This window comes from Streptomyces sp. NPDC088730, assembly GCF_044751215.1.
GTDB lineage: Bacteria > Actinomycetota > Actinomycetes > Streptomycetales > Streptomycetaceae > Streptomyces.
Map to the genome: position 1 here is coordinate 287063 of NZ_JBIVLK010000003.1, position 56190 is coordinate 343252.

General features: G+C 71.8%; 49 protein-coding genes and 1 pseudogene (2 of these 50 only partly in view). 20 read left to right on the forward strand and 30 right to left on the reverse strand.

Annotated elements, in window-relative coordinates:
* A protein-coding gene (locus ACIP89_RS13195) for a PQQ-binding-like beta-propeller repeat protein (RefSeq protein ID WP_402114864.1) crosses the window boundary here: on the forward strand, position 1 shows a 1-nt sliver of it. The gene continues 2819 nt to the left of window position 1, outside the view; only 1 of the gene's 2820 nt is visible here; the start codon falls outside the window, past its left edge; its stop codon straddles the left edge of the window (only 1 of its three bases is visible, at position 1).
* A 185-nt stretch (positions 2–186) separates the two neighbouring features.
* The gene (locus tag ACIP89_RS13200; RefSeq protein WP_402114866.1) at positions 187–1371 is read left to right on the forward strand and encodes an NlpC/P60 family protein; all 1185 of its coding nucleotides are present in this window, start codon (positions 187–189) and stop codon (positions 1369–1371) included.
* Between the two features lie 58 nt (positions 1372–1429).
* Here ACIP89_RS13200 and ACIP89_RS13205 read toward each other — a convergent pair whose 3' ends face one another.
* The 5 genes from ACIP89_RS13205 to ACIP89_RS13225 are packed head-to-tail and all read right to left on the reverse strand — an operon-like array spanning position 1430 to position 7329.
* Positions 1430–2665 (reverse strand): styrene monooxygenase/indole monooxygenase family protein, encoded by a 1236-nt coding sequence (locus ACIP89_RS13205; RefSeq protein ID WP_401920544.1) that lies wholly within the window; start codon positions 2663–2665, stop codon positions 1430–1432.
* Positions 2666–2695: 30 nt separating this feature from the next.
* Positions 2696–3346: a GTP-binding protein gene (locus ACIP89_RS13210; protein WP_401920546.1), complete on the reverse strand. Its 651-nt coding sequence runs from the start codon at positions 3344–3346 to the stop codon at positions 2696–2698.
* Positions 3327–3743, reverse strand: a complete 417-nt coding sequence (locus tag ACIP89_RS13215) for a DUF742 domain-containing protein (protein ID WP_402114867.1) — start codon at positions 3741–3743, stop codon at positions 3327–3329. The genes ACIP89_RS13210 and ACIP89_RS13215 overlap by 20 nt, the downstream gene beginning before the upstream one ends.
* Positions 3740–4219: a roadblock/LC7 domain-containing protein gene (locus ACIP89_RS13220; RefSeq protein ID WP_401920550.1), complete on the reverse strand. Its 480-nt coding sequence runs from the start codon at positions 4217–4219 to the stop codon at positions 3740–3742. The genes ACIP89_RS13215 and ACIP89_RS13220 overlap by 4 nt, the downstream gene beginning before the upstream one ends.
* Complete coding sequence (locus ACIP89_RS13225) at positions 4216–7329, reverse strand: nitrate- and nitrite sensing domain-containing protein (RefSeq protein WP_402114869.1); 3114 nt, start codon at positions 7327–7329, stop codon at positions 4216–4218. Before ACIP89_RS13225 ends, ACIP89_RS13220 begins: the two co-directional genes overlap by 4 nt.
* Positions 7330–7692: 363 nt before the next feature.
* Here ACIP89_RS13225 and ACIP89_RS13230 point away from each other — a divergent pair, with 363 nt between their 5' ends.
* The gene (locus ACIP89_RS13230) at positions 7693–8478 is read left to right on the forward strand and encodes a hypothetical protein (protein WP_401927810.1); all 786 of its coding nucleotides are present in this window, start codon (positions 7693–7695) and stop codon (positions 8476–8478) included.
* Positions 8479–8515: 37 nt separating this feature from the next.
* Here ACIP89_RS13230 and ACIP89_RS13235 read toward each other — a convergent pair whose 3' ends face one another.
* The gene (locus ACIP89_RS13235; RefSeq protein ID WP_401920558.1) at positions 8516–9013 is read right to left on the reverse strand and encodes a MarR family winged helix-turn-helix transcriptional regulator; all 498 of its coding nucleotides are present in this window, start codon (positions 9011–9013) and stop codon (positions 8516–8518) included.
* 224 nt (positions 9014–9237) lie between these two features.
* Here ACIP89_RS13235 and ACIP89_RS13240 point away from each other — a divergent pair, with 224 nt between their 5' ends.
* Together ACIP89_RS13240 and ACIP89_RS13245 are read left to right on the forward strand one after the other, a co-directional pair.
* Entirely contained in the window at positions 9238–10092 is an 855-nt protein-coding gene (locus ACIP89_RS13240) for a lysozyme (protein WP_401920561.1), read from the forward strand.
* 298 nt (positions 10093–10390) lie between these two features.
* Complete coding sequence (locus tag ACIP89_RS13245; protein WP_390087808.1) at positions 10391–11071, forward strand: polysaccharide deacetylase family protein; 681 nt, start codon at positions 10391–10393, stop codon at positions 11069–11071.
* An 84-nt stretch (positions 11072–11155) separates the two neighbouring features.
* Here the strand turns inward: ACIP89_RS13245 and lon are convergent, their stop codons facing one another.
* Positions 11156–13582, reverse strand: a complete 2427-nt coding sequence (gene lon, locus ACIP89_RS13250) for an endopeptidase La (RefSeq protein WP_402114870.1) — start codon at positions 13580–13582, stop codon at positions 11156–11158.
* Between the two features lie 208 nt (positions 13583–13790).
* Between lon and ACIP89_RS13255 the strand changes: the two genes are divergently transcribed.
* From ACIP89_RS13255 to ACIP89_RS13280, 6 genes are all read left to right on the forward strand, one after another.
* Entirely contained in the window at positions 13791–14375 is a 585-nt protein-coding gene (locus ACIP89_RS13255) for an isochorismatase family protein (RefSeq protein ID WP_402114871.1), read from the forward strand.
* A gap of 49 nt (positions 14376–14424) precedes the next feature.
* Positions 14425–15243, forward strand: coding sequence for a nucleotidyltransferase (locus ACIP89_RS13260; protein WP_402114872.1), 819 nt, complete (start codon positions 14425–14427; stop codon positions 15241–15243).
* Between the two features lie 223 nt (positions 15244–15466).
* Positions 15467–16159, forward strand: a complete 693-nt coding sequence (locus ACIP89_RS13265; protein WP_401927801.1) for a spermidine synthase — start codon at positions 15467–15469, stop codon at positions 16157–16159.
* A 235-nt stretch (positions 16160–16394) separates the two neighbouring features.
* Positions 16395–17132: a response regulator transcription factor gene (locus ACIP89_RS13270; protein ID WP_014154105.1), complete on the forward strand. Its 738-nt coding sequence runs from the start codon at positions 16395–16397 to the stop codon at positions 17130–17132.
* Positions 17129–18205, forward strand: coding sequence for an ATP-binding protein (locus tag ACIP89_RS13275; protein WP_401920572.1), 1077 nt, complete (start codon positions 17129–17131; stop codon positions 18203–18205). Before ACIP89_RS13270 ends, ACIP89_RS13275 begins: the two co-directional genes overlap by 4 nt.
* 257 nt (positions 18206–18462) lie before the next feature.
* Entirely contained in the window at positions 18463–22314 is a 3852-nt protein-coding gene (locus ACIP89_RS13280; protein WP_401920574.1) for a multifunctional oxoglutarate decarboxylase/oxoglutarate dehydrogenase thiamine pyrophosphate-binding subunit/dihydrolipoyllysine-residue succinyltransferase subunit, read from the forward strand.
* An 86-nt stretch (positions 22315–22400) separates the two neighbouring features.
* Here ACIP89_RS13280 and fxsT read toward each other — a convergent pair whose 3' ends face one another.
* From fxsT to ACIP89_RS13320, 8 genes are all read right to left on the reverse strand, one after another.
* A complete protein-coding gene (gene fxsT, locus ACIP89_RS13285) occupies positions 22401–25394 on the reverse strand; it encodes an FxSxx-COOH system tetratricopeptide repeat protein (RefSeq protein WP_401920576.1) in 2994 nt (997 codons plus the stop codon).
* Positions 25395–25474: 80 nt separating this feature from the next.
* Positions 25475–26866, reverse strand: coding sequence for an aKG-HExxH-type peptide beta-hydroxylase (locus ACIP89_RS13290; RefSeq protein ID WP_402114874.1), 1392 nt, complete (start codon positions 26864–26866; stop codon positions 25475–25477).
* Positions 26863–28020 carry an FxsB family cyclophane-forming radical SAM/SPASM peptide maturase gene (locus ACIP89_RS13295; protein WP_402114875.1) on the reverse strand — a complete coding sequence of 386 codons (1158 nt, stop codon included), beginning with the start codon at positions 28018–28020 and terminating at the stop codon, positions 26863–26865. The genes ACIP89_RS13290 and ACIP89_RS13295 overlap by 4 nt, the downstream gene beginning before the upstream one ends.
* A 355-nt stretch (positions 28021–28375) precedes the next feature.
* Positions 28376–28591, reverse strand: coding sequence for an FxSxx-COOH cyclophane-containing RiPP peptide (fxsA, locus tag ACIP89_RS13300; RefSeq protein ID WP_402114876.1), 216 nt, complete (start codon positions 28589–28591; stop codon positions 28376–28378).
* A 163-nt stretch (positions 28592–28754) separates the two neighbouring features.
* Positions 28755–32243, reverse strand: coding sequence for an SAV_2336 N-terminal domain-related protein (locus ACIP89_RS13305; RefSeq protein ID WP_402114877.1), 3489 nt, complete (start codon positions 32241–32243; stop codon positions 28755–28757).
* Positions 32244–32250: 7 nt separating this feature from the next.
* Positions 32251–33273 carry an AAA family ATPase gene (locus ACIP89_RS13310; RefSeq protein ID WP_402114878.1) on the reverse strand — a complete coding sequence of 341 codons (1023 nt, stop codon included), beginning with the start codon at positions 33271–33273 and terminating at the stop codon, positions 32251–32253.
* A gap of 159 nt (positions 33274–33432) precedes the next feature.
* Positions 33433–35442, reverse strand: coding sequence for a trypsin-like peptidase domain-containing protein (locus ACIP89_RS13315; RefSeq protein WP_401927785.1), 2010 nt, complete (start codon positions 35440–35442; stop codon positions 33433–33435).
* A gap of 56 nt (positions 35443–35498) precedes the next feature.
* Positions 35499–36080, reverse strand: coding sequence for a CU044_2847 family protein (locus ACIP89_RS13320; protein WP_402114880.1), 582 nt, complete (start codon positions 36078–36080; stop codon positions 35499–35501).
* 163 nt (positions 36081–36243) lie between these two features.
* Between ACIP89_RS13320 and ACIP89_RS13325 the strand changes: the two genes are divergently transcribed.
* Complete coding sequence (locus ACIP89_RS13325) at positions 36244–36429, forward strand: DUF6104 family protein (RefSeq protein ID WP_018102711.1); 186 nt, start codon at positions 36244–36246, stop codon at positions 36427–36429.
* 130 nt (positions 36430–36559) lie between these two features.
* On the opposite strand, the gene ACIP89_RS13330 is transcribed toward ACIP89_RS13325, so the two are convergent.
* Positions 36560–37420, reverse strand: coding sequence for a hypothetical protein (locus ACIP89_RS13330; protein WP_402114882.1), 861 nt, complete (start codon positions 37418–37420; stop codon positions 36560–36562).
* A gap of 175 nt (positions 37421–37595) precedes the next feature.
* Between ACIP89_RS13330 and ACIP89_RS13335 the strand changes: the two genes are divergently transcribed.
* Positions 37596–38453 carry a DUF4097 family beta strand repeat-containing protein gene (locus ACIP89_RS13335; RefSeq protein WP_401920600.1) on the forward strand — a complete coding sequence of 286 codons (858 nt, stop codon included), beginning with the start codon at positions 37596–37598 and terminating at the stop codon, positions 38451–38453.
* A gap of 1 nt (position 38454) precedes the next feature.
* On the forward strand, positions 38455–39489 hold the full coding sequence (locus ACIP89_RS13340; protein WP_402114884.1) for a helix-turn-helix transcriptional regulator: 1035 nt from the start codon (positions 38455–38457) through the stop codon (positions 39487–39489).
* 105 nt (positions 39490–39594) lie between these two features.
* On the opposite strand, the gene ACIP89_RS13345 is transcribed toward ACIP89_RS13340, so the two are convergent.
* From ACIP89_RS13345 to ACIP89_RS13360, 4 genes are all read right to left on the reverse strand, one after another.
* Positions 39595–40167, reverse strand: coding sequence for a Clp protease N-terminal domain-containing protein (locus ACIP89_RS13345; protein WP_402114886.1), 573 nt, complete (start codon positions 40165–40167; stop codon positions 39595–39597).
* Positions 40167–40376, reverse strand: coding sequence for a helix-turn-helix domain-containing protein (locus ACIP89_RS13350; protein WP_402114888.1), 210 nt, complete (start codon positions 40374–40376; stop codon positions 40167–40169). The genes ACIP89_RS13345 and ACIP89_RS13350 overlap by 1 nt, the downstream gene beginning before the upstream one ends.
* 32 nt (positions 40377–40408) lie before the next feature.
* Complete coding sequence (locus ACIP89_RS13355) at positions 40409–41380, reverse strand: zinc-binding dehydrogenase (protein WP_402114889.1); 972 nt, start codon at positions 41378–41380, stop codon at positions 40409–40411.
* 227 nt (positions 41381–41607) lie between these two features.
* Positions 41608–42828 (reverse strand): NADP-dependent malic enzyme, encoded by a 1221-nt coding sequence (locus ACIP89_RS13360; RefSeq protein ID WP_401920607.1) that lies wholly within the window; start codon positions 42826–42828, stop codon positions 41608–41610.
* 525 nt (positions 42829–43353) lie between these two features.
* Between ACIP89_RS13360 and ACIP89_RS13365 the strand changes: the two genes are divergently transcribed.
* The 3 genes from ACIP89_RS13365 to ACIP89_RS13375 are packed head-to-tail and all read left to right on the forward strand — an operon-like array spanning position 43354 to position 46057.
* Positions 43354–44319, forward strand: coding sequence for an ABC transporter substrate-binding protein (locus tag ACIP89_RS13365; RefSeq protein ID WP_401920608.1), 966 nt, complete (start codon positions 43354–43356; stop codon positions 44317–44319).
* Positions 44320–44348: 29 nt separating this feature from the next.
* The gene (locus tag ACIP89_RS13370) at positions 44349–45299 is read left to right on the forward strand and encodes an amino acid ABC transporter permease (protein ID WP_401920609.1); all 951 of its coding nucleotides are present in this window, start codon (positions 44349–44351) and stop codon (positions 45297–45299) included.
* Positions 45296–46057 (forward strand): amino acid ABC transporter ATP-binding protein, encoded by a 762-nt coding sequence (locus ACIP89_RS13375; protein ID WP_402114890.1) that lies wholly within the window; start codon positions 45296–45298, stop codon positions 46055–46057. Before ACIP89_RS13370 ends, ACIP89_RS13375 begins: the two co-directional genes overlap by 4 nt.
* A 79-nt stretch (positions 46058–46136) precedes the next feature.
* On the opposite strand, the gene ACIP89_RS13380 is transcribed toward ACIP89_RS13375, so the two are convergent.
* The 3 genes from ACIP89_RS13380 to ACIP89_RS13390 form a co-directional block, all read right to left on the reverse strand.
* Positions 46137–46910 carry a hypothetical protein gene (locus ACIP89_RS13380; RefSeq protein WP_402114892.1) on the reverse strand — a complete coding sequence of 258 codons (774 nt, stop codon included), beginning with the start codon at positions 46908–46910 and terminating at the stop codon, positions 46137–46139.
* On the reverse strand, positions 46907–47395 hold the full coding sequence (locus tag ACIP89_RS13385; RefSeq protein ID WP_073737071.1) for a SigE family RNA polymerase sigma factor: 489 nt from the start codon (positions 47393–47395) through the stop codon (positions 46907–46909). Before ACIP89_RS13385 ends, ACIP89_RS13380 begins: the two co-directional genes overlap by 4 nt.
* Before the next feature lie 147 nt (positions 47396–47542).
* Positions 47543–48232 carry a class I SAM-dependent methyltransferase gene (locus tag ACIP89_RS13390; protein WP_402115206.1) on the reverse strand — a complete coding sequence of 230 codons (690 nt, stop codon included), beginning with the start codon at positions 48230–48232 and terminating at the stop codon, positions 47543–47545.
* A 161-nt stretch (positions 48233–48393) separates the two neighbouring features.
* On the opposite strand from ACIP89_RS13390, the gene ACIP89_RS13395 reads away from it, so the two are divergent.
* Positions 48394–49023 (forward strand): CGNR zinc finger domain-containing protein, encoded by a 630-nt coding sequence (locus tag ACIP89_RS13395; protein WP_401920612.1) that lies wholly within the window; start codon positions 48394–48396, stop codon positions 49021–49023.
* On the opposite strand, the gene sodX is transcribed toward ACIP89_RS13395, so the two are convergent.
* Entirely contained in the window at positions 48927–49385 is a 459-nt protein-coding gene (gene sodX, locus ACIP89_RS13400; RefSeq protein ID WP_402114894.1) for a nickel-type superoxide dismutase maturation protease, read from the reverse strand. The genes ACIP89_RS13395 and sodX overlap by 97 nt on opposite strands.
* A gap of 179 nt (positions 49386–49564) precedes the next feature.
* Here sodX and sodN point away from each other — a divergent pair, with 179 nt between their 5' ends.
* Positions 49565–49960, forward strand: a complete 396-nt coding sequence (gene sodN / locus ACIP89_RS13405) for a superoxide dismutase, Ni (protein WP_311303280.1) — start codon at positions 49565–49567, stop codon at positions 49958–49960.
* Positions 49961–49967: 7 nt separating this feature from the next.
* On the opposite strand, the gene ACIP89_RS13410 is transcribed toward sodN, so the two are convergent.
* Complete coding sequence (locus tag ACIP89_RS13410) at positions 49968–50792, reverse strand: hypothetical protein (protein WP_402114896.1); 825 nt, start codon at positions 50790–50792, stop codon at positions 49968–49970.
* Between the two features lie 83 nt (positions 50793–50875).
* Here ACIP89_RS13410 and ACIP89_RS13415 point away from each other — a divergent pair.
* Positions 50876–51584, forward strand: a pseudogene (locus ACIP89_RS13415) (mobilization protein); the annotation flags it as partial.
* A 118-nt stretch (positions 51585–51702) separates the two neighbouring features.
* Here ACIP89_RS13415 and ACIP89_RS13420 read toward each other — a convergent pair.
* The 5 genes in view from ACIP89_RS13420 to ACIP89_RS13440 are tightly spaced (at most 47 nt apart) and all read right to left on the reverse strand, a layout consistent with a single transcriptional unit that may run on beyond the window.
* Entirely contained in the window at positions 51703–52233 is a 531-nt protein-coding gene (locus ACIP89_RS13420; protein WP_402114899.1) for an AAA family ATPase, read from the reverse strand.
* Positions 52234–52280: 47 nt separating this feature from the next.
* The gene (locus ACIP89_RS13425; RefSeq protein ID WP_402114900.1) at positions 52281–53117 is read right to left on the reverse strand and encodes a glycosyltransferase family 2 protein; all 837 of its coding nucleotides are present in this window, start codon (positions 53115–53117) and stop codon (positions 52281–52283) included.
* 30 nt (positions 53118–53147) lie between these two features.
* Positions 53148–54377, reverse strand: coding sequence for a hypothetical protein (locus tag ACIP89_RS13430; RefSeq protein ID WP_402114902.1), 1230 nt, complete (start codon positions 54375–54377; stop codon positions 53148–53150).
* On the reverse strand, positions 54374–55078 hold the full coding sequence (locus tag ACIP89_RS13435) for a hypothetical protein (protein ID WP_402114905.1): 705 nt from the start codon (positions 55076–55078) through the stop codon (positions 54374–54376). The genes ACIP89_RS13430 and ACIP89_RS13435 overlap by 4 nt, the downstream gene beginning before the upstream one ends.
* Positions 55075–56190: the 3' portion of a glycosyltransferase gene (locus ACIP89_RS13440; RefSeq protein WP_402114907.1), read on the reverse strand. 45 nt of this gene lie beyond the right edge of the window; the window shows 1116 of its 1161 coding nt (coding positions 46–1161); its start codon lies beyond the right edge, outside the window; it ends in the stop codon at positions 55075–55077. The genes ACIP89_RS13435 and ACIP89_RS13440 overlap by 4 nt, the downstream gene beginning before the upstream one ends.

Here is a 56190-nt window from a genome sequence, read left to right on the forward strand (position 1 = left end):
AACGGTCGGCTGGGCGGTCGGCCGACCGCCGGTCCGGAGGGCGGCGTGAACCGCCGCCTTCCGGGGGATCGGGCCACCGCCACGCACCTCGGTTCTTGAATCACCTGACGGCAGGTGAGCGTATAGAGGCATTGCGCTCACTTATGGGGTAGTCCGACGATTCACCCCGCTATCGGAGGTGATGTCGTGCCGGGCAGTGTCTTGCGCTCCGTCTGCACGGCGGCGCTCGCAGCCGTCGTCGTGACGTCACCGGCCGCCGCCGTGGCCGCGCCCTCCCCCGCACCCTCCCCCGCGTCTCCGTCCTCCGGCGAGCCCGCCCCGGACGCGGCGGGTTCCGGCACCGGCGCCGCCGCGCTGCTGGTAGAGCTCCAGAAGCTCTACCAGCAGGCGGAGGAGGCCACGGAGACCTACAACGGGACGGCGGCCGAGCTGAAGAAGCGGACCGCGCAGGCGAAGAAGCTGGACGCCTCCCTCGTCACCGCCCGGCTCTCGCTGTCGCGCGGCCGCGACGCCGCCGGGCGCCTCGCCCGCGAGCAGTACCAGGGCCGGTCCGACTTCTCCGCGTACCTTCGGCTGCTGCTGTCCCGCGACCCCGCGCAGGCTCTGGACCAGGGCCAGGTCATCCAGCGGCTGGCCGCCGGGCGGGTGGCGGCCGTGAAGCGGCTCACGGGCGCGGAGAAGCGGGCCGACGAACTGGCGAAGGAATCCCGCAAGGTGCTCGACCGGCAACAGGTGCTGGCCACGCGGCAGAAGAAGGAACGCGACACGGTGCGCGACCGCCTCAAGGAGGTCGAGGCCAGGCTCGCCACGCTCTCCGCGGACCAGCTCACCGAACTGTCCGGCCTTGAGGAGCAGGGCACCGCGAAGGCCCAGAACGCGCTGGTCACCTCGGGCGCCCTGTCCTCGGCCCGGCCGCCGTCGGAGGAAGGCGGCGAGGCGGTCCGGTACGCGGTCCGGCAGATCGGCAAGCCGTACGTGTGGGGCGCGGAGGGCCCCTCCTCGTTCGACTGCTCCGGACTCACCTCACAGGCCTGGGCGCACGCCGGACGCACCATTCCGCGTACGTCGCAGGAACAGTGGCGGCAGCTCCGGAAGGTGCCGGTGAGCGCGCTGCGCCCGGGTGACCTGGTGGTCTACTTCCCGAAGGCCACGCACGTGGCGCTGTACATCGGCAACGGACTGGTGGTGCAGGCGCCCCGCCCCGGTTCCCTGGTGAAGGTCTCACCGCTGGCGTCGAACCCGCTGCTCGGCGCGGTCCGGCCGGACCCGGACAGCGCCCCGCTGCGTACGTACAAGGCACCGGAACTCCCCCAGGGGGCGTCCGGGGGCTCGGACGAGGGGTACAGCGTCTCCACCGCGCCCGCCGGATGACCGGGCACCCGCTGGACGGACCGGGCCGTCCAGCGGGTGGAGAGCACTCAGGCCCCTGTCAGCCAGCAGAGACCGACGCCAGGTACGCGTTCGTCTTCTCCGGCTCGAAGAAGAAGTTGTCGAAGTCCGCCGGGTCGTTGAACCCGTTGGCGAAGCGGTCCGCGACCGGCTGGAGCTGGCCGCCGGCGCCGATCAGGTTCAGCACGTGCTCCGGCGGGGCGCCGAGCATCGCGTTCGTCCACCTCACGACGTGCTGGGCGGTGTCCCAGTAGCGGTCGAAAGTCGACTGCATCCACGCCGCGTCGAATTCGCCGTCGCCGTGCTCGATGATCGAGTCCAGGTAGGCGTTCGCGCACTTGGAGGCCGAGTTGGAACCCTGGCCGGTGATCGGGTCGTTGGCGACGACCACGTCCGCGACGCCGAGCACCAGACCGCCGCCGGGCAGCCGGCCGATCGGCTTCCGGACGGTGGGGGCATAACGGCCGGCGAGGGTGCCGTTGGCGTCGGTCAGCTCGACCTTCGTGGCGCGGGCGTACTCCCACGGGATGAACCGCTCCATCAGCTCCAGCGTCTTGGCCAGGTGCTCCGAGGGGTCCTTGATGCCCTGGAAGACGTCGATCGGACCGCCCGGCACGCCCTCCCAGAACAGGATGTCGGCGCGGCCGGACGTGGTGAGGGTCGGCATCACGAACAGTTCGCCCACGCCCGGGACCAGGTTGCAGCGCACCGCGTCGAACTCGGGGTGCTCGGGGCGCGGCCCCATGCCGTGGACGTACGCGACGGCCAGGGCGCGCTGCGGAGCGTCGAACGGGGAGCGGGACGCGTCCCGGCCGAACATGGAGACCAGCTCGCCCTTGCCGGCGGAGACCATCACCAGGTCGTAGGTGCGGGAGAAGTAGTCCAGGTCGGAGACGGCCGCGCCGTGGATGACGAGCTGTCCGCCGCGCTGGGCGAAGGTGTCCATCCAGCCGGCCATCTTCACGCGCTGGTCCACGGACTGCGCGAAGCCGTCCAGCTTGCCGACCCAGTCGACGGCCCGCGAGGAGTCGGGGGCGGCGACCGAGACGCCGAGGCCCTCGATGCGCGGGGCCTGGGACTCCCAGAAGTTGAGCTGGTAGTCCCGCTCGTACTGGAGCGCGGTGTGGAACATGCACTGCGTCGACATGACCCGCCCCGAACGGATCTCGTCTGCGGTGCGGTTGGACATGAGGGTGACTTCGTACCCTCTGGACTGCAGTCCCAGGGCGAGCTGGAGCCCGGACTGACCGGCTCCGACTATGAGTATCTTCCGCATCGCGGTTCTCCGTTGTGTGTGACGTGCGAGCTATTCCGGGGATGTCTCAAGGGCGTGGCCCACCAGGGCCAGCAGCGCCTCGACGACGTTGATCTTTTTACGCGCGTCCATGATCACAACAGGTACGTCCGGGGGTACGGTCAGGGCCTCCCTCACGTCCTCGGACTCGAACCCGGGCGTCCCCTCGAAGTGGTTGACGGCCACGATGTACGGCAGCCCGCAGCTCTCGAAGTAGTCGAGGGCGGGGAAGCAGTCGGCCAGCCGGCGGGTGTCGGCCATCACGATCGCGCCGATCGCGCCGCGCACCAGGTCGTCCCACATGAACCAGAAGCGCTGCTGGCCCGGGGTGCCGAAGACGTACAGCACGAGGTCGTCGTCGAGCGTGAGGCGGCCGAAGTCCATGGCGACGGTCGTGGTGACCTTGTCGGGCGTGGCGCTGAGGTCGTCGGTCTCCTCGCTGGCCTGGGTCATCATCGCTTCGGTCTTCAGCGGAGTGATCTCGGAGACCGAGCCCACGAAGGTGGTCTTGCCGACGCCGAAGCCGCCCGCGACCACGATCTTCGTGGCGACCGGGGCCCTGGTGTGGTCCAGCTGCCAGGCCTGCAGGCCTTCTTCTGCCTGGTCCCTGGGCCCCGGCTGACGCGGGGCGAACAGCGGCGACTCAGAGACGACGGAGTCCATTGAGCACCCTTTCGAGCAGTGCGCGGTCGGGCTGGCCGGTGCCGTGCCCGGTCCCGTACACGCGGATCTTTCCCTGGTCGGCCAAGTCGCTGAGCAGTACCCGGACCACGCCGAGCGGCATCTTCAGCAGTGCGGAGATCTCCGCGACGGTACGCATCCGGCGGCAGATCTCGACGATGGCCTGGAGCTCCGGCATGACCCGCGAGACCAGGTTGCCGTTGGTCAGTTCGCGCCGCTCGTCCGGGGCTTCGAGCGCGGCCACGAACGTCTCGACGAGCAGCACGTGCCCGAACCGGGTGCGGCCACCGGTGAGCGAGTACGGGCGGACCCGGGCGGGGCGTTTGTCCGCGCCCCGGACGGGGAGCCTGCGGGCGGGTTCGGCGGCGGCTGGGGTCACTGGGCGCTCTCCATCGATTTGCGCAGCTCACTGCGGAGTTCGGGGGTGAGTACGTGGCCGGCTCGGCCGACGAAGAGCGCCATGTGGTACGCGATGACGCTCATGTCGCAGTCGGGCGTGGCGTGCACGCCGAGCAGCGAGCCGTCGCTGATCGACATGACGAAGACGCTGCCCTCCTCCATGGCGACCATGGTCTGCTTGACGCCGCCGCCGTCCATCAGCTTCGCGGCACCGATGGTGAGGCTGCCGATTCCGGAGACGATGGTCGCCAGGTCGGCGCTGGAGCCGCGGGGGCCGTCCTGCTTGCCCTCCGTCTGGGCGTTCTGGTGGCCGGGGTCGGAGGAGAGCAGCATCAGGCCGTCCGACGAGACGACGGTGACCGAGTGGACCCCTGGCACCTCCTCCACCAGATTGCTCAGCAACCACTGAAGGTTCCGGGCCTCGGTGCTCAGCCCGAATGTGCTGGGCGCAGTCAACTGCGTGCCTCCTCGACTGTGTCCCCCGTCTCGTCGGTTCGACCGTCGGTACGGTCGGCCGCCTCAGTGTGGCCTGTACGTGCGGTGCGAGCGGCCGGAACGGCCGTACCCGGCGTGGCGGACCCGGCCGACTCGGCGATCTCCGCCTCGACGTCCCTGCGGCCGTCCTTCGCGCCCTGGTGGAAGCCGCCCAGCCGGCGGCGCAGGGCGTCCCGGTCCACGCTGCCGGTGCGCTCCGTGGTGGGGGCGGCGGTCGGCGCGACGACCCTGGGGGTGCGCTTGGGCAGCCCCTTATCGGTGACGCGGTCCGTGACCCGGTCCGTGACGCGGTCGGGCTCCGGGTGGCGCGGGCCGGGCACGGTGTCGGCCGCCGGGGCGGGGACGGGGGCGGGGGCGGGGGCCGGGGTGTCCGCCGGGCTGTCCGGCTGCGGGCCCTCGTCGGCGGACCGCTCGTGGGTGTCGGGGCCGATGGCGTAGGGGCCGGCCGCGAGCGTGGCCTCGGGTCCTTCGCCGAAGGCGGGCGCGGGGGTGAACTCGGGTACGTCGTCGAACTCGGGCACCCGGGGCAGCCGGACCTGCATCGTGGTCTCGGCGTCGCTCTCCGAGCGCTCCGAGGGCGGTGCGGACGCGGCCTGCGGTGCGGACGCGGGCTGGGGTGCGGACGCGGGCTGGGGTGCGGACGCGGGCTGGGGGGCCGGTGCGGGCTGGGGGGCCGGTGCGGCCTCGGGTGCGGGCTGGGGCGCGGTCTCGGGCGCGGCCTGCGGTGCGCGAGCCACCTCGGGTTCGGGCTGGGGTGCGGGCGCGGGCCGGGGGGCCGGTGCGGCCTCGGGCTGCGGCTGGGTCGCGGCCTCGGACTCGGCGATCGTCTGTTCTGCCGCCGCGATCAGCGGGTCGACGGACGGCGCCGGTGTGCGGCTCGGCAGCGCGTTGGAGTTGGCCTCCGCCACCGAGCCCGGCAGGTTCACCGCGGGCGCGTCGCCGGGCGCGGTGACCGGCGGCGGGGTGGCGGCCGGCGGTGCCTTCGGAAGCAGGGCGGTGGGCAGGACGACGACCGCCGTCACCCCGTTGCCCTTCTGCTCGCGCAGCTGGACCCGCACGGCGTGGCGCGCGGCCAGCAGCGACGTCACCTGGAGGCCGAGGCCGGCGCCGTCCGCGTTCTGTTCGCCGGTCTCGAAGAGCGACGGGTCGGCCAGCCGGGTGTTGAGCTCGCCCATCCGCACGGACGACATGCCGATGCCGTCGTCCTGCACGGAGAGCATGACCTCGCCGCTCTCCAGCAGCCAGCCGGAGAGCTGGACCTGGGAGTCGGGCGGCGAGAAGGAGGTGGCGTTCTCCAGGAGCTCCGCGACCAGGTGGCTGAGGTCGTCGGCGGCGAATCCGGCGATCTGGGCGTGCGGCGGCAGGGACTGGATGGTGACCCGCTCGTACCGCTCGATCTCGCTGACCGCCGCGCGCAGGACGTCGACCAGCGGGATCGGGCCCGGGTGGCCGTGCCCGTGCTCGGCGCCCGCGAGGACCAGCATGTTCTCGCTGTGGCGGCGCATGACCGTGGCCATGTGGTCGAGCTTGAAGAGGGTGGCGAGCCGGTCCGGGTCCTGCTCGCGCTCCTCCAGCGACTCGACGACCCCGAGCTGGCGCTCGACGAGGCCGAGGTTGCGCAGCGAGAGGTTGACGAAGGTGTGGTGGACGGTGTTCTTCAGCTTCTCCAGCTGGGCGGTCAGGTCGGCGGTGTGGACCTGGAGTTCGGCGCGCTGGATGGTGAGCGCCTCGCGGCCGGCGATCAGCTCGGCGCGCTCGCTCTCCAGCTTCCCGAACCGCCCGTTGAAGTCGTGGAGCAGTCCGTGCAGCCTGCCGTGCAGGGCGTTGATGGACCGGACGACCTGGGCGAACTCGTCGTTGCGGCCGGTGTAGCGGACCGGTTCCGCGGTATCGGGCTCCGCCGCCAGTCGGGCGGCGCCGATCCGCAGCACGGCGAGCGGCTGGGTGAGGGTGCGGGCCACGGCGGTGGAGACGCCGACGGCGATCAGGAAGCAGCCGCCGAGGAGAGCGATCCGCAGTTCGAGCCCGGTGACGTCGTCGTCGCGCAGCTGCTCCAGCCGCTGCACCTGGGCGGTGCCGAGCGCGGACTCGACGCTGCGCATCCGGTCGATCCGGGCGGAGAGCGCCGCTCCGGTCTTCTTGCTGCTGACCTTCTGGTCGGCGTCGGAGAGCTCGGGGCGGTCGGTGAGCTCCGCGAGGTACTTCTCCGCGTTGTTGACCTCGGGCCCGGTGACGGTGGACGCGAGCTTGTCGCGGGCGGTGGCTCCGGCCGCCTGGTCGAAGTCGGCCAGCGAGGACAGCTCGCCGACCCGGGCCAGCTGGGCGGCGGCGCTCAGCTCGTCACGGCTGCGGTCGTCCTTGCTGTCGCCCTCGTCCTGGGTCTGGACGGGCAGCCCGGTGAAGGGGTCGGTCTGGGTCACCGGCTCCTTGCGGGGGACGGCGAGCGCGGCGAGCAGCAGCCCTCGGGTGGCCGAGGCGTGCTCGGTGGCCTGGCCGAGGGCGAGCGGGGCGCGGCCCGCTCCGGCGGCGCGCGGCGGGGTCTTCTCCGCGAGTTCGTCCGCGAGGCCGTGGAGCTTGGCGATGACCTCGGAGTACGACTGGTGGGCCTCCAGCGCCGAACCCTTGCCGCTGACGGCGTCGCGGCGCAGCGAGGGGATGGTGGAGAGGTCGCGGCGCAGGACTTCGGGGGCCGCGTCGCGGATCTCGTCGACCTGCTGGTCGACGCGGGCGCTCCGGCTCCCGGTGGCGCCGCCCTGGCCGGGCTTTCCCACCCGGCCGGCGGCGATGTACGCGGTGACCTCGTCGCGCTCGTCCGCGAGGGAGTGCGCCAGCGCGATGGCCTGCTGGTTCAGCTCCGCGAGGGTGACCAGCCGCTGCGAGTCGTTCAGCTCGGACGAGGCGCTGAGGGCGGCCGGGGCCCCCGCGGCTATGACGGTGATCCCGACGACCGCGACCCCCGCGACCAGCCGACTGCGTACGCGCTTGCGGCGCCCGCCTTCGGCCGGCGCCGGAGACGCCACCTCGGAACCGCTGTTCTTGCCGCCCTTGCTCCGAGGCCGCTTCTTCTGCACCGGTGCTCGCAATCTTGATTCGTCCGCCCTTGAAGCAGAGGTGGCGCACGGCCACTTGAACGAGCGCCCCGCTCCCTGGTACGGCTTCTGACCATTCCAGTGCTTTTGAGAGGGGAGCGCGCATCAACCGCTCCGCCACTCGAACGAGTGAACAACACTCAAGAGTTGACGAACAACTCTCCCCACGGGCCCCCGCCGGTACACCTGGCCGTCCGGCTGGAACTTCCGGGCGGGCTTTGGCAGGATGCCCGCCCGCACCCTTGGCGGAGTGCTTACCTCCGCTCCAGCCGCCCGTCTGACCTGCTGGTACGAGTCGGCCCGGCTCCGTGCACACCTCGTGAAGGCGTCGTGCAGACTGACCGCATGCGTATGGAGCTCGCCACCGCCGCCGGCATCCCCGGGCGCCCGAACGAGGACTGGGCCGCCACCGTCCTCCCCGCTTCCGGCCAGGGCGGGGGGCTGGTGCTGCTCGACGGGGTCACCCCGCCGCAGGGCGACGACGGTTGTGTGCACTCGGTTCCGTGGTTCACCGCACGGCTGGGCGGCGTTCTGGTCGAACTGTCGGGTTCGCGGCGGGATCTGACCCTGCGGGAGATCCTGGCCGAGTCCATCCGGCGCACTGCGGAGGCACACCGCCCTCTGTGTGACCTTTCTCACGTACGCACACCACAGGCAACCGTCGTCATGGCGCGTTGGGACGAGACCGGGATCGAACACCTGGTCCTGTCCGATTCCGTGCTGCTCCTCGAATCGCCCGACGGAACCGTCCGCGCCCTGCTGGACGACCGGCTCGACCGGCTGCCGGCCGGCTCGCTCGCCTCGGAGGCGGTCGCGGACGCCCGGGTCCGCAACAAGGAGGGCGGCTTCTTCACCGCGGCCGCGGATCCGGCCGTGGCGCAGCGCGCGGTCACGGGGCGTACACCCCGCGCAGAGGTGCGGGCAATGGCCGCGATGACGGACGGCGCCAGCCGCTGGACGGAGATGTTCGGCGAAGGCGACTGGACGGACTGCCTCGGGGTGCTGCGCAAGGAGGGACCCCAGGGGCTGATCGACCGGGTCCGGGCCCTGGAGGACGCGGACACGGACCGCGTCCGGCTGCGGGGCGCCAAGACCCACGACGACGCGACGGCGCTCTACACGGAGCTGTGAGCCGGTGCGCGGCGGCGCACTCCATCGGCCCCGCCCCTCAGTCCTCCGCGCGGGCGTTCAAGTGGTGGAGCAGCCGGGCCAGTTCCGCGACCTCGGCCCGGTCCCAGTCCGCGAGCTTGCGCACATAGCGGTCCCGGCGGGCGTCCCGGACGTGCCGGAAGCGTTCCAGGCCCTCGTCGGTGAGGCGGACGAGGAAGGCCCTCCCGTCGGCCGGATCGGGCTCGCGCGCCACCAGTCCGAGACCTTCCAGGGCGCGCAGTTGACGGCTCATGGTGGCCTTGCCGACCCCGAAGTACGAGGCGAGATCCGTGGCCCGCTGCCGGCCCGCCGACTCCAGGCGCACGAAGAGCCCGTAGGCGGCGGCCTCCAGCTCCGGGTGCACCTCGCGTGCCATCTCGCCGGAATTCGCCCGCGCTCGGCGCAGGAACACCGCCAATTCCAGCTCCAGGGCAAGGAATTCGTGGTCCACACCACTCTCCCCGGCTGCGCCGGGTTCACTCCCTCTTTCGCTCCCGTGCACGTCAACACCCCTCATGAGCTTTCCTGCCGCTGAAAGTTTCTTTCACCGCTGGTCATCGCCGCAGCTCCGCCAGTATTTCGCAGGAGTAGACCAACGGCACCGCCCTGGCCCTCTTCCGCAGCACGGGTCTACGTGCGTAGCGTCATGCATGGCATGTTCACACCATGACGTGCCCTCAGGGGTGCGCCCGCCGGTCCCTGAGTCAGCAGATCCCCCCACTGAGGCCTCGGAGGCACGCAATGCCCGTGCACAGATCCGGCTCGAAGACCGCCCGCCGCTCACGCATCGCGGCCGCGGGAACTCTGCTCGCAGCACTCTCCCTCCTCATCACCCTGCCCGGCGCCGCGGGCGCCGCGGGCCAACCGGCCGCCGGGGACCCCACCAAGCCCGCCCGGGGGTCGGCCACCATGGGCATGGGCGTCGCCGCCCACGACGGCCGCGGCGGACTGCCGACCGACACCCGTGCCGTCCAGACCGAGGGCGTGGACGTCAGCGGCCACCAGAACGCCGTGAACTGGTCCGCCCTCTGGAGCAGCGGAGTCAAGTGGGCGTACGTGAAGGCGACCGAGGGGACGTACTACACGAACGAGGACTTCGCCCAGCAGTACAACGGTTCGTACAACGTGGGGATGATCCGCGGCTCGTACCACTTCGCCACCCCGGACACCACGAGCGGCGCCGTCCAGGCCAACTACTTCGTCGACCACGGCGGCGGCTGGTCCAGGGACGGCAAGACACTGCCGGGTGCCCTCGACATCGAGTGGAACCCGTACGGCGACCAGTGCTACGGCAAGACGCCGGCCGCGATGGTGTCCTGGATCCGCGACTTCGTGAACACCTACAAGGCGCGCACCGGACGCGACGCGGTCATCTACACCGCGACGAGCTGGTGGCAGACCTGCACGGGCAACAACGCGGGCTTCGGCACCACCAACCCGCTCTGGGTGGCCCGCTACAACACCACCGTCGGCGCACTCCCGGCCGGCTGGGGCTTCTACACGATGTGGCAGTACACCTCGACCGGCCCCACCGTGGGCGACCACAGCCACTTCAACGGCGCCCTCGACCGCGTACAGGCGCTGGCCAACGGCTGAGCCGCCCCGCCGGCGCCCGCCAGGCGCGCACTCCCCGCAGAAGAACCCGGTGACGCACTCCGTCGCCGGGTTCTTCCCGTTCCATGCCCCTGACCAGGCATTGAGCTTCGGGGGAAGGTGGCCACCCCGCTATACACGGCATGTATACGTGGTGTGTATAGTCCCTCCGGGCGCACGGCGAGTGCGCCATTCAGCAGAGAAGGAGTGACCCGCCTTGCCCAGTAGGACGAAGTCGATCGGCACGGGGTTGGCCGTCACCCTTGTGACGGCCCTCACCCTCACGCTCAGCGGCTGCTCGATGGAGACCACCGCCCCCGGTTCCGCACGCGCCGACGCCGCCTCGGACTCCAAGGGTTCGTTCGGCCCGGTGGACTGCCGCAAGGCCAAGTGCATAGCCCTGACGTTCGACGCGGGCCCGGCCGAGGACACCCCTCACCTGCTGGACATCCTCAAGGAGAAGAAGGTCCACGCGACCTTCTTCCTGCTGGGCAAGAACCACGTCAAGAAGCACCCCGACACGGTCCGCCGGATCGAGGCCGAGGGCCACGAGGTGGCCAACCACACCTGGTCGCACGAGATCCTGACGGACAAGAAGCCCGCCCAGATACGGGCCGAGCTGGAGAAGACGCAGGACGCGATAGCGGCGATCACGGGCAAGAAGCCGCGGCTGATGCGCCCGCCGCAGGGCCGCACCGACGACACCGTCTCCAACATCAGCAAGGACCTGGGGCTCTCCCAGATCCTGTGGAGCGCCACCGCCAAGGACTACTCGACGACCGACTCCGCGCTGATCAAGAAGCGGATACTCGACCAGGCGAGCAAGGACGGCATCATCCTGCTGCACGACATCTACAAGGGCTCGGTGCCCGCGGTGCCGGGCATCATCGACGCGCTGAAGAAGCAGGGCTACACCTTCGTGACGGTCCCCCAGCTGATGGCGCCTGCCGAGCCGGTCCCGGGCACGATCTACCGCCCGTAGGACCCCACGCACGCGAAACGGCCCGCCCTCCCGTCGCCGGGAGGGCGGGCCGTCCATCCGGCCGTGTACGTACTGCCACGCCCGTCACGCCGCGGCCGGAATCCTCCGCTCCGCGAGGGAAGAGGCCGGGGCGAGGGCGATCTCCAGCACCTGGCGGACGTCGGTGACCGGGTGGACCTCCAGGGTCTCCAGCACCTCGGCGGGGACGTCGTCCAGATCCGCCTCGTTGCGCTGGGGGATCACCACCGTGGTGATGCCCGCGCGGTGGGCGGCGAGCAGCTTCTGCTTCAGACCGCCGATCGGCAGCACCCGTCCGGTCAGCGACACCTCACCGGTCATCGCCACATCGGTGCGCACGAGGCGCCCGGAGAGCAGCGAGGCCAGCGCGGTCGTCAGGGTGATGCCCGCGCTCGGGCCGTCCTTGGGGACCGCGCCCGCCGGGAAGTGGATGTGCACGCCCCGGTCCTTGAGGTCCGCCACCGGCAGCTCCAGCTCCGCCCCGTGCGAGCGCAGGAAGCTCAGCGCGATCTGCGCGGACTCCTTCATGACGTCACCGAGCTGGCCGGTGAGGGTCAGTCCGGATGCGCCGGTCTCCGGGTCGGCGAGCGAGGCCTCGACGAAGAGGACGTCACCGCCGGCGCCGGTCACCGCGAGCCCGGTGGCCACGCCCGGCACCGCGGTGCGGCGCTCGGCCGGGTCCTGGGCGGACTCGGGGACGTGGTGCGGCCGGCCGATGAGACCGCGCAGGTGCTCGTCGGTCACCGTGAACGGCAGCTCCCGGTCGCCCAGTTCGTGCTGGGCCGCGACCTTGCGCAGCAGCCGGGCCACGGAGCGCTCCAGGTTCCGTACGCCCGCCTCGCGGGTGTACTCGCCGGCCAGCTTGCGCAGGGCGGACTCGTCGAGGGTCACCTCGTCCTGCTCCAGTCCGGCCCGCTCCAGCTGGCGCGGGAGCAGGTGGTCGCGGGCGATGACGACCTTCTCGTCCTCGGTGTAGCCGTCCAGCCTGACCAGCTCCATCCGGTCGAGCAGGGCCTCCGGGATCGCTTCCAGGACGTTGGCGGTGGCCAGGAAGACGACGTCGCTGAGGTCGAGTTCGACCTCCAGGTAGTGGTCGCGGAAGGTGTGGTTCTGGGCCGGGTCGAGCACTTCGAGGAGGGCTGCGGCCGGGTCGCCCCGGTAGTCGGAGCCGACCTTGTCGATCTCGTCGAGCAGGACGACCGGGTTCATCGAACCGGCCTCCTTGATGGCGCGGACGATGCGGCCGGGGAGCGCGCCGACGTAGGTGCGCCGGTGGCCGCGGATCTCGGCCTCGTCCCGGACGCCGCCGAGCGCGACGCGGACGAACTTGCGGCCCATGGCGTGGGCGACGGATTCACCCAGCGAGGTCTTTCCGACCCCGGGAGGTCCGACCAGGGCGAGCACCGCGCCTCCGCGCCGCCCGCCGACCACGCCGAGACCCCGGTCGGCGCGCCGCTTGCGCACCGCGAGGTACTCGGTGATGCGCTCCTTCACGTCCTGGAGGCCCGCGTGTTCGGCGTCGAGGATCTCCTGGGCGCCCTTGATGTCGTAGGCGTCCTCGGTGCGCTCGGTCCACGGCAGTTCGAGGACGGTGTCGAGCCAGGTCCTGATCCAGGAACCCTCGGGGCTCTGGTCGGAGGAGCGTTCCAGCTTGTCGACCTCCTTGAGCGCGGCCTCGCGGACGTGCCCGGGAAGGTCCGCGGCCTCGACACGGGCCCGGTAGTCGTCGGACTCGTCGCCGGATCCGGAGTCTCCGTTGAGTTCGGAGAGCTCCTTGCGGACGGCGTCGAGCTGGCGCCGCAGCAGGAACTCGCGCTGCTGCTTGTCGACGCCCTCCTGGACGTCCTTGGCGATGGACTCCGCGACGTCCTGCTCCGCGAGGTGTTCACCGAGCCACTGGATGGCGAGCTTCAGCCTGGCGACCGGGTCCGCGGTCTCCAGCAGCCGCACCTTCTGGGTGGTGGTGAGGAAGGGGGAGTATCCGGAGTTGTCGGCGAGCGCGGAGATGTCCTCGATCTGCTGGACCCGGTCCACGACCTGCCAGGCGCCGCGCTGCTTCAGCCAGCTGGTGGCGAGCGCCTTGTACTCCTTGGCGAGCTCGGCGACGGCTCCGGGAAGGGGATCGGGGGCCGAGGCGTCGACCCGGGTGCCCTCCACCCAGAGCGCGGAACCGGGCCCGCCGGTGCCGGCGCCGATCCGTACCCGGTCGCGGCCCCGGATGAGCGCCCCGAGGTCTCCGTCGGAGAGCCGTCCGACCTGTTCGACGGTGCCGATCACACCGATGCCGGTGTAGGTGCCGTCGATGCGCGGGACGAGCAGCACCTCGGGCTTGCCTGCGCCCTCGCGGGCGACGGCCTGCGCGGACTCCACAGCGGCGCGTACGTCGGTGTCGGACAGGTCCAGAGGCACCACCATTCCGGGCAGCACGACCTCGCCGTCGAGCGGCAGCACAGGCAGGGTGAGCGGTGTGACCGCATTGGACTCAGTAGCCATGATCTCCCCTTCGGCAGTCAAGTTGAGCTATGCAGACTCAATGCTTATGAGCTGCTCAATGTTCCCCAACCCGTGTTCGCTGTGAGCGATCAGGAATCGCGCTCACGGAACGGCAGCCTCCGCCCGCCCTCGTGCAACACGGGAGAGCGCCTGTGAAATCCCGCGAAATCCCCTGGAAGGCGCGGGCCGCGCCGGACAGGATGGCGCCATGAACGATGTCGCTCCCCCCTCGCAGGCCCTGCTGGTCGTGGACGTCCAGAAGGCGGGGGTGACGGGCGAGCGGGCGGTGCCCGGCGCGGCCGGGCTCCTGGCGCGGGTGACGGAGCTGATCGCGCGGGCCCGGAGCGGCGGCGCGCTGGTCGTGCACCTCCAGAACGACGGCGCACCCGGCTCGGACGACGAGCCGCACACCCCGGGCTGGGCACTGCACCTGCCGGTCGAGGCCGGTTCCGGGGAGGTGGTGATCCGCAAGACCCTGGACGACGGCTTCGCGGGCACCAGGCTGGGAGAGCTGCTGAGCGGTGCCGGGGCCCGGTCGCTCGTGGTGTGCGGGGTGATGTCGGAGATGTGCGTCCAGGCCACCGCCCGCACCGCCCTGGCCCTGGGCTACCGGGTCGTCCTGCCGTACGACGCCCACGCGACGCAGGACGTCCCGGCCGTCCCGGGCATCAGCGCCGCCGTCCCGGCCGCCGTGGTGTCCCGGGTCGCGGCATGGGCGATCAGCGGCGATGCCGAGGTCACCACGCCGGCCGCGGAGGTGTCGTTCGCCGCCCCGACGTCACGTCCGCGATGAGCCCCGAAAGGCGTCCGGCTCGGACCCGGCGGCAGGGCAGAGCGCCCGTATGAACGAAGGCAGAGGGCTGGAACCGGACGGCACGATCGCCCGGGAGGGGTCGCTGAGCCGGGTGCCGGAGCGGTTCGCGCCGGTCGTGGCGGCCGCCCGTTCCCGGATCTCCGAGGTCTTCGGCCCCGACCGGCTGGACAGTGCCTACGTCTACGGCAGCGTTCCGCGCGGCACGGCCGTTCCCGGTATCTCCGACCTGGATCTTCAGCTGGTCCTGCGCGCCGGACCCACCGAGGCGGACCGGGCCGACGCGGACGCCGTCGAGGCCGGGCTCGACGCGTCCTTCGAGGAGATCGACGGCGTCGGCATCCTGCTGTCCGGCCGGGAGACCGTGCTCAGCGACCTCGAACGCCATGACGCGGGCTTCTTCATCGCCTGCCTGTGCACCCCGCTGCTCGGCGACGACCTCGCCGGCCTGCTGCCCCGCTACCGTCCGAGCTCACTGCTCGCCCGGGAGACCAACGGCGACCTGTGCCTGCTGCTGCCGGACTGGCACGAGCGGGCGGCCGGGGCCGCGACGGACCCGGAACGCCGCGCCATGAGCCGCGGCGTCGCCCGCCGGATCGTGCGGACGGGCTTCACGCTGGTGATGCCGAGGTGGGGCGGCTGGACCAGCGATCTGTCCGAGTGCGCCGAGCTCTTCGCCCGTTACTACCCGCACCTGCCCGAACGGGCCGGGCAGATGCGACTGGCCGCCCGCACGGGCCGCACCCCCACCGCCGACCCGGCCGTCCTGTCGATGCTCGTCGACGACCTCGCCCCGTGGCTGGCGGCCGAGCACATCGCGGTGCACGGCGAGAAGGCACCCCGCCCCTGACCCGGCCGGGCGGCGGCCGGACCGTACCGGCCCCTGCCCGCTCGGGCACCCCACCGGCCCGGACACCGCCCTTCGGGCACCCCACCGGCCCGGACACGATCCTTCGGACACCTGGCCCGGCCGGGCATCCCGCTGGCCCGGACACCGCCGGCCGGGCCAGGATGGGCCCGACACCCAACGGCGGTGCCCGCACCCGTCGACCAACCCACCGGAGACCCGCGCCATGCACCACACCTACGGCCCCGACGCCCTCGCCCCCGTCACCCTCGACCGCCGCGAGGGACCGTATGGGGAGGTCGTCCTGCGCAGGCGGGGCGACGACTTCGAGATCATCGCCAACGGGTGCTTCCTGATGGACACCTCGGACGGGCGCTCCGAGCGGCTGCTGATCGACGCCGCCCTCGCCGCGCTGCCCGCGGGCAGGCCGGCCCCGGCGGTGCTCATCGGCGGCCTCGGCGTCGGGTTCTCGCTCGCGCGGGCCGCCGCGGAGCCGCGCTGGGGCCGGATCACGGTGGTGGAGCGGGAACAGGCCATCGTGGACTGGCATCTGGGCGGGCCGCTGGCCGGGATCTCGGGCGAGGCGCTGGCCGATCCGCGGGCCGGGATCCTGACGGCGGATCTCGTCACCCACCTCCGTACCACTACGGAGCGTTACGACGCACTGTGTCTGGACATCGACAACGGGCCGGACTGGACGGTCACGGAGGACAACGGAAACCTCTACTCCCCCGCCGGTCTGGCCGACTGCCTCCGGTGCCTCACACCCGGCGGAGTGCTCGCGGTGTGGTCCGCGCAGCCGTCCGCGGAATTCGAGGAATCCCTGCGCGATGCCGGATTCCATGGGGTTCGGACCGAAGAGGTAGGCGTTGCCCGGGGTGTGCCGGACGTGGTCCATCTCGCACTTCGCGCCGCCTGAGATTCCCCCGCCGGGTATCCGGGCCCACGGGACGCCCGGGGGCCAAGCGTCACAAGAGCGACACTCCGCCTCCCTCGCGCGGGCGACGCACCCCCGCGCCCTTGCACCCTGCGTAGCCGGGAACCGTCCGCTGCCTTTACGCTGCTGACCGATAACGGGATCTCCCGCGAAATTCACAAGCGATAACCGTGCGTCCGGGGGAATGACCCCCGCGAGAACGGGCAGGGGCGGGGCGATGGAACAGACACACACCACCCACAACGGTGTCGCGGCCACCCCGGGCGCGCAGCGCCGGGTGCTGGTGGTCGAGGACGACGCGACGATCGTCGATGCCATTTCCGCCCGGCTGCGGGCCGAGGGCTTCCTGGTGCAGACCGCGCTCGACGGCCCCGCGGCCGTGGACGCGGCCGAGGCCTGGCAGCCGGATCTGATGGTGCTCGACATCATGCTGCCCGGTTTCGACGGGCTGGAGGTCTGCCGCCGCGTGCAGGCGCAGCGCCCGGTGCCGGTGCTGATGCTGACCGCCAGGGACGACGAGACCGACATGCTGGTCGGGCTCGGGGTCGGCGCCGACGACTACATGACCAAGCCGTTCTCCATGCGTGAGCTGGCGGCCCGGGTGCACGTCCTGCTGCGCCGGGTCGAGCGGGCCGCGCTGGCCGCCGTGACGCCGCGCAGCGGGATACTGCGCCTCGGTGAGCTGGAGATCGACCACGCGCAGCGCCGGGTGCGGGTGCGGGCGGACGACGTCCATCTGACGCCGACCGAGTTCGACCTGCTGGTCTGCCTGGCCAACACGCCGCGCGCCGTGCTGTCCCGTGAGCAGCTGCTGGCCGAGGTCTGGGACTGGGCGGACGCCTCCGGCACCAGGACCGTCGACAGCCACATCAAGGCGCTGCGCCGGAAGATCGGCGCGGAGCGCATCCGTACGGTGCACGGTGTCGGTTACGCCCTGGAGACCCCAGCGCCATGACCGCGCCCGGACCGGGGCTGCGGCCGTTCTCGATCAAGGCCAAGCTGGGCACGCTCGTCGTGGTCTCGGTCTTCATCACGACCGGGTTGCTGATGGTCGCCCTGCGCACCCGTACCGAGCTCCGGTTCATCACGGTGTTCTCGGTCATCGCGACCCTGCTGATCACCCAGTTCGTGGCGCACGGACTGACCGCGCCGCTGGACGAGATGCGGGCCGTGGCCCGGTCGATCTCGCACGGCGACTACACCAGACGGGTGAGCGGCGCCGACCGGCGTGACGAGCTGGGCGATCTGGCCCAGACCATCAACCTGATGGCGGACGATCTGGCGGCCGTGGACCGGCACCGCAAGGAGCTGGTGGCGAATGTCTCACACGAGCTGCGCACCCCCATCGCGGCGCTGAGAGCCGTGCTGGAGAACGTCGTGGACGGGGTGTCCTCTCCAGATCCGGAGACCATGCGCACCGCCCTCAAGCAGACCGAACGGCTCGGCAGGCTGGTGGAGACGCTGCTGGACCTGTCCCGGCTGGACAACGGCGTCGTCACGCTGAAGGCCCGCCGTTTCGAGGTCTGGCCGTATCTGTCGGGGGTGCTGAAGGAGGCGAATCTGGCCACCGCCCACCGCCGGCTGTCCTCCGGCTCCGGGAACTCCACCCGCAAGGACGTCCATCTCCATCTGGACGTGTCGCCGCCCGAGCTGACCGCGCACGCCGACGCGGAGCGGCTGCACCAGGTGGTGGCGAACCTGATCGACAACGCGGTGAAGCACAGCCCGCCGCACGGCCGGGTGACGGTGCGCGCCCGGCGCGGCGCCCAGCCCGAGTCGCTGCATCTGGAGGTCGTGGACGAGGGCCCCGGCATTCCGGAGTCCGAGCGGCACAGGGTCTTCGAGCGTTTCAACCGGGGCGACGTGACGTCCCCGCACGGTCCGGGCAGCGACGGGGGTACCGGTCTCGGCCTGGCGATCGCCCGCTGGGCGGTGGATCTGCACGGCGGACGGATCGGCGTGGCCGAATCAGCTCGCGGATGCCGCATCCGCGTCACTCTTCCGGGGACCCATCAACCGCGAGGTTGACATAGGGTTCGAACCGGAAGGACACGTTCTGCGTGTTCTGTTCAAGGGGTACGGTCCAAGGGGCCGTAACTGCGGTCTCGCGTACCCGGAGCAATGCGGAACCAAGCTTGTTTCCCGCCATTTCCTGCGCCGAAACCCGACTTTCGATGTGACTTGCACGACGAAGACCGGCCCGGTCCGCATGGAACGGTCCGGGAGGCGTAGCCTTGATTTCCGCTGTCCACCACCTTGTGAAGCGGAAGAGGGCGGTTGCCGCCGTGTCGTCTCAGTCCCCCAGTAACTCGAGCATCTCGACCGACCAAGCCAGCCCGGGTTCGAACCCGGCTGCTGCTTTCGGCCCCAATGAGTGGCTCGTCGACGAGATCTACCAGCAGTACCTCCAGGATCCCAATTCGGTCGATCGCGCCTGGTGGGACTTCTTCGCCGACTACAAGCCGGGTACGTCCGGCACGGCGGACAAGCCCGTTCCCGGCGCCGCAGCCGCGGGGGCTGCGGTGCCCACGGCTCCGGCCGTGACCGCACCGACCGCCACCAACCACACCGCGCCTGCCGCGCCCGCGCAGCCCGCGGCCCAGGCTCCGGCCCCGGCTGCACCCGCCGCTCCGGCGCCCGCGCCCGCCCCTGTCGCCCCAGCGGCTCCGGCCGCTCCCGCTGCTCCGGCGAAGGCGGCACCGGCTCCCGCGAAGGCCGCTCCGGCTCCGGCCGCCAAGGCCGCCGCCGAACCGGCCGCCGAGGCCCCCGCCGGGCCGGAGTACGTGACGCTGCGCGGCCCCTCCGCCGCGGTCGCGAAGAACATGAACGCCTCGCTGGAGCTGCCGACGGCCACGTCCGTCCGCGCCGTCCCGGTGAAGCTGCTCTTCGACAACCGCATCGTCATCAACAACCACCTCAAGCGCGCCCGGGGCGGGAAGATCTCCTTCACGCACCTCATCGGGTACGCGATGGTGCAGGCCCTCAAGGCCATGCCGGCGATGAACCACTCCTTCGCGGTGAAGGACGGCAAGCCGACCCTGGTCAAGCCGGAGCACGTCAACCTCGGCCTGGCCATCGACCTGGTGAAGCCGAACGGTGACCGCCAGCTGGTCGTCGCGGCCATCAAGAAGGCCGAGACGCTCAACTTCTTCGAGTTCTGGCAGGCCTACGAGGACATCGTCCGCCGGGCCCGCAACGGCAAGCTCGGCATGGACGACTTCACCGGCGTCACCGCCTCGCTGACCAACCCCGGCGGCATCGGCACCGTCCACTCGGTGCCCCGCCTGATGCCCGGACAGGGCCTCATCATGGGTGTCGGCGCGATGGACTACCCGGCGGAGTTCCAGGGCACCTCGCAGGACACCCTGAACAAGCTGGGCATCTCGAAGGTCATGACCCTGACCTCGACGTACGACCACCGGGTCATCCAGGGTGCCGCCTCCGGCGAGTTCCTGCGGATCCTCTCCCAGCTGCTGCTCGGCGAGAACGACTTCTACGACGAGATCTTCAAGGCGCTCCGCATCCCCTACGAGCCGGTCCGCTGGCTCAAGGACATCGACGCCTCGCACGACGACGACGTCACCAAGGCCGCACGGGTCTTCGAGCTGATCCACTCCTACCGGGTCCGCGGCCACGTCATGGCCGACACCGACCCGCTGGAGTACCGCCAGCGCAAGCACCCCGACCTGGACATCACCGAGCACGGCCTCACCCTGTGGGACCTGGAGCGGGACTTCGCCGTCGGCGGCTTCGCCGGGCAGACCCTGATGAAGCTCCGCGACATCCTCGGTGTGCTGCGTGAGTCGTACTGCCGCACCACCGGCATCGAGTTCATGCACATCCAGGACCCGAAGGAGCGCAAGTGGCTCCAGGACCGGGTGGAGCGTCCGCGCCCCGCGCCGGAGCGCGAGGAGCAGCTGCGCATCCTGCGCCGGCTCAACGCCGCGGAGGCGTTCGAGACGTTCCTGCAGACCAAGTACGTCGGCCAGAAGCGGTTCTCGCTGGAGGGCGGCGAGTCCGTCATCCCGCTGCTCGACGCGGTCATCGACTCCGCCGCCGAGGCGCGCCTGGACGAGGTCGTCATCGGCATGGCCCACCGCGGCCGGCTGAACGTCCTGGCGAACATCGTCGGCAAGTCGTACGCGCAGATCTTCCGCGAGTTCGAGGGCAACCTCGACCCCCGGTCGATGCACGGCTCCGGCGACGTGAAGTACCACCTGGGCGCCGAGGGCACCTTCACCGGTCTGGACGGCGAGCAGATCAAGGTCTCGCTGGCCGCCAACCCCTCGCACCTGGAGGCGGTCGACCCGGTCCTGGAGGGCATCGCCCGCGCCAAGCAGGACATCATCAACAAGGGCGGCACGGACTTCACCGTCCTGCCCGTCGCGCTCCACGGCGACGCGGCCTTCGCGGGCCAGGGCGTCGTCGCCGAGACGCTCAACATGTCGCAGCTGCGCGGCTACCGCACCGGCGGCACCGTGCACGTGGTGATCAACAACCAGGTCGGCTTCACCGCCGCCCCGGAGTCCTCGCGCTCCTCGATGTACGCGACGGACGTCGCGCGCATGATCGAGGCGCCGATCATCCACGTCAACGGCGACGACCCGGAGGCCGTGGTCCGCGTCGCGCGGCTCGCCTTCGAGTACCGGCAGACGTTCAACAAAGACGTCGTCATCGACCTCATCTGCTACCGCCGCCGCGGTCACAACGAGGGCGACAACCCGGAGTTCACCAACCCGCAGATGTACACCCTGATCGACAAGAAGCGCTCGGTGCGCAAGCTCTACACCGAGTCCCTCATCGGTCGCGGCGACATCACGCTGGAGGAGGCCGAGCAGGCGCTCCAGGACTTCCAGGGCCAGCTGGAGAAGGTCTTCGCGGAGGTCCGCGAGGCCACCTCCGCACCGTCCCAGCCGCATGTCCCGGACGTCCAGGCCGAGTTCCCGGTGGCTGTGACCACCGCGGTGTCCTCGGAGGTCGTGAAGCTGATCGCCGAGTCGCAGGTCAACATCCCCGACTCGATCACGGTGCACCCGCGACTGATGCCGCAGATGCAGCGCCGCGCCGCCTCCGTGGACAACGGCACCATCGACTGGGGCATGGGCGAGACGCTCGCCATCGGCTCGCTGCTGATGGAGGGCACCCCGGTCCGGCTCGCCGGCCAGGACACCCGCCGCGGCACCTTCGGCCAGCGGCACGCGGTGCTCGTCGACCAGAAGACCGGCGAGGACTACACCCCGCTGCTCTACCTCTCCGAGGAGCAGGCCCGTTACAACGTCTACGACTCGCTGCTCAGCGAGTACGCGGCGATGGGCTTCGAGTACGGCTACTCGCTGGCCCGTCCGGAGTCGCTGGTCATCTGGGAGGCCCAGTTCGGTGACTTCGTCAACGGCGCGCAGACCGTCGTGGACGAGTTCATCTCCTCGGCCGAGCAGAAGTGGGGCCAGACCTCCGGCGTCACGCTGCTGCTGCCGCACGGCTACGAGGGCCAGGGCCCGGACCACTCGTCCGCCCGCCCGGAGCGCTTCCTCCAGATGTGCGCGCAGGACAACATGACGGTCGCCATGCCGACGCTGCCGTCGAACTACTTCCACCTCCTGCGGTGGCAGGTGCACAACCCGCACCACAAGCCGCTGATCGTCTTCACCCCGAAGTCGATGCTCCGGCTGAAGGCGGCCGCGTCGAAGGCGGAGGAGTTCACCACCGGCGGCTTCCGCCCGGTGATCGGCGACGACTCGGTCGACCCGAACGCGGTCCGCAAGGTCGTCTTCTGCGCGGGCAAGGTCTACTACGACCTTGAGGCCGAGCGCGAGAAGCGTGGCGTCACGGACACCGCGATCATCCGCCTTGAGCGCCTGTACCCGCTGCCGGGTGCCGAGCTCCAGGCGGAGATCGCCAAGTACCCGAACGCCGAGAAGTACCTGTGGACGCAGGAGGAGCCGGCCAACCAGGGGGCGTGGCCGTTCATCGCGCTGAACCTGATCGACCACCTGGACCTGGCCGTCGGCGCCGACGTCCCGCACGGTGAGCGCCTGCGCCGCATCTCGCGGCCGCGCGGCTCCTCGCCCGCGGTCGGCTCGGCCAAGCGTCACCAGGCCGAGCAGACCCAGCTGCTCGACGAGGTCTTCGAGGCCTGAGCGGTACAGCACGGACCGGGGGCCCGGCCCCGCGCATCACGCGCGGGGCCGGGCCCCCGGCCGTTGCCGCCGGTGCTCGGAGGTACTCAGATCATCTGCGGCTCGAAGTCCCAGTACGGCCGGTTGCGGGAGCGCGCCGAGACCGTGTGAACGTGCTGCGCCCCCAGGGTGGCGGCCAGATCGCCGAGCGCCTCCGTCTCGACCTTGTCCGCCCGCTGCCGGTCGCGCAGTGCCCGTAGATCGGCCGCGTGCGCGATACGGGCGCTGAGGGTCAGCGGGTGGGTCCTGCCGAGGGCCTCGGTGGCCCGGGTGATGACCGAGTCCGTCAGCGCGGCGGCGGATTCGGGGTCGCCCACGAGATTGCGCAGCGCCGCGGCGTTGACCGCGCAGCCCAGCGTCCAGGGGTGCTCCTCGCCCACCGCCCGGCCCATGTCCGCGAGGGCCTCCTCCGCCAGGTGGTGCGCGTGGTCACGCTCCCCCACGTTGCGCAGGATCAGGGCGTGGTTGCCACGGGTGCCGGCCACGTAGGGATGCTGCTCACCCAGCATGTCCGTGTAGGCCTCCATGACCTTCTCGCTTATGGCCCGGGCCTGGTCGATGTCGGCGTGCTCCCGGGCGAAGCAGCTCTGGCTGGCGGCGAACATCGTGGTGAGCGGATCGCTCTCTCCGAGCACCCGCTCACCGCGTTCGAGCACCCGGGTGAAGAGCTCGGCAGCCGGACCGCGCTGCCCCGAACGGTAGTAGCAAAGCGCGAGGTTGTGCTCGGCGCGCAGAGTCTGGGGGTTCTCGTTGCCCATCACGAGCCGGTGCACCCGGACACTCTGGGTCTGGAGCGATTCGGCCTCGCCGTACCGGCCGAGCAGACGCAGGTCGGTGGCGTAGTTGATCTCTGAGTACAGGGTCCAGCTGTGGCGCTGCCGGAGCAGCTGCCGCCGCGATTCCAGAGTGCGCCGGTTGTGTTCCAGCGCCTCCTCGTACCGCCCGAGCAGGCGCAGGGACGCTCCCAGGTTGTTCTGCGCGCTGAGCGTGAGCGAGTCCTCGTCCCCCAGCAGTTCACGGTACGCGCTCAGGACCCAGCTCGACATCTCGTACGCCTCGTCGTACCGCCCGAGGCCGCGCAGGTCGGCCGCGAGGCCGCTGGCGGCGCGCAGGTGCTCCAGGTCGTGGATGCCCCGCTCGGCGCGCAGGTGGTCGACGGCGGCCCGCTCGATCACCTCGGTCCCGGCGTAGTCGCCGACCGCGCGCAGCAGGTTGGCGTAGTTGTAGCTGAGGTCCCAGACCCGGGGGTGAATCTCCCCCATCAGCTCACCCCATGCCGTCATGGCACGGGAGCCCAGCTTGATGCCGGCCCGGTACTCACCGGAGAGGTACATGTAGCGCAGGCAATTGAGCACCAGGGACTGGACCGCCGGGTCGGTGCTGCGCAGGACGTCGGCCCACTTCAGGTGCGGGGTGATCTCCGCGTACCGGGGCCACAGCCGGGTGTCGGTGGGGCGGCCAGGGTCCGCGGCGGCGAGTGCGCGGCGGACCACGTCCATGAATTCCTGGCGGTCGTGCTCCGGCATGTCCTTGCGGACGATCTGGTGGACCATGCGGTGCAGGTAGATCGACTCGCCGGAGGACGATTCGTCGACGACGGCCTCGTGCGACTCCAGGCGGACCACGGAGTACTGACGCAGCTGGCCGATCGCCCTGTTCCACAGCAGGGGGTCGTTCATCAGTCCGGAGAGCTGCTCGGGCAGCTCTCCGGGCGGCATCTCCTTCAGCAGCCGTACGGGGATGGAGCCGGGCGCGAAGAAGCTGCACAGGCGCAGCAGGTCGACGGATTCGGGGACGGTGTCCCGGAGCTTGTTCAGCAGTATCGACCAGGCGGTCTGGAAGGCCAGCGGGAAGTCGGCGGAGACCTTGACGACGTCCTGGTCGATGCCGCCGCCGAGGAGTTCGATGTACTCCTCGACGGACATGTCGGAGTCGTTCAGCCAGCCCGCGGTCTGGTCGAGCAGCAGCGGGAGGTCCTCCAGCGCCTCGGCGAGCTGATCGGCTTCGGTCCGGGTGAGGCGCGGGGCCCGGCGGAGGATGAAGGCGACCGACTCGTCGCGGTCGTAGACCGGCACCTCGACCAGGTTGCTGTTGTGCTCGCCCCACTCGGGGTTGCGGGACGTGATCAGCACGTGGCCGGGGCCGGTCGGCACCAGGTCCCAGATCTGTTCCGGCTCGTCCGCGCCGTCCAGGACCAGCAGCCAGTGGGAGTGCGGGTCGCCGCGGCGCAGCGAGTCGCGGACCGCGCGCAGCCGCTCCCCGTACTCGGCACCGGTGGACAGGCCGAGCTCCGGGGCGAGTTCGGCGAGCTTCTGGCGGTAGACCGCGCGCCGGTCGGCGGGCACCCACCACACCACGTCGTACTCGGAGCCGAACCGGTAGACGTACTCGGCGGCCAGCTGTGTCTTGCCCACGCCCGACATGCCGTGCAGGGTGACGACTCCCGCACCGGCGCCGGCGTCCTGGAGTGCGGTGTAGGCCTTGCTGAGCAGTTCCTCGCGGCCGGTGAAGCGGGTGTTGCGGCGCGGCACCCCGCCCCACACCTCGGGGGTGTCGGCCGGGTAGCGCGGGCCCGGCCGCGCCGCCGCGGCCTCGGGCAGCGGGTCCGTGGGCAGTCCCAGCCGTACGAGCAGCCGGCGCTCGGCCTCGTCCGCGCCGACGTTCGTCAGGTCCGCGGCGCCGAAGACGGAGGTGGCGCCGGGCAGCGCCGAGGTGGTGACGGACGCCGCGGCGAAGCGGTCCGGGTCGGGAGCGACGACCTCGCGCAGGGCACGGTTCCACTCCTCGTGGCTGCGGGGCCCGACCCGGAAGTACCAGTCGCTGAGCAGGACCAGGATCCGGCCGCGGGAGAGCATCAGGTCCCGCAGGGCGTCCTCCAGCGGTACCTCGACCGGAGGGTCCCAGCGCTGCTGGACGACCGCCACCCCGCGCCGCTCCAGCCGGTCCGCGATCCACGCCGCCCAGGCTCGGTTGAAACCGGCGAAACTGAGGGTGACAGTCTGCGCCCCGATTGCTCCAACTTGCTTACGCGTTCCGGGCATTCAACCGTCTCCCTGACCTCGTTGCGAGCTCTGTCAAGATACACCTGAGCACTGACGCTCCGGCCGGATTCACTGGCCGCTCAGCTCCCGGGTGATCCGTTCCTCTGCTGCCATATCACCTTGGCGGTGCTCACATAGGCCTCCGCGCGAGCCAGGTGACCCGTGGGGGGCGGCGAATCCTCCAGACGGTGGTAGACCGTGATCATCTCGTTGACAAGCACCCGCCCCTCGTCGGTCAGCGCGGCCGAGCCGGCCAGGACCGGCAGTACGGCGCCGACCTGCCGGTGGGAGCGCGCGTGTTCCGTCCAGGCCAGATCGCGGTGGGTGACCCGGCGCGCGCCGAGCGCGAACCGCTGCCAGTAGTCGGCCAGCGCAAGGTGCGAGTAGGCGCCCTGGAGCAGCCCGTCGAAGGGCCTGGGGTCGGAGCGCCACGGAGCGAAGTGGCGTGGGGTGGCGTCCTCGTGGTGCAGCCGGACGAGTGCGCCGAGCGCGGCCAGCTTGGTGTGCTGGAGTTCGTGCACGAGGGTGGAGGCGAAGTAGGCGGGGGTCGCGGGCTTGCTGCTGAGGACGGCGCCGAACGCCTCGCGCCGGGTGCCGCTGCAGTGGGCCGCGCCCCGGCCGTCCGGCCCGGATCCGGGCGGCGGTCCGAGCGGGACGAGGCAGCGCAGCAGTACGGCCGCCTCGGTGAGCCGGTGTTCGCCGCCCACCCGCAGCAGTGGCTCGACTCCGGACCAGGATTCGGTCCAGGCCTTGCGTTCGTGGTCGTCGATGTGGGTGGCGGCGCTGAGTCCGTGGCGCTCCAGCCCGGTGCCCCGGGTGCGGTACGGGTCGAGGTCGTCCAGGGGTACGGGGCCGACGCCCGGCAGTACGGCCGGCAGGGTGAGCACCGGCAGCCAGCGGGGGTCGGCCGAGCTCATGGTGCCGTCCGGCAGGGCCCGTACCGAGAGGGGCGGGGCACGGTCCGGGCGGACCGTCATGTCGCCTTCCGCGTAGGCGAGTTCGACCGGTCCGTCGGCCGCCCGTACCGCGCCCAGAGTGGGCAGTGAGAGCAGTCCGCCGCGGGCGGTGAGCCGGGCGGTGCAGGGCAGCGCGGCCCGGATCGCGGCCGCCGCGGCGAGGGCGCCGAAATGGGCCAGGTCGGTGTGGAGTTCCGGGCCCGCGGCGGTGGTGCCGGCGAGGCCGCCCAGGAGCCGTTGGGCCCACGGGCCGGTCATGGGGTGGAACAGCACGGTGCGCGCGGCGGCCCGGTCGGCGCGTTCGGCGGCTTCGAGCAGCGCCCAGTCCTCGCGCAGCCGGTCGAGCAGAGGGGGCGGGCACACGGTCGTGGGCGCGGCGGCCGCCGCGTCGAGCAGGGCCCGCAGGAGGACGAGGCGGCGGGTGTCCTGGTCGCGGACGAGCAGGCCGAGGGAGTCGGTGTCGCCCTCGGTGCGGCCGAGTTCGCGCAGTACGCGCTCGGGTATGGCGGGGCTCATGGGGGGTCTCCTGCGGTTGCGTCGGCGAGCCGGTCCGCCACGTGGCGGACCAGCCGTTCGAGGTCCGCGCAGTAGACGGACGGGTTGATGAAGCCGTTCTCTGCGCGGTAGCGGTGTGCGTAGTGGCCGCCGCCGCAGACGGTCAGCAGCGGGCAGGCCCGGCAGACGGCGGCGAGCGCGCCGGCTCCGGCCTGGCGGGCGGCGACGCCCGGGTGGCGCAGGGCGTCGTCGAAGGTGTGCCGGAAGACGTCGAGTCCGGTGGCGGCGGCCGTGTCGTAGGCGGACTTGAGCGAGTCGACCTGTTCGATCGAACCGTCGGTCTCCACCACGACCGCGTTGACGGGGTCCAGGCCGAGGGACTCGGTGGCGGCGGGCAGGCCGAGGAGCAGGGCGACGCACTCCTCGAAGAGCCGGATCCGGGTCTCCCGCCGGGCCGCCGGCCACCAGCGGTCGAAGACGGCGCACAGCCAGTCGCCGTACGGGGTGGCGCGGCCGGAACCCGGTCCCATGGGGATGCCCGCCGGGTCCGGCAGTCCGGGCGGCGGGCTGGTCCAGTTGCCGTGCGGCAGGAGCAGGTCCAGGGCCGGCGGGCGCAGGGCGAGCAGTGACTCGTACATCTCGACGGGGTCCGTGCGCGGGTCCACGACGGTGAGGATGCCCGCGTACGCGCCGGGGTGGCGGTCCGCGAGGAGCCGGGCGCCGCGAGCGGCGGCGGGCCAGGAGGGGCGGCCCGCGTGGTCGGTGCGCTGGGTGTTGTGGGCGGCCAGTCCGCCGTCCAGGCTGATGCCGATGCTGATTCCGTGCCGGGCGAGCACGGTGACGCCCGCGTCGGTGAGCAGGGTGGCGTTGGTCTGCACGGTCGCGTGGACGGCGCAGCCGGCGGGCACCCGCTCCCGGACCCGGTCCGCCAGGGCCGCCAGCCGGTCGGGGCCCGCGAGCAGGGGTTCGCCGCCGTGCAGCACCAGGGCGACGTGGAGCAGCCGGTGGGCGGCGGCGTGTTCGGCGATCCGGTCGGCGGTGCGCTCCAGGACGGCGGGCGCGGCGGCGGCGGGCCGGTCCCGCCAGGTGCGGTCGGGGCCCTCGTACAGGTAGCAGTACCGGCAGGCGAGGTTGCAGCGGCCGTGCACCTTCACGATGAACTGCCCGAACGGCACGGGTGCGGGCGGGCCCGCGCCGCCGGCCGTTCGCGGGCGCGGTCCGGCCCCCGTGGGGCGCGCGGTACCCGGGAACGGCTCACCGCTCCCGTCCTCGTACCGCCGCTCCCTCTGCGGCGTCGCCCGTCGGACCACTCCGGCACCCCCGTGCTGTACGTCTGCCGGGACGGTCACCGGCACCGGCGCGGGGTGAGTATCCCCGTCGCGCGGCGCGGGCAGACACGTCCCGGACGATGATGTCCTGATCGGACTCGCCCCGGGCCGAAACCGTCCGCCGGGCCGCGGTCCGGGCGGCGGTACCGCGAGACGGCCCACAGGCCCCCGCTCCGGTGGCGCCACCGCGGGGCCGCCCGTCTCAGAACGCGCTGGTGAACCCCCAGAGCATTTCCCTGGGCTGTTCGGCCCGGCCGCGCAGATCCGCGACCACCTCGGCCAGCACCGGGTGGTGCAGGGTCCGCAGGGTCTCCAGATCGAGACCCAGCAGATCCGGCAGCGCGCCCTCGGCTCCGGACGCGCCACCGCCCGTGCCGGCGGGCACTGCCGCCCCGTCGCTACGTGTCGACTCGTTCATCACGCCTCCCCGTACTCAGCACCGGGCCGCCCGTGCCGCGCTCGTCGTTGAGCGCGCACCGCGGTCCCGCGTCCCTGACCCGCTTCGTCCCGCCGCCCGTGCGGTCACCCGTCGCGCGCCGGCCCGGACGCACGGCCGTGCCCGGGTGCTCGCCATTGAGCACTCAGCGCTCAAGCTCGGCCAGCCGCTCCGCGGTCCGGTCGCCCGCGGCCGCGCCGCCGTTCGGCAGCTTGCGCCACTCCAGGCGGGCCGCCCGGTAGGCCTCTCGCGCGGCCCGGGGGCGCCCCGCTCTCTCATAGGTCATACCCCGCCAGTGGTTGGCTGTAGCACCCAACTCGACTGCTTCCCAGAGCTGTTGCGGACTCTCCAGCTCCGTTTCCGCCGTCGCGGCGGAAGCGGCGGCCGAGCGGAAGGCCTCCGCCGCCTCGTCGCGCCGGGTCGGCCGGGCCAGCGCGTCGGCGGCCTCCAGGAGCGCCCGGCCCAGCTCCAGCCAGCAGCGGGCGGCGGTCAGCGGGTCCGCGGCCTCCTGCGCCGCCAGTCCGAAGAGGTACTCGGCCTCCCGCAGGTCGACCCGGTCCGCCGTCGCCCGGTGCCGCAGCATCAGGGCCCGGCCGAGCATCAGCAGCCGCGCCGACTGATGCGGGCCGCCGGACGGCGTCTCGGTCCGGCAGTCGCGCAGCACGCGCACCGCGGCCCCGATGTGCGCCGCACCGTCCGGGAGTTCGGCGCGGCGCAGCAGCGTGCCGCCCCACTCGGCGAGCAGGTCGGTGTGGGCCCGGGAGTCCCGGGGGGTGCCCCGGGCCGCCCGTGCGAACCAGTCGGCGGCCGCCACCAGCTCGTCCGGGTCGCCGGTGTGCTCGTAGCGGGCGACCCGGACCCGTCCGGCCCTGGTCTGCAACTGGGCGCGCTGGCGCTGCTCCCGTACGGTCTCCAGCGCCTGGCCGGTCAGGGTCGCGGCCTCGTCCGGTTCCTCGCCCGAGGCCAGCAGCGCGTCCACCAGGTCCAGCACGATGCGGACCTCGGTGCCCATGGTGTGCCGGCCGCCCTGGGCGAAGGCGGTGCGCAGCGATCGGGCGGCCTGCGCGGCGAACTCCCTGGACTGTTCGGCATCCTCGGTGGCGCCGGCCAGCTTCAGCAGTGTCCGGCCGTGCTGGAGCGGGAGTGCGGCCGGCCGGTTCTCCTGGTCGGGCCAGGAGTCCGCGAAGGCCTCCAGCATCCCGCAGGCGCTCTGCAACAGGGCGCTGTCCCCGTCGAGCCGCCACTGCGCCTCCAGGGCCCGCACCCGCTCCAGGGTGAGCCGCAGCGCCTCCGCCGGTGCGAGGCCGGGGGCGGCGCAGGCGGCGGTGTACTCGCGGTCGGCGCGCCGCAGCAGCTCCAGGGCGCCGCGCCGGTCGCCGCGGCGCCGCCGGTCGTCGGCCGCGGCGTGCAGCACCTTGGCCAGCACCGCCCGTTCGCGTACCGCACCGGGAACGGCGGCGGCCCGCTCTGCGGCGCGCTCGGCCTCGCGGAGCAGTTCGCCGCCGCCCTGCACCTCCCAGAGCCGCAGGACGCAGCGCGCGTACTCGGCCCAGAGTCCGGGGTCGACCGACTGGCGCGGGCCGTTCTCGGTCGCGCCGCGCAGGAGCTGGACCGCGTCGATCAGGCGCTGCACCATCTTGTCGGCCTCGAACTGCCGGACCAGCTCGCGGGCCCGCTCCACGACGGAGGTGGTGCCGGGGGGCGGCGGTCCGGGGACGGGGGGCTTCGGCGGGATCACGAATCTGGGGGGCACGGGCATGAATCGCTCCAGTACGCGGGCTGCGACCTCGGCAAAGGCATGGGGCGCGCGGGGGCCGGCGCGCCTCCCCGCCACCCCGTCCGCCTCGTTCTCCTCGCTGTCGTCGCTCTCCTCCTTGTCCTCGCCCTCGTCACCCTCGGCACCGTCGTCGTCGGGCTCCCGGTACCCGGTGCCCGCGTGTCCGGTGGCGTACGGGGAGCCGTCCGCCCCCGCGTCGCCGAGCTGGGCGAAGGCCAGTGCCGGGAAGTTGGGCCCGCCCTTGCCGAACCGCGTCTCGATGTACTGCGAACAGTGCTTGAGTACGAGCAGTGCCTCGTCCCGGCCCAGCGGACCGAGCAGCGCCTCCTGGACGCCGGGCTCGAACGCGTACCACTGGCCGCGCCCGCCGGCCGCGCCGTCGACCCGCGAGAGCAGTCCGCTCAGCAGCACCTCGGCCAGTTCGGAGGGGCCCGACTGGGGCAGCATGGTGCGCTGCACGAGCTGCATCACCGGCAGGTAGAGGGGCGCGGCGGCGAGGTAGACGGCCAGCTGCCCCGCGGCCGGTGAGGCCGTCGACCGGAAGCGGCTGACCAGCTGGAGCGAGGACAGCGTGGCGCCGGAGCGCTGGACGGCCGCCGGGGGCTGGTCGGCCCGCACCCAGCCGACCGCTCCGGAGATCCGGGCGGCACCGGTACCGGAGAGCAGCCTGGCCCAGGCCGCCAGCGCGTCCGGCGCGGGCGGGAGGACCGGGACAGCGAGGGCGCCGGGGTGCACGGCGGGGCCGGTTCCGGCGTCCTCCGCGACCTTCAGCAGGGTGGCTCCGGCGAGGCCGTCACCCCGGGACAGCGAACCGAAGGTGACCGGCAGCCGGGTGCGGTTCCACATGCGCTGCGGCAGCGGCTGGAGCACGGCGACCGGGGCCTGCCGGGCGAGCTGGTGCAGCAGCCGGTGGGCGCGTCCGCTGTGCCAGAGCGGCCCGGCGCAGTCGCTGATCACCACGGTGACCCGGCGTCCGGTCGGATCGCTGAGCCGGTCGGCGGAGTGCAGCGGGGCCGCGGCGGGGTCGGAGCTCCGGCTGACCGTGCAGCCGCCGTCCGGGCCCTGGTGCAGATAGCGCACCTGCACATCCCGGAAGGCGCCCAACTGGCCGAAGATCTGCTGGAGTTCGCCGAACATCCGGTCCCACACCAGCATGGAGGACGAGGCGTCCATGACGCACTGGAGGATCGCGTCACCCCGGCCGACGCCGCGGAACACCGGCATGACCATGCCGCCCGCGCGGGCGCTGCGATCGGCGGTGGCCGTCTCGTCCAGGGTGCGGCGCAGCGGGGCGGAGACGGGGCGGTAGCGCTGCAACGGGCGCAGCGCGCGGGTGAGTTCCAGGGGCGCCGGGAGGACCGGGGCGGCCGGTACGCCGAGCGCGAGTTCGGTGCCCCGGGGCTCGGCCGGGGATCTGCGGCGGCCCGGCGCGCCGCCCGCGTTCCGGCCGCCTCCGTCCCGGTCGATTCCGGAGCGCGGGGCGCCGGGGTCGGGGTACAGGGCGATGCGTCCGTCGGCGGCCGGCCCGTCACCCGGCTCACGGTCCTCCTCGGGCCGGCCGGTGTCCGTGACGCGGCCGCCGCCCGCGCCCGACCCCTCCCGCACTCCCGGGCCGGCCTGCTCCCGCGGGGTCAGCGCGTCCGGGGACGGCGCCCCGGGCCCGTCCCCGTCCTGCTCCGGGCCGCCGGGCGGACCGGTCCGGCTCGCCAGCCAGAGGGCGTCGCAGAGCTGTTCGACATCGGGGTCGAGCCCGGCCCCGCGCAGCCGGGCCACCAGCGCCTGCAGGAGCTCTCCGTCGTACGGCTCGGGGGCACCGGCCGCACCGGGCAGCGCGACGGCGTCGTCCGCCCCGGGCATCAGCACCTCACCTCGGCCGGTCGAGCCGCTGGATGAGCAGTTCGGCCAGCCGGTCGCGGCCGGCCGGCGCAGCGGCGTGGGTGAGGTAGATGGCGTTCAACAGCTGGTCCGTCGCGAGGAGTTCGCTGCGTGACCGTTCCAGGAAGCGGGTGATGAGGTCCTCGCTGGAACGGGCCGCCTCCTCGCCCAGATGGGCCTTGACGAAGGAGGCCAGCCGCTTGTGGTCGGGGCGGTCGAGCTCCAGGTGGATGCAGCGGCGCATCAGTGGGGCCGGGAAGTCCCGCTCGCCGTTGCTGGTGAGGACGACGAACGGGAACGCCCGGCACTGCACCCGGCCGCCCTTGATCCGCACCTTGTTGCCGTCGTGGTCCAGCACGTCCGCCTCGCCGTCGGGCAGCCGGTCCACGATCCGCTCCAGCTCGGGAATGGCGAACTCGCCCTCCTCAAGCACGTTGAGCAGATCGTTCGGCAGGTCGATATCGCTCTTGTCGAGCTCGTCGATGAGCAGCACCCGGGGCCGGTCCGAGGGCAGCAGGGCGGTGCCGAGCGGGCCGAGCCGGATGTAACTGCCCACGTTCTGGGCCGGGTCGGCTCCGGCATCGCCGTTCGCGGCCGCGTGCGAGGCGATCTGCACGTCCTGCAGCCGGGCGATCGCGTCGTAGTGGTAGAGGCCGTCCAGCAGTGTGGAGCGGCTGACGATGGGCCAGCGCAGCACCTTGCCCAGTTCGAGCTCACGGGCGACCGAGTGGGCCAGCGTGCTCTTCCCGGCCCCCGGGTCCCCGGTGACGAGCAGCGGCCGCCGCAGATACAGCGCGGCGTTGATCATTTCGAGCTCCTCTGCGCCCGGCCGGTGCTCCTCCGCTATGCGCCCGGGGATGCCGAGCCGGCGGTCGACGGAGTCGCCCCCGTCCGCCGGGGCGCCGCGGCCCCCCGAGAAGTCACGCCAGGGCGGCGGGGGCGGCAACTGTGGTAAACCGTCGTGCGGTTCACCGATCCCGCGGTAGATGAGCCACTCGGTGGGTTCACTCATAGCGTGGTCCTCGTGTCACTCGTCCGCCGGGTGCGGCAGCTGGTCCGCCGGGGGACGGCAGCCGTCGAACGTGCTTTACCGTAGCGATCGGGCGCACCCCCCGTAAGAGGACCGGCACAGTCCTCAGGGGTCCGATCGACTGATGACCGGCGCGTCTGGTCACGGCGCCTCCAGGAACTCGTCCGAACCGGGCAGCGGATGGTGCGGATCGTCATAGAACAGGGCGATTCCATCGGACCAGTACGTCTCGGGACGTTCCGCACTGACTCCCTTTCTCAGCTCCAGCATTTTCAGCGGCAGCACGTCACGGGACCGGGCGTCAAAGACGGCCTCGGTCACGCGTCGGTGGAATTCCCGGCAGACCGTGTCGGTCTCCGTCGGCCGCCGTTGCAGCAGGGCCACGCCGAAGCCCGATTCCAGCACCCGCACCACCCCGGCCGTGATCTCGGGGTCCGGCCGGCTGCCGTAACGGCAGAGCACCGGCACGCTTTCGTGGGCCAGGGTGCCCAGTTGCGCGGCCTCCGGTACTCGTACCCGCATTTCGTTCTCGCAGTCGACGACTTCGGCCCGCGTCCCGCCGCCCTGGGTGAGCTTCCAGCGCGCCAGGCGCTCTTCGGCCGGACCGTGGACGGTGCTGCGCAGCACCACCGGGCGTACGACGCCGAGCGGCAGCCCGTCCGAGGGGAGCGTCCAGCGGTCGACATCGAGGCCGAACAGCGCGGGCGTGACGGCGACCTGGAGGAGAGCGGGGCTGCCCGGCTCGTCGCACTGCCGGAAGGCCTCGGTCAGCGCGGCCGCGAGCCGGTCCGGCAGCGGGTCGAGCGCGGCGCCCTGGCTGTCCTCGTCGACGGGCAGCATCTCCCCGGTGTGACGGGCGACCCCGATCCGCCAGTCGTAGCGGTCCCGGGCCCAGCCCTGGGGCTCCAGCGCCAGTAGGACACAGGGGCGTTCACCAGGGCGGCCGGCCCCGCCCGTCCGGGTGACGGCCCGGCGGCGGTTCTCCTCCAGGCGCAGCCGGACGGCCGCCCACTCCATGGCGAGCTGCCGGCGGAAGTCCCGGGACAGCTCTTCCTCCGCGATCCGCTTCACCCACTCCCACAGCGACTTGGCGGCGGTCCTGGTGGAGGGCACGTCGAAGGGGCGTTCCGCGGCGAGGACGCCCATGCAGTAGCGCAGGACCAGTTCGAGCGGGGCGTCCCGGTCGCGGGCGCGGGTGTCGTACAGCGCCCCCAGGCCGTCCCGCCAGCCGCGCGGGGCCGGGCGGTGGTCACGGGAGTGGACGCCGGGCAGCGTGTCCAGGAGGACGAGCAGGCCGCGGGTGCTGACCGGCGGCGGGAACTCGGCGAGCCGCCCCAGCAGATCCGCCCGCCGCTTGGGGCCGAGGACGCCGCCGGGCGGGTACGCCAGCTCGCTCTGCACATCGGCCCAGGTCCGCTCGGTGCTGGCCGGGCTGTTGTGCCGGTCCGCGTGGTAGCGGTCGTGGGCGTGGAACACGGACTGGTAGGTGTCGTCGGCCTCGGTCTCGACGGGCGCGGACGGCACCTTCAGGGTGCGCAGCCGCTCGATCCCCACGGCTGTGCCGCCCTGGTGGTTGTCGAGCCGCGACTTGATCACGCCGACCACCTCGCCCCGGGCGAGATCGACCACGGGTCCGCCGGACATGCCGGGCTCCAGCCAGTCCCCGTCGAGCCGGACGACCTGTTCGGTGTCGTCCGACGCGCCGTAGGCCCCCTTCACCACGCAGACGCCGCTGCGCTTCAGCAGCCCGCCGCCCTGCGAGGGCGCCCAGCCCACGCAGTGGATCTCCCTGCTGCGGAGCATGGCCTCCGAGCGCTCGGTGACGTACACGCAGGTGTGCTCGACGGGCCGCTGGAGCTTGATGAGCGCGAGGTCGGGGGCCGGCCAGCCGGGGGCTCCCTGCGGACGGGCGCCGGGCATCGCGACGACGACCTTGCCGGGCACCTCGCTCAGTTCGGTGCTGTAGCGGTCCTCCTTGAACCACACGTTCACCACGCCCCCCTCCCCCCGCATCGCCACGTGCGCACACGTGAGGATCCAGCTCGGGGCGATGAAGAAGCCGCTCCCCAGGAACTCCCCGCTGGGTCCGTCCTGGGCATACCCGGCCCCGGGGTGATGGATGCGCACGGTGGCGTCGTGCACGAGGCCCATGAGCGCAGTCTCCGGCTGCCCCGGGCCCCCGTCCGCGCCCCCGTCGCCCTCCGGACTCATGTCCCGCCGCCGTCCGTGTCGCCCGCGCCGTCCGGACGCGCCGGGGCGCCGGGGGACGCACCGGCGGACGGGCCGGGGGGCGCGGGCGCCGGTGCGGCGGACGGGACCCCGGGGGGCGCGAACGGGACCGGCGGCACGGACACCGGAGGCACCGGGGACTGCGCGGGTACGGGGACGGGGGCAGGTACGGGGGCCGGCGGGGGCGGGTCGACGGGGGGCCCGCCGCCGTTCCAGGTGAGCGTGACCTTGATGGCTCCCTTGGCCTCGCCGTCCGCGAGGAGCCCGACGATCCGGCCCGACTTGGCGGTGAGCTCGATCCCGAACTCGACGCTCACCTCGTCCGGCCGCACGGCGCGCAGCGGCACGGCCAGCGAGCGCGCCACGCTGGTCACCACGGAGTGCAGACTCTCGACGCGGGCCTGCACCTGGTCCGCGATGTCACCGAACCCGGTGTCCGTGTACGTCGGACCGGAACCGGGCGCCGGACCGTCCAGTTCCTCGGCCCCCGAGATCCGGGCCCAGACCGGCGTGCCGTCCGGCATCTCAATGCGCGTAATACGGGCCACACTGTCGCCCATGACACCCCCCGTTCCCCAACTACCCGCAGGCTAACGGGCGTAGACCTCCGATGCGAGGGACACGGACGAGGACGCGGGGGCGCGGCGAACCGGTTCACGGGCCGCCCGGACGGCCGGGTCCCGCAGCCGATGCGGGCTCTCACCAGGCATTAAACTGGCCCGCATGTACTTCACCGACCGCGGTATCGAGGAGCTGGAGAAGCGGCGAGGCGAGGAGGAGGTCACTTTCGAGTGGCTCGCCGAGCAGCTGCGTACGTTCGTCGATCTGAATCCCGACTTCGAGGTGCCGGTCGAGCGCCTCGCCACCTGGCTGGCCCGGCTGGACGACGACGAGGACGAGGACGAGTAGGGCGCCGCGTCCGGCTGGACGACGAGGGCGAGCAGGACGCATCCCGCGCACCGGCGGACCGCCCCTTCAGCCGTCGGACGGGCCCGTCGGCCGCCGAGGCCGGATGATCCTCACGCCGAACCGCCGTCCCTCAGGCCGGCTCGTCCGCCGCCCCGCCCGGCCCGTCGGCCCTGATCCGGTCGTACGCGAGTCCGAGCGCGCCGTGCACCATCAGCAGGGCCCCGGCGAAGACCCAGCCACCGCTGCGCCGGCCGGCTCCCCAGAGGGCGAGCGGAAGCCCCGCGGCCAGCTGGGCGCCTGCCAGGGCGCGGGCCCTGGGGCCGCGCATCCAGGGGCCGACGCGACTGTTCTCCACCGCCTCCAGCTCGACCATGACGGCGTCGCGCCAGCCCGTCCAGGCGATCCGCTCGGCCGCGGGCCCGCGGCCGGCGCCGGCGGTCAGCGCGGCGGCGGAGTCCCCGGGGGCGAGCCCGGCCGGAAGTGTCAGGCCGATGCGGGTGAGGACGGCGAGCAGCCCGCGCAGCCGGGTGCGGGCGTCCGCCTCCGGATCGGGGCGGGTGAGGCCTTCGAGGACCTGGACGTCCAGTACGGGATCGAGCCCGAGCCGCTCGGCGAACGTACGCATCGCCTCGTCCTCGCCCACCGGCGTGCCGTCCGCGAGCCAGACGTAGCCGACCGGCCGGCGGAAGCCCGCGGCCAGGGTGTATCCGGCCCGGTCGCCGTCCCACCAGAGCGCCAGGACCGGCCAGGTGGAGCCGACCGCGAGTGCGGTGGCCCAGCCGCCCAGCACCCGGTCGACGGGCTCGGCCGACACCCCCGCGCCCTGCTCGGGCCGGTCCTGCCAGGGCGTTCCCCCGGGGACGAGGACGCTCCAGCCCTCGCCTGCGGGCGCGAGCAGCATCGGTTCGCGCAGCAGGTGGGCGACGGGCCGGACGGCCTCGGGCTCGGCCCGGCACAGCAGCAGTGCGCCCACGGGTGATGTCGCGTCCATGCCCCACACCGTAGGACAGATAGCCACGATTCATCACTCTTTGATGCGATTTGCTCCATCAACCTCACCCCGGCCACCTCTCCGACCTGTCTTGACTTCCCCAATCCGCGATATATCGTGTTCTGCAAGAGACGCGATATGTTGCGTCGTTCGCGCTCCCCGGGAGGTCAGATCCATGCCTGTGTCGACGTGGACCATCGCCGAGCCCAAGAAGCTCACCTTCGACGAACCCGTGACGGCGCTCAGCGTGCGCATCGTCAACGGGACGGTCAATGTCGTCGGCACCGACGAGCCGACCGCCAGGCTGGAGGTCACCGGCATCGAGGGGCCGCCGCTGATCGTGACCCAGAAGGACGGTGTCCTCACCGTCACCTATGAGGACCTGGCCTGGCAGGGGCTCCTCAAGTGGTTCGACCGCAAGGGCTGGCACCGCCACGCGGCCGTCTCGCTCGCGGTCCCGGCCGGATCGGCCGTGGAGGTCGGCGTGGTCGGCGCCGGGGCCTTCGTCTCCGGGATCCGCGGCCGTACGGACGTGCGCGGCGTCACCGGCGACACCACCCTCGTCGGACTCGCGGGACCGGTCGGCGCGGAGACCGTGTCCGGCAACGTGGAGGCCCAGGCCGTCACCGGTGATCTGCGCTTCCACTCGGTCTCGGGCGATCTGACGGTCGTCGAGGGCGCCGGGGCGTCCGTACGGGCCGAATCGGTCAGCGGCGACATGGTCCTCGACCTGGACCCGAACGGGAAGCCCACCGACATCCGGCTCACCACCGTCTCGGGCGAGGTCGCCATCCGGCTGCCGCACCCGGCGGACGCGAAGGTGGAGGCGAACACCGCGAGCGGCTCCGTCTCCAACGGCTTCGAGGATCTGCGGGTCGACGGCCAGTGGGGGTCGAAGCGGATCACCGGCACGCTCGGCTCCGGGAGCGGGACGCTGAAGGCGACCACGGTCTCGGGTTCGATCGCCCTGCTCCGCCGCCCACCGGTGGAGGACGAGGCACACGACGCCGAGCCGACCGGAAAGGTGCTCTGACATGCCCCCCGTATTCGCCCACGGCCGACTGCGCCTGTACCTGCTGAAGCTGCTCGACGAGGCGCCCCGCCACGGCTACGAGGTGATCCGGCTGCTGGAGGAGCGCTTCCAGGGGCTGTACGCGCCCTCGGCCGGCACGGTCTACCCGCGGCTGGCCAAGCTGGAGGCCGAGGGCCTGGTCACCCACGCCACCGAGGGCGGCCGCAAGGTCTACTCGATCACCGACGCCGGCCGCGCCGAACTCGCGGGCCGGACCGGCGAGCTCGCCGATCTGGAGCTGGAGATCCGGGATTCGGTCTCCGAGCTGGCCGCCGAGATGCGCGACGACGTGCGCGGAGCGGCCGGCAAGCTGCGCAGCGACATGCGCGCGGCCGCCGACGAGTCCCGGCACACCACCGGCTCCAACGGCTCAACCGGCTCCCGTCCGGGCGGGAAGACCGGCAAGGAATCCCCCTTCGGCGGGTTCGGGGACTTCGGCGGCCTCGGCGATCTGTCCGACCTCAGCGACAGGGAGGCGTGGCGGACCGCGAAGGAGGAGCTGCGCAAGGCCAAGCAGGAGTGGAAGGAGCAGGCCCGCCGGGCGAAGGACGAGTCCCGCCGCGCCCGCGAGGACGCCCAGCAGGCCCGCCGCCAGGCCAAGGAGGCACAGGACCGGGCACGCGAGCAGATGCAGAACGCCGCCCGCCAGGTCCAGGAGCACTTCGCCCGCGGCGACTGGCCGGCCGGCGTACGGGAGGGGCTGGCGGAGATCACCGGCCAGCTGAGCGGCATCGCCCGCACCGGCGGTTGGCCTCCCTACACCAAGCCGGAACCCTCGGACGCCGACCCCGACTGGGGCAAGGACTCGGGCGGCACGGGTGACCCGGCGCGCGATCTGGACCGGCTGCTCGACCGCTTCCGCGACGACATCCGGGACGCGGCCAGGGACCGGGGGGTGACGGAGAAGCAGCTCGCGGACGCCCGCCGCCACCTGTCGACGGCGGCGGCCCACATCGGGGCGCTCCTGCGGAAGGACCCCGACGGCAGCACGAAGTAGGGAACGAGAAACGACGCGGGACGACGAGGAACGGGGGACGACGGGGGACGACGGGGGACGACGGGGGACGACGGGGGACGACGGGCGGCCCGGGCCGCCCTTCACTCATCCCGCCCGGCGCTCCTGCTGCGCGCCGCCCTCCCCGTAGAGCGCGCGCTCGATCGCCGCGTAGCTCGCACCGTGCTCCGCGAGCACATCGGCGACGACACCGGGGGACGCGGCGAGGGCGAGCAGGACGTGCTCCTCGCCGATGAACCTGTCCCCTCGGCCGAGCGCGATGCGCAGCGACTTCTCCAGGATCCCCTTGGCCCCGCGGCTGAACCGGCCGCCGATCCGTTTGCGGCGGTCCGCGCGCTCGCCCCGCAGGGCCCCCTCGCCGTGCGCCTCCTCGATCCGGGACACGATCTCCGTGAGGTCGATACCGATGCCCGCGAGGGCGTCGGCGTCGGCCTTCGTCATGCCGCCGCGCCTGTGCGCGTCGGCCAGCGCGGCCTCCACCGACGCCCTGCGGCCCGTGAGACCCAGCGAGGCGGCGGCGAAGGAGGCCCGGCTGCCCTCCTGGTCCAGCAGGGCGAGCAGCAGATGCTCCTCGGTGACCGGGCCGGCACCGGCCCGGTCCGCATAGGTGACGGCGCCGGTCACGGTGGCGCGGGCACCCTTGGTGAATCGCTCGAACATCAATGCCTCCCGTACTTCTTGTGCACGGCCTGGCGGCTGACGCCCAGTTCGGCCGCGATCTCCTGCCACGACCAGCCCTTGGCGCGGGCGCTTCTGACTTGTACGGCTTCGAGCTGCTCCAGCAGCCGTCGCAGCGCGGCGACCGACCGCAGCCCCACCCGGGGGTCCTGGTCGCCGGCGCGTGCGGCGAGGTCCGTTGCTTCGGTCATGATGTCAACTTACATTGACACGATCCTGGATGTCAATCCTGGTTGACAGTCAGCACGATCTTGCCGAACTGGTCGCCCGAGGCGAGGCGTTCGAAGCCCTCACGCGCCCGGTCCAGCGGCAGCACCTCGTCGATGACGGGGCGCACCCCGGTGGCCGCGCAGAACGCCAGCAGGTCCTCCAGCTCGTCCTTGGATCCCATGGTCGAACCGACGACCTTCAGCTCCAGGAAGAAGATCCGGGTCAGCTCGGCGTGCGGGGGCCGGTCGCCGCTGGTGGCGCCCGAGATGACCAGCGTGCCGCCGGGGCGCAGGGACTTGACGGAGTGGGACCAGGTCGCGGCGCCGACCGTCTCGATGACGGCGTCGACGCGGTGGGGCAGCCGCGCTCCGGGCTCGTACGCCTCGACGGCTCCGAGTTCGACGGCGCGCTTGCGCCTGGCCTCGTCGCGGCTGGTGGCGTAGATCCGCAGTCCGGCGGCCCGGCCGAGCACGATCGCGGCGGTCGCGACCCCGCCGCCGGCGCCCTGGACGAGCACGGAGTCGCCGGGCCGTACCCCGGCGTTGGTGAAGAGCATCCGGTACGCGGTCAGCCAGGCGGTGGGCAGGCAGGCGGCCTGCTCGAAGGTGAGCTCTTTCGGCTTGGGCAGCACGTTCCAGGTGGGGACGGTGACCTGTTCGGCGAAGGTGCCCTGGTGGCGTTCGGTGAGGATGGAGCGGGGCTCGTCCGGGCCGACTCCGTGCCCGGTCTGGCCGATGACGGAGTGCAGGACGACCTCGTTGCCGTCCTGGTCGGTCCCGGCGGCGTCGCAGCCGAGGATCATCGGCAGCTTGTCCTCGGTGAGGCCGACGCCGCGCAGGGACCAGAGGTCGTGGTGGTTGAGGGAGGCGGCCCGGACGTTGACGGTGGTCCAGCCCGGACGCGCACCGGGAGCCGGGCGTTCGCCCAGCTCAAGGCCGTTGAGGGGGTGGTCGCGGTCGATGCGGGATGCGTAGGCGGCGAACATGGGGCCGACGATAGGCCGGGCGGCGGCCCGGCGTAACCGGCCACGGGTGTGACACGCGCCGCGCGTGGCGCGGGCGCCGTGGCGGCGCCCCGGAGCCCGCGCCTCGAACGCCGGCGAGGCCGGGAATCGCGCCTGCCGTTCGAACGGCGAGCGCGGGCGGAACGAGTCCCTCCGGCGACAGAGCAACGGGGGCCCGGGGCGCGGCCCCGGACCCCCGCGTCAGAACCTCAGCGCCGGGCCACGCCCTCCGCCCGCGCCGCCGCGGCGACGGCCGCCGTGACCGCCGGGGCGACCCGCTCGTCGAACGGCGACGGGATCACGTAGTCGGCGGCCAGCTCGTCGCCCACCACGTCCGCCAGCGCGGTCGCCGCGGCGATCTTCATGCCCTCGGTGATCCGGGACGCCCGCACCTGGAGCGCGCCCGCGAAGATGCCGGGGAACGCCAGCACGTTGTTGATCTGGTTCGGGTAGTCGGAGCGGCCGGTCGCCACGACGGCCGCGTACTTGTGCGCGATGTCGGGGTGCACCTCGGGGTTCGGGTTCGCCATGGCGAAGACGAACGCACCGGGCGCCATCGAGGCGACGGCCGGCTCCGGGACCGTACCGCCGGAGACGCCGATGAAGACGTCCGCGCCGGCCAGCGCGCTGTCCAGCGGTCCGGAGATACCGGCCTTGTTCGTCAGCTCGGCCAGCTCCCGCTTGACCTCCGTCAGGTCCTCGCGGTCCCGGCTGACGATGCCCTTGCGGTCGGCGACCGCGACATCCCCGAGCCCCGCCTCCAGCAGGAACTTGGCGATGGCCACCCCGGCCGCACCCGCGCCCGAGATGACGGCGCGCAGATCACCGAGACTGCGCCCGGACAGCTTCGCGGCGTTGCGCAGAGCGGCGAGCGTGACCACGGCGGTGCCGTGCTGGTCGTCGTGGAAGACCGGGATGTCGAGCCGCTCCTGGAGCCTGCGCTCGATCTCGAAGCAGCGCGGGGCCGAGATGTCCTCCAGGTTCACGCCGCCGAAGGACGGGGCGAGCCTGACGACGGTCTCGACGATCTCGTCCGCGTCGGTGGTCGCGAGCGCGATCGGCACCGCGTCGACCCCGCCGAACTGCTTGAACAGGATCGCCTTGCCCTCCATCACCGGGAGGGAGGCCTCGGGTCCGATGTCCCCGAGCCCCAGCACCGCGGTGCCGTCCGTCACGACGGCGACGACCTGCGACTTCCAGGTGTAGTCGTGGACGAGTTCGGGATTCTCCGCGATCGCGCTGCACACCTTCGCCACACCGGGCGTGTACGCGAGGGAGAGGTCGTCCTTGTCCCGGATCGGGACGGTGGCCTGCACGGCCATCTTCCCGCCCCGGTGGAGGGCGAAGGCCGGATCGAACGGCTCGTCGGTCGCACTGTCCGTGCTGTCTGTGCTGCTGTCGCTGCGAGGATTGACGATCTCCGCTGCCATGGTGTTGACCCCTTAAGTCTTCATCGTTTGAGGGTGGCCACTCCTGGTTGAGGAGGGGTGGGCGGGCACCGCGTACGTGCCCTGCGCCGGGCGGTTGGTCCGCCCGGCGCAGGGAGAGGTACGTACGCGCGGGCGCGCCGCACACGCGCCCTGAGCCCCGGATGAGGGGTGTAAACGTCTTTCATACCGGACGGACCGGGTCAGGGACGAGTCCATACCCGTTCGGTGACCTGACTCATAGCCCAATATCTGGACAATGTCCGCCACGCGAAGAATGAGTGTCCACTGTCCGAGACGCGCCGCAGATTCTGCGGTCGCGGGAAAGAAACCCCATAGAAGGTCCGGCCCTGGTGTACCGGCCTCGTGAGGATCGGGGATCGCCCGTTATCCGATTTTGACATGACCGGCCCCCTGAATGCGCTGGTCCGAATGGCAAGATGCCGTAATCGCACACGGCGGCGGCACCCGACGACGTGTGCCACACCGCCTGGCAACACCACCCTCATCTGCCGGAGGAACCCGATCATGACCGCACGCAAGACTCGTCGTACGGCCGCGAAGTCCCGGATCGCGGCGGTCGGCGCCATCGCGGTCGCCGGCACCATGCTGCTGACCGCCTGTGGCGACCAGACGAAGAACAACTCCGGCGACTCCGCCTCGACGAAGGCGAGCGACGGCGCCGCCGCCTCCCCCGCCGGCCTCCTCCCCCCCGAGATCAAGTCCAAGGGCGTCATCAAGGTCGGCTCGGACATCGCTTACCCGCCGGTCGAGTTCAAGGACAAGTCCGGCAAGACGGTCGGCATCGACCCGGACCTCGCCGCGGCCCTGGGCAAGCAGCTGGGCGTGGAGTTCCAGTTCGAGAACGGCACGTTCGACACCCTGGTCACGGGGCTGCGCTCCAAGCGCTACGACCTGGCCATGTCGGCGATGACCGACACCAAGGACCGCCAGGAGGGCATCGACCCCGAGACGAAGAAGAAGGTCGGCGAGGGGGTCGACTTCATCGACTACTTCACCGCCGGCGTCTCGATCTACACCAAGAAGGGTGACGACCAGGGCATCAAGACCTGGTCCGACCTCTGCGGCAAGAAGATCGTCGTCCAGCGCAACACCGTCTCGCACGACCTGGCCAAGTCCGAGTCGAAGAAGTGCGCCGGCGGCAAGAAGATCGCCATCGAGCCGTACGACAACGACCTGGAGGCCCAGACCCGGCTGCGCTCCGGCGGCGCCGACGCCGGCTCCTCCGACTTCCCGGTCGCCGCGTACGCGGTGAAGACCTCGGGCGGCGGCAAGGACTTCCAGATCGTCGGCGACCAGGTCGAGGCGGCCCCGTACGGCATCGCCATCGCCAAGGGCAACGACCAGCTCACCAAGGCCGTCAAGGCGGCCATGGACGCGATCATCAAGAGCGGCGAGTACGAGAAGATCATCGCCAAGTGGGGCGTCGAGGCCGGCGCGGTCACCGAGGCCAAGCTGAACGGCGGATCGTGACCGGACTCCGGCGCTGAAAGGCATCAGCCGTGACTGACATCGAGAAGCCGGGCCCGGCCGACCAGCAGCCCGTACCCCGCACCCCGGCGGCCGGACCCGAGGCGATCAGGGCCATCCCGGTCCGGCACTACGGCCGGTACGTCTCGGCGGTCGTCGCCATCGCCGCGCTGGTCGCGATCATCTACGCGTTCAGCCAGGGCAAGATCAACTGGGGCGCGGTCCCGGACTACTTCTTCGACGACCGCATCGTCAAGGGGGTCGGCCAGACCCTGCTGCTGACCGCCCTCTCCATGGTGATCGGCGTGGTCGGCGGCATCCTGCTGGCCGTCATGCGCCTGTCGAAGAACCCGGTGACCTCGTCGATCGCCTGGTCCTACATCTGGTTCTTCCGCGGGACACCCGTCCTGGTCCAGCTGTTCGTCTGGTTCAACCTGGGGCTGGTCTTCCAGTACATCAACCTCGGGCCGATCTACAAGGACTACTGGTCGAGCTTCATGACGCCGCTGCTGACGGCGCTGCTCGGCCTCGGCCTGAACGAGGCCGCGTACATGGCGGAGATCTGCCGGGCCGGGCTGCTCTCGGTCGACGAGGGCCAGACGGAGGCGTCCCACGCGCTGGGCATGAGCCACGGCAAGACCCTGCGACGCGTCGTGATCCCGCAGGCCATGCGGGTGATCGTGCCGCCGACGGGCAACGAGGTCATCAACATGCTCAAGACCACCTCGCTGGTGGCCGCCGTGCAGTTCTACGAACTTTTCAAGTACGCGCAGGACATCGGGCAGGCGTCCGGGGCGCCGGTGGAGATGTACTTCCTCGCCGCGGCCTGGTACCTGATCATGACCTCGGTGCTGAGCGTCGGTCAGTACTACCTGGAGCGCTACTACGCCCGTGGCTCCAGCCGCAGTCTGCCGCCCACCCCGATGCAGAAGATCCGGGCCAACCTGCTGTCACTGGGCCGCCCGAAGGGAGGCATGGCATGACCGCCATGGTGAAGGCCGAGGGCGTCCACAAGTCCTTCGGCGCCGCACACATCCTCAAGGGCATCGACCTGGAGGTCGCCCCGCGCGAGGTCTTCTGCCTGATCGGCCCGTCCGGTTCCGGCAAGTCGACGTTCCTGCGGTGCATCAACCACCTGGAGCAGATCAGCGCCGGCCGGCTCTCCGTGGACGGCGAGCTGGTGGGCTACCGCCAGAAGGGCGAGAAGCTCTACGAGCTCAGGGACAGCGAAGTCGCCCTGAAGCGCCGGGACATCGGCATGGTCTTCCAGCGCTTCAACCTGTTCCCGCACATGACGGCGATCGAGAACGTCATGGAGGCTCCGGTCCAGGTCAAGCGCGAGTCCAAGGCGGTCGCCCGGACCCGTGCCGAACGGCTCCTGGACCGGGTCGGCCTGTCCGACAAGGCGAACAGCTACCCCTCGCAGCTCTCCGGCGGTCAGCAGCAGCGGGTGGCCATCGCCCGCGCGCTGGCCATGGAGCCGAAGCTGATGCTCTTCGACGAGCCCACCTCCGCGCTCGACCCGGAGCTGGTGGGCGATGTACTGGACGTCATGCGCGGCCTCGCGGAGGAGGGCATGACGATGATCGTGGTGACCCACGAGATGGGCTTCGCCCGCGAGGTGGGGGACGCGCTGGTCTTCATGGACGACGGTGTGGTGGTCGAATCGGGCCACCCACGCGCTGTACTGACCAACCCGCAGCACGACCGGACGAAGTCGTTCCTGTCCAAGGTGCTGTAGCCGTTCGGTACGGCAGGGGGCGGTACGGACCCACCGGGTCCGTACCGCCCCCGCGCGTCTGACCTCGCGCGGGTGGGCGCTACTTCTTCCGCAGCAGCTCCGGGCTGAGCATCAGCGTCCGCAGCTGCGCCCGGGTGAGCGGCGGGGCCTTCAGCAGCGGTCCCTGGGCGGTGTCGGCCTCGAAGCCGGTGCTGTCCCGTACGGCCAGTTGGCCGCCGTCCGGGAGCGAGAGCCGGCCCGCGAGCTCGGGCCCCCACTGCGGGGTGCCGTCCCCGTAGTCCATCGAGTCGCTCCAGAGGGTCAGCACCCGCCCGCCCGGCAGCTCCTCGCGGACACAGTCCGTACGGTGCGGCTCCCCGGGCAGGGCCGCGCACGGATCCGTGTCCCGCGACCCTCCCCCGAGCTTCTTGTCCACCGTCTTCGCGTTCATGAGCCCGATGACGAGATAGCCGACGCCGCCGTCCCTGCGGACCGCGAACTGCCCGTCCACCGGCCCGTACAGGTGCTCCTTCGCCTGCACGGGCGTGGCGTGCTTGATGATGGCGGCCAGCGAGACCTGCTCGACCCGGCCGACGCCCGCGGGCAGCAGCGCGGCCAGCTTCTCGGCCCGCCCGGAGCCACCGAGCTTGCCCGGCGCCGCCACCGACGAGGTCCGCGGACTCTGCTTCTGTCCCGCGGACAGCCCCGGCACCACGAACGCCCCGGCGGCGACCGCGCAGACCGCCGCCGCGGAGATCCCGGCCCGGCGGCGCCACCGCACCCGGGCCGCCTTGGCGTAGACCGCTTCCGTGCTGATGACCGGCCGCCCCGCGTCCTCCGCGGCCCACCCCAGCAGCTCACGCACGTCGCTCATACCTTCTCCTCCGCCATCTCGGCGCGCAGCGCCGCCAACCCCCGAGCCGCGTGGCTCTTGACCGTGTTCTCCCGCATCCCGAGCAGTGCGGCCGTGGCCTCGACGCTCAGGTCCTCCCAGTAGCGCAGCACCAGTACGGCCCGCTGCCTGGCGGTGAGCCGGGCGAGGGCCGCCCGGACCGCGAGGCCGGTGTCCGTGTCGGGCGCGTGGTCCGCCCGCTCGGGCAGTTCGCCGTACGACTGCTCCCGCCGCCAGAACCGGCGGCGGGAGGCGATGAAGGTGTTGACCAGGGTCTTGCGCGCGTACGCCTCGATGTTGTCGAGCCGCCCGTGCCGCCGCCCGCCGAGCACCACCTTGACCAGCGCCGTCTGGACCAGGTCCTCGGCCTCGTACCGGTCGCCGCAGAGCAGGTACGCGCTGCGGAACAGCGCGGTGCGTCTGTTCTCGACGAAGGCGTGCAGCGCGGCGTCGTCATCGATCCGCATCCTCACCGCCCCTCTCCGGGTCCGCTGGTGCGGACCGTCTCACCCTTCCAGTGCGGTGGGGTGGCGGGCGGGTTGCGGCGCCGGCCGGAAAAACGCGGAGGGGCGGCCCGGACCGCAGTCCGCACCGCCCCTCCGGGGAGGGTGCCGCTACTTCACCGCGAGCACCAGGCTGTCCGACGGCGAGGACCAGACGGCCCGCGCCTCGCCGAACCCGGCCGCGCGCAGGGTGTCCGCGTGCCAGCGCACGGAGGGCGTGTCGCCGTCCGCGTGCTCGCCGTAGATCCTGAACCGCTCGGCGGTCGGCGCGGCGAGTACCGGGTCCTTCGCGGCCAGTGCCCACCAGTCCGCCCAGTCGAGGACGCCGCCGGCCTTGGCCCTGTCCATGACGGCGTGCCGGTGGGCGCGTTCGGCGGCGTTGATCCGGGGGGTGCCGGGATCGGTCATGTGGTCGACGTTCATGAACACCCCGCCGTCCCGGACGAGGCCGCCGAGCTGCCCGTAGAGAACGGCGAGCGGCTCGCTGTGCAGCCAGTGCAGGGCCGTGGCGGTGAGGACCGCGTCGTACGAGCCGTGCGGCAGCGCGTCCGGCCACCGGGGGTCCTTGAGGTCCGCGGTGACGAAGGTGGCGCGCTCGTCGCCGTCGAAGGTGCCGCGGGCGATGGCGAGCAGTGCGGGATCGAGGTCGACCCCGGTGCTGGTGGCCTTGGGGAACCGCCGGAGCAGCCGGTCCGTAATACTTCCCGTACCGCACGCGAGGTCGAGGACCCGGGGTTCGGGCCCTACCAGGGCCTCGACCATGTCCAGCATCACGCGGAAGCGTTCCTCGCGGTCGGGCATGTACCACTCCTGCTGCCGGTCCCAGCTCTCCTGCCAGGACCTCCAGTCGGCACCCCGCGCTGACTCCGTCACCCGAAACCCTCCCATGTAATACCCTGGGGCCATAGAAGCCCATTACACACCGTCGCACCGACCCTAGACCGACGCCGTAAGGACTACAAGTGGAACTGGCCTATTACTCGGACTACGCCGTGCGCCTGGTCAACACCGAGGAGCCGGCCCGCAACAAGGACACCCTCACCACGGTCGACGCGGTGCGCGAGCTCTTCGGTGTCAACGGCCAGGCCGCCCGCCGGGCGACCGACGCGGACGTGACCCGCTTCCGGTCCGTCCGGGCCCGGCTCCGCTCGGTCTTCGAGGCGGCCGACGGGGGCGACGAGACGCTGGCCGTGGACCTGCTCAACTCACTGCTGCTGGAGTTCCCGGTCAGCCCGCAGATCTCCGGCCACGACATCCGGGACGCGGACGGAAAGCCGGACTGGCACATGCACCTGGCCGACCACCCGTCCAACGCCACGGCGGGCTACGCCGCCACGGCGGCGATGGGCCTCGCCTTCCACCTCACCTCGTACGGCGTGGACCGGCTCGGCCTGTGCGAGGCGGCGCCGTGCCGCAACGCCTACCTCGACACCTCGACCAACCGCTCCCGCCGCTACTGCTCCGACCGCTGCGCGACCCGTGCCAACGTCGCCGCCTACCGGGCCCGCAAGCGCCTGGAGACGGAGCGCGCAGCCGAGACCGGCCGCAGCGCGGAGACCGCCCAGCCCACCACCCCGCGCAGCGAACGCTGATCCTTCGTCAGCGGCCGGTAACGCGCCCGCACCCTGGCCAGCACCAGTTCCTCTGGCACGGTCCCGTAATCCGTGCTGTCGCCACCCGCGAACCGGTTGTCACCACGCACCCACCAGCCCCCGGCGCGCCGCTCCATGGCGCGCTTGACCACCAGCAGATCCTGCTGGAACGGGTGTCTCAGGATCACCACATCACCGGGACGCACCGGCGCCCCGTACTGCACGAGCAGCCAGTCCCCGTGGTGGAGCGTGGGCACCATCGAGGGCCCCGTCACCTCCACCACCTGGAACGGCACCCGCGCCGCCAGCCCGCGTCCGGGCTGTTCATCGGTCAGCTCCGGCAACTCCGGCACCTCCCGCATCTCTCCGGCACCTCCCCGTCCGTCCAGTACACCGTCCACCACAGCGTTCCGTACATTCGGCCACTGGTCCCATCCTCACCCTGGACTTTTGGCCTAAGCCCATGGGGGCACCCACAATTTCGCGGCTCTCACGGAGTAATGTCCCACCTGAGAAGACGATCACGAGGAAGGACAGCCCCATGCTTTCCCGCCTGTTTGCCCCCAAGGTGAAGGTCAGCGCCCACTGCGACCTCCCCTGCGGCGTGTACGACCCGGCCCAGGCCCGCATCGAGGCGGAGTCGGTCAAGGCCGTCCAGGAGAAGTACCAGGCCAACGAGGACGCGGACTTCCGCACTCGCGCGATCCTGATCAAGGAACAGCGCGCCGAGCTCGCGAAGCACCACGTCTCGGTGCTCTGGAGCGACTACTTCAAGCCGCCGCACTTCGAGAAGTACCCGGAGCTGCACCAGCTGGTCAACGACACCCTGAAGGCGCTCTCCGCGGCCAAGGGCTCGAACGACCCGGCGACCGGCCAGAAGGCTCTGGACCTGATCGCCCAGATCGACACGATCTTCTGGGAGACCAAGAAGGCCTGATCTAAGGCTAGACCGTCTGACCTGCGATTTTGCCGGTTACGTCGGCTACCTGACCGCACCCGGCCCGCCGGGCACCCGCAAGGGCGTCCGTCACGGACCGGGTGCGGTCTTCTTCGTTCGGCCGCGGGCGCGCGTAGATCCGTGACGGGATGACGGCGGACGCGGGGCCGAGGGCCATCTGGACCTGCTTGACGCTCGCCCCACCGCCGATGAGCGCGGAGGCGCAGAAGGGCCGGTCGTGGGTGACCAGGTGCGGCAGCTCGACAAACTTGCCGCCCTCGCGCTCGGCTGCTTCGTTCTCCGCTGCTTGGAGCGCCTTGCGGGCACAGTTCCACTCGGTCTTCCAGCGTCGGTAGTTCAGCGGCTCGCCTGCTCCATCGTGAACGGCCACCCCGTGGAGGGGCGCGCGCCGAGGTGTCCGAGGAGCGCGTCGGTGACGACCTCCCCGACCGGAACCGTCCGACGTGACTTCGCGGTCATCTTTGTCATTACGGCGTATCGCCGCCGGTGAACGCACACTCAACGCCGGTACAAGGTGGAGCCGCAGCGCATGGTCCGTGATGCGCTCACACGCCTCACTGGCGATGAGTGAGCCCTGCCACCTCTCGGCGTACTTCGCGAAGGTGATGCGACCGGCGCAGGGGTCGACGTACTGACCGGTGACCGCGCTTGCCGTGACCTCGTAGAGCCAGCGTTGGGCGTCGAGCTTGAGCACCACCATGCCCGAATCGAACGCCGACGACACCACCTCCCGCCGCCGGAAGCTGTTCAGGCTCACCCGCCGATCAGCAGCAAGCTGGAGCGAACGAGCCTCCAACGAGGCATCGTCCACGCTTGCCCCCGCCCCAGGGGGGCGGAGGACAAGGCCGAGCGCCAGGGGACGCCCGAGCCGGAGGAGGGGTGGCTGAGGCTCCTGCCATACAGACGGCGCACATCGTCCTCGACTCCGACGATGATGCTGCCGCCCAAGCCCACCTCGCCGCCTTCGTCGACGCTCTCTACAAGATCGCCAGCGCCACACCGGGCCCGCGCCGCGCAGAGCTACGCGCAGCCGCCTCGACGTTCAACCGAGCCCGCCGATCCGCCACCCGCGCGGATCACCAGGCCACTACCGCCCTGCGCCAGGCCGCCAAGGAACTCGCCTATGCCGCCAATGAGCCGGAGGACTCGCCATCGCCCTGTTCTTCGCCACCGTGCACCTGGCCCGCGCCGCCACCAAGTGGCACGAGCAGCGCGGCCACCGACAGCGGGCCGCAGCGGCCGAAAAGGCCTTCCGCCACCTCAAGGCCGGTTACCAGCGGGCCACCGCACCCGTCTGGCGGACTTGGCCCGTCGCGCACCACGAGCCGCGACCGCCAGCCGCTACGAGCAGGACGTTCGTGCGGCCCTCCCCGATCACGCCGACCGCATCCTCGCCGACCCCTCCTGGGCCGCGCTGACCACGACCCTCGCCCGCGCCGAAACCAACGGCCACAACGCGCGCCATCTTCTGGCTGAGGTCTCCGCCCAGAGGGAACTTGTCAGCGCCGAACATCCGGCCGAGGTCCTCAACTGGCGCATCACCGCTCAACCGAGCAAGAGGACTCAAGCGGCACGCGTGCGAAGCACCACCGAACATGTTTCACCCTGATCGCCTTGGTGCGGGGCCCCGCACCAGCGGTACCCGTGCGGCACACAGCATGGGCCCAGCGCGCGGGAGCCAGAAGCCCGCCCGGTGATCTCCCGCCGACCTGAGACCGTGCTCAGCCCTCGGCGTGGTCGGCCGCTGTCAAGGCTGCGAGGAGCACGCCGAGGTCTCCGCTGTAGACGATCTTCTCCTCGCCCTCTCCGGGCGGGTCGAATCGGGCGAAGAAGTCGTCTAGGGCTTCCGGGGTGACCGCGAGGGCGTTGGCGTCCTCACGCCGGTTGCGCTCGGTCAGGCGCCGTAGCAGCTCGGCACGGTCAGCCGGCAGGTAGACGACGAAGGGGTGGCCGCCCGCTTCACGGGCGGCCTGCCGCCAGACGTCGCGCTCGGTGCGGCGCCAGAGCCCGTGATCAAGGACGACATCGTTCCCGGCCTCGATCTCCTTGATGAACCTATGCCGGATCGCCTCGACGACAGGACGTTCGCGCTCGAAGTAGGTGTGCTCGGGATAGTCCACGCCGTAGCGGCCGTGCAGGCGGTGGACCTCCTCATCGACGGACAGCCGGGTGAAGCCATGGTCGACGAGGCCCTGGGCGACAGTGGTCTTCCCGGAGCCGGTCAGACCGGCGAGCAGAACGGCCAGGGGCACGTGGACATCCCTTCCGCGACGAGCGGGCGCGAGCATGAGGAATTGTCTCAGTACTGGCCGGTTCGCGTGTATGGCCGCCAGCCCGTGAAGATGCCGCGAGCCTCGGCGGGCCAGCCGAACGGCATCCGGTCCAGGCTCACCCGGCGGAAGGCGAACCGCGGATCACTGATGTTGATCGCGCCGCCGTTCCGGCCGACATGTGTCAGCAAGCGGCTTGCCTCGTCACGGACAGCCGGGGTGCGCTCCTCCCAGGTGCCCGAGGCGAAGTGCTGAACCCGACGGCGAAGGTCGTCCAGGATGCCGGAACGCCACTTGAAGTGGTGAACGGCGCAGATGCGGTCAGCATCGGGCCGATGGCCGGGAGCCCGGTGGTTGCCGGAGGTCACGGCCACATCGTGGCGGGCAAGGACGATCTTCCTCGGGTCACCGTGCAGGAGTCGGTGGGTGAGGTGGCCGCCGAAGGGAAAGGCGAGGTCAAGTCCGCCTTCGGCTCGCCAGTCGGTCAGGCGTCCGCTCGCGGCTACACGGTCGAGCATCAGCCCGCCGACCACGTGGTGGCCGGACCTCTCGGCCTGGGCGATCACCTCGGCGAGAGGGGCCGGGTACTGCTGGAACTCGTCCGCATCTGCGAGCAGGTGCCAGCCCGGCCCCGCCCGATGCCGCAGCGTGTCTCGAAGCCGGGTGTTGGTGTGCTCGTGCCACGGGCCCACGCTGGTGCCGATGGGGATGATGCCCATCTCTCGGGCGGCGGCCTGGAGCTCGTGCCGCCGAACGTCGGGGACATGGTCGGGAAAGTAGAAGGCGAGCAGGAACCGCTCGACACCCAGCCACCGATAGTGACGGAACCAGGCGGCCAGCATGGGCGGCTCGACCGGGCCGACCACGGCGATCAGCGCAGGGCAGACGCTCAGCATTCAGGACTCCTTCGTGCGCAGGGCGGAGAAGGTACGAGTGAGGAAGTCGACCTGCCCGGCCGCAGGTCGCATGCCCAGCAGGGTGGGGGCATCGGAGCCGGGCCGTGGCGGCGGCCGGCGGATGACGGATCGCAGTGCCTCCGCGAGCGCGACCGGGTCTCCGGCGGAGAACGTGAGAGCCCAGGGCCGCCCTTGCAGGCGGGCGGTGAGGACGCTGTCGTGGTCGGAGACGATCAAGGGGACACCGAGGCGGGCGGCGTCCATGACGAGCCCGGATTCCTTGCCGGTACCCGGGCGACGGCTGACGAGCGCGGCGTCAGCTGCGGCGTACACCAGCCGTAGCACGGGTTCGCTGACCGGCCCTGGGACGGAGTGCACCCGCAGGCCGGGCAGGGCTCGCCAACGCTGAACCACGCCTTCGTCGAGCGGGGAGCCGGTGACCACCAGGTGCAAGGGCTCTCCCAGCCGGGTCAGGGCGTCGTCGATCACTTCGATGTCCTTGCCGGGCCACCAGCCGCCCACCAGGCCCACGGCCCTCTCGCCGGCGGGGATGCCGAACGCGGCTCGGCCGCCCCCACGTTCGGCGTCGGACAGGCGGTGGCCGTCGTCGACCGCGAAGCTCCCGACCACAGCGGGCAGGTCGCGGAAGGAAGCGGCCAGTTGGTCGGCGACGAACTGTGTCGGACAGACCGCGATTACCCGCCCCTCGCCTCGGCGGGCGAGCCGGCCGACCAGCCGAATGGGGGCGTCCTCGCTGGTGACAGTCTCGTGAACGAAACGCAGGTGCGGCTGGCCGCCCAGGAGGCCGGCGGTGCCATGCAGAGCCTCACTCGCGGTCAGGATCACCACCGCATCGGCGTTGGATTCCAGCAGGCGCGCGGCTCGGAGGGCGGACGCCTCGGTGAGGCAGCGGGCAATGAGGGTGATCTGGTGGGGCAGTCGCCGCAGGCGGCGGGGCCAGCGGCGCGACCGGAACAGACGTTGTCCGGCCGAGGAACCCCCGGCCGCCAGCCCGGCAGCGGCCAGCAGTACATCCGCCACCCACCCGGTACGTCCGGTGACCAACCGGGCGCCTGCTTCACGCAGAGGGCTGACCGCATCGACCGCGATCCCGTGCGGGGCGATGACCAGGCTGCCTGGGCGGGCCTGGGCGAGAGCCACCAGCGTGCGCTGATGATGTCCTCCCAGTCGGCTCGCGTACGGCTCGATAAGCACGAACGGGCCGGTCATCCCGCCACCGCCTGATCCCCATGAGCGGAGGTGAACCTCTGCCGCAGCCAGGCGGGGTCGTTGAGGCAGTCGAACCGCTTCGGTGCGCGGGCGGCTTCGTGGGCGAAGACCACCCCCTCCCTGGCTCCGGCAGCCGCGTAGGCGGCGAACTCGCCGCTGTGGCTCAACGTCCATGCGTCGACGCGGCTTTGCGCGTCTGTGCCGGGCATTCCGTATTCGCTCCCACGAGCGAGCATCGCGCACTCGCGGAAGCCTGCCTTCCAGGCATGGAACGGACTCTGATTGAACCTGGTGATCCCAGCGGTGTGCCGGGCGAACTCGATGCGGCCGGGCAGGGCGGCGAGGACGTCCACCGCCTCGCCCATCTCCCGCAGGGCACTGCGGCGGATCAGCTTGAGCCCCCCGTAGCCGTACGTCAGGCCGTTGACCGCGTTGACCGCCCGCCACACCCTCATGGACACCCCTTCGTCCAGCGGTGCGACGCCGGCCACGTCGAAGCCGTGGTCGATGGCGAAGTCGCCGTCGGCGAGGAAGAACTGCTCTCCGTCGACGACCTCGGCGCACAGCCGATAGGCCCTGCGCATGCCGTGCACGCCGTGCAGGCGTTTGACCGTGCCGCCGAGCGTCCGCTGGAGCCGGGAATGCAGGGAACCGGCCATCGGCTCGTCGTAGGAGAGGAAGACGGCGTCGAAGTCGGTCACGAGATGGCCTCCAGATAGCGGGCAGCGACCAGAGACGGAGCGAAGTCGGTGGTGGAGTCGTGGGCCCGCTTGGCGTGCACGGCGTGGAACTCGTCGTCCGAAGCGAGGCGCTCGGCGAGAGCGACCGCCTCGGCCGGAGAGGTGAAGCACAGCTCTGGATCGATGTGCTCGGCCAGCCAGCCCAGCCGGGGCGAGATGACCGGAAGGCCCATGCCCTGGCAGTCGATCACGCTCATCGACCAAGGGCAGCCGGGCCGGAACGGGGCGATGCCGAAGCGGGCGTCGGCCAGTAGATTCTTGTAGCGGACACGGTCACCGCGATCGGAAACGACCTGGACATGTGGCAGGGCAGCGAGCTGATCACGCATCTCGTCCGGGCTGTCGTCCAGGCCCTTGCGTACCGCCCGGCGACGGCCGAACAGGTCCATGACCCGCAGGCGAACCTTGCCGGAGGCGACCAGGTCGCGGGCCAGACCCACGAACTGCCCGGTGCCGTAGTGCGCGTACAACCGGTGGTTGTAAACGCCGATCGCCTCACCGACGTCCGCGTCGGGCCTGTTGGCGGTGAGGTCGCGGACCAGCCGCTCGTTACGCGGGGCGGGCACGACCCGCAACCGGTCACCGAGGTCGACGGTCATCCCGGCGGCAGCAGCGGACGTCCAGGAGGCGGCCGTGGAGGAGTGAACCATCACCCGGTCGCAGGCAGCCAGACCTGCTGCGAACGCCAGCAGCACCGGTCGGCCCAGTCCCCGGTCGTTCAGAGACGGGTCGAGCAGGAGCTGGCCGCCCTCTGCGAAGGAGAACGGCAGGTAGTGGCAGTACCCGGCGAGCAAGGCGTCCGACCCGGCCTCCAGAAGGGCCGCACGGACTGCCGGGGCCTCCTCGATCTGGTTGGCCACGACCACATCCGGCCGCTCGGCCCGGATCAACGCGACCAGTTCATCGATGTCCGCCGAGAACCGGGCCCGGTACTTCGTGCCCGGCGCCTTGGTCCGGTGGAAGCCGCAGCGGGCGTCTCCGGCCGCAGCCGGATCCGCGACGGTCACCTCGGCCCCGGCGTCGGTCAGGGCCGGAGCGAGCAGGTCCGCGAAGATCCAGCCCGAATCGGCCGA

What these genes read in the sequence shown, in the direction of transcription:
- ACIP89_RS13245 (WP_390087808.1), top strand. Translation starts at nt 10,391, where the DNA reads ATGGAGACCACCGCCCCCGGTTCCGCACGCGCCGACGCCGCCTCGGAC.
- ACIP89_RS13210 (WP_401920546.1), bottom strand. Translation starts at nt 3,346, where the DNA reads ATGGACTCCGTCGTCTCTGAGTCGCCGCTGTTCGCCCCGCGTCAGCCG.
- ACIP89_RS13205 (WP_401920544.1), bottom strand. Translation starts at nt 2,665, where the DNA reads ATGCGGAAGATACTCATAGTCGGAGCCGGTCAGTCCGGGCTCCAGCTC.
- ACIP89_RS13360 (WP_401920607.1), bottom strand. Translation starts at nt 42,828, where the DNA reads ATGGCAGCGGAGATCGTCAATCCTCGCAGCGACAGCAGCACAGACAGC.
- ACIP89_RS13235 (WP_401920558.1), bottom strand. Translation starts at nt 9,013, where the DNA reads ATGAGGGGTGTTGACGTGCACGGGAGCGAAAGAGGGAGTGAACCCGGC.
- ACIP89_RS13385 (WP_073737071.1), bottom strand. Translation starts at nt 47,395, where the DNA reads ATGCGGATCGATGACGACGCCGCGCTGCACGCCTTCGTCGAGAACAGA.
- ACIP89_RS13270 (WP_014154105.1), top strand. Translation starts at nt 16,395, where the DNA reads ATGGAACAGACACACACCACCCACAACGGTGTCGCGGCCACCCCGGGC.
- ACIP89_RS13260 (WP_402114872.1), top strand. Translation starts at nt 14,425, where the DNA reads ATGAACGAAGGCAGAGGGCTGGAACCGGACGGCACGATCGCCCGGGAG.
- ACIP89_RS13320 (WP_402114880.1), bottom strand. Translation starts at nt 36,080, where the DNA reads ATGGGCGACAGTGTGGCCCGTATTACGCGCATTGAGATGCCGGACGGC.
- ACIP89_RS13345 (WP_402114886.1), bottom strand. Translation starts at nt 40,167, where the DNA reads ATGTTCGAGCGATTCACCAAGGGTGCCCGCGCCACCGTGACCGGCGCC.
- ACIP89_RS13350 (WP_402114888.1), bottom strand. Translation starts at nt 40,376, where the DNA reads ATGACCGAAGCAACGGACCTCGCCGCACGCGCCGGCGACCAGGACCCC.
- ACIP89_RS13240 (WP_401920561.1), top strand. Translation starts at nt 9,238, where the DNA reads ATGCCCGTGCACAGATCCGGCTCGAAGACCGCCCGCCGCTCACGCATC.
- ACIP89_RS13365 (WP_401920608.1), top strand. Translation starts at nt 43,354, where the DNA reads ATGACCGCACGCAAGACTCGTCGTACGGCCGCGAAGTCCCGGATCGCG.
- ACIP89_RS13390 (WP_402115206.1), bottom strand. Translation starts at nt 48,232, where the DNA reads ATGCCCGACCGCGAGGAACGCTTCCGCGTGATGCTGGACATGGTCGAG.
- ACIP89_RS13325 (WP_018102711.1), top strand. Translation starts at nt 36,244, where the DNA reads ATGTACTTCACCGACCGCGGTATCGAGGAGCTGGAGAAGCGGCGAGGC.
- lon (WP_402114870.1), bottom strand. Translation starts at nt 13,582, where the DNA reads ATGGCTACTGAGTCCAATGCGGTCACACCGCTCACCCTGCCTGTGCTG.
- ACIP89_RS13290 (WP_402114874.1), bottom strand. Translation starts at nt 26,866, where the DNA reads ATGAGCCCCGCCATACCCGAGCGCGTACTGCGCGAACTCGGCCGCACC.
- ACIP89_RS13335 (WP_401920600.1), top strand. Translation starts at nt 37,596, where the DNA reads ATGCCTGTGTCGACGTGGACCATCGCCGAGCCCAAGAAGCTCACCTTC.
- ACIP89_RS13310 (WP_402114878.1), bottom strand. Translation starts at nt 33,273, where the DNA reads ATGAGTGAACCCACCGAGTGGCTCATCTACCGCGGGATCGGTGAACCG.
- ACIP89_RS13275 (WP_401920572.1), top strand. Translation starts at nt 17,129, where the DNA reads ATGACCGCGCCCGGACCGGGGCTGCGGCCGTTCTCGATCAAGGCCAAG.
- ACIP89_RS13340 (WP_402114884.1), top strand. Translation starts at nt 38,455, where the DNA reads ATGCCCCCCGTATTCGCCCACGGCCGACTGCGCCTGTACCTGCTGAAG.
- ACIP89_RS13330 (WP_402114882.1), bottom strand. Translation starts at nt 37,420, where the DNA reads ATGGACGCGACATCACCCGTGGGCGCACTGCTGCTGTGCCGGGCCGAG.
- ACIP89_RS13230 (WP_401927810.1), top strand. Translation starts at nt 7,693, where the DNA reads ATGCGTATGGAGCTCGCCACCGCCGCCGGCATCCCCGGGCGCCCGAAC.
- fxsA (WP_402114876.1), bottom strand. Translation starts at nt 28,591, where the DNA reads ATGAACGAGTCGACACGTAGCGACGGGGCGGCAGTGCCCGCCGGCACG.
- ACIP89_RS13315 (WP_401927785.1), bottom strand. Translation starts at nt 35,442, where the DNA reads ATGGGCCTCGTGCACGACGCCACCGTGCGCATCCATCACCCCGGGGCC.
- ACIP89_RS13355 (WP_402114889.1), bottom strand. Translation starts at nt 41,380, where the DNA reads ATGTTCGCCGCCTACGCATCCCGCATCGACCGCGACCACCCCCTCAAC.
- sodX (WP_402114894.1), bottom strand. Translation starts at nt 49,385, where the DNA reads ATGCGGGAGGTGCCGGAGTTGCCGGAGCTGACCGATGAACAGCCCGGA.
- fxsT (WP_401920576.1), bottom strand. Translation starts at nt 25,394, where the DNA reads ATGCCCGGAACGCGTAAGCAAGTTGGAGCAATCGGGGCGCAGACTGTC.
- ACIP89_RS13375 (WP_402114890.1), top strand. Translation starts at nt 45,296, where the DNA reads ATGACCGCCATGGTGAAGGCCGAGGGCGTCCACAAGTCCTTCGGCGCC.
- ACIP89_RS13255 (WP_402114871.1), top strand. Translation starts at nt 13,791, where the DNA reads ATGAACGATGTCGCTCCCCCCTCGCAGGCCCTGCTGGTCGTGGACGTC.
- sodN (WP_311303280.1), top strand. Translation starts at nt 49,565, where the DNA reads ATGCTTTCCCGCCTGTTTGCCCCCAAGGTGAAGGTCAGCGCCCACTGC.
- ACIP89_RS13380 (WP_402114892.1), bottom strand. Translation starts at nt 46,910, where the DNA reads ATGAGCGACGTGCGTGAGCTGCTGGGGTGGGCCGCGGAGGACGCGGGG.
- ACIP89_RS13305 (WP_402114877.1), bottom strand. Translation starts at nt 32,243, where the DNA reads ATGCCCGGGGCGGACGACGCCGTCGCGCTGCCCGGTGCGGCCGGTGCC.
- ACIP89_RS13430 (WP_402114902.1), bottom strand. Translation starts at nt 54,377, where the DNA reads ATGACCGGCCCGTTCGTGCTTATCGAGCCGTACGCGAGCCGACTGGGA.
- ACIP89_RS13265 (WP_401927801.1), top strand. Translation starts at nt 15,467, where the DNA reads ATGCACCACACCTACGGCCCCGACGCCCTCGCCCCCGTCACCCTCGAC.